48 protein-coding genes (2 of these 48 running past the window's edge) are annotated in these 57,671 nt (G+C 59.9%); 27 read left to right on the top strand and 21 right to left on the bottom strand.

Annotated elements, in window-relative coordinates:
- The 4 genes from JTJ32_RS15565 to JTJ32_RS15550 form a co-directional block, all read left to right on the top strand.
- Positions 1-582: the 3' portion of a class 1 fructose-bisphosphatase gene (locus tag JTJ32_RS15565; RefSeq protein ID WP_099229364.1), read on the top strand. It extends 429 nt beyond the left edge of the window; the window shows 582 of its 1,011 coding nt (coding positions 430-1,011); the start codon falls outside the window, past its left edge; the stop codon is at positions 580-582.
- Between the two features lie 13 nt (positions 583-595).
- The gene (locus tag JTJ32_RS15560) at positions 596-1,198 is read left to right on the top strand and encodes a DUF924 family protein (RefSeq protein WP_099229363.1); all 603 of its coding nucleotides are present in this window, start codon (positions 596-598) and stop codon (positions 1,196-1,198) included.
- Positions 1,199-1,332: 134 nt separating this feature from the next.
- Positions 1,333-1,587: an outer membrane protein assembly factor BamE domain-containing protein gene (bamE, locus tag JTJ32_RS15555; RefSeq protein WP_004882706.1), complete on the top strand. Its 255-nt coding sequence runs from the start codon at positions 1,333-1,335 to the stop codon at positions 1,585-1,587.
- A 2-nt stretch (positions 1,588-1,589) separates the two neighbouring features.
- Positions 1,590-2,168: a lipocalin family protein gene (locus JTJ32_RS15550; protein ID WP_099229362.1), complete on the top strand. Its 579-nt coding sequence runs from the start codon at positions 1,590-1,592 to the stop codon at positions 2,166-2,168.
- Between the two features lie 59 nt (positions 2,169-2,227).
- Here the strand turns inward: JTJ32_RS15550 and hemE are convergent, their stop codons facing one another.
- From hemE to JTJ32_RS15485, 13 genes are all read right to left on the bottom strand, one after another.
- Entirely contained in the window at positions 2,228-3,295 is a 1,068-nt protein-coding gene (gene hemE / locus JTJ32_RS15545; RefSeq protein ID WP_210042576.1) for a uroporphyrinogen decarboxylase, read from the bottom strand.
- Between the two features lie 137 nt (positions 3,296-3,432).
- Positions 3,433-3,672 carry a trypsin-like serine protease gene (locus JTJ32_RS26535; protein WP_210042575.1) on the bottom strand — a complete coding sequence of 80 codons (240 nt, stop codon included), beginning with the start codon at positions 3,670-3,672 and terminating at the stop codon, positions 3,433-3,435.
- 5 nt (positions 3,673-3,677) lie between these two features.
- Positions 3,678-4,193 (bottom strand): S1 family peptidase, encoded by a 516-nt coding sequence (locus tag JTJ32_RS15535; RefSeq protein ID WP_210042574.1) that lies wholly within the window; start codon positions 4,191-4,193, stop codon positions 3,678-3,680.
- 418 nt (positions 4,194-4,611) lie between these two features.
- On the bottom strand, positions 4,612-6,030 hold the full coding sequence (locus JTJ32_RS15530) for an FAD-dependent oxidoreductase (RefSeq protein WP_099229359.1): 1,419 nt from the start codon (positions 6,028-6,030) through the stop codon (positions 4,612-4,614).
- 121 nt (positions 6,031-6,151) lie between these two features.
- Positions 6,152-10,597 (bottom strand): glutamate synthase large subunit, encoded by a 4,446-nt coding sequence (gltB, locus tag JTJ32_RS15525; RefSeq protein ID WP_099229358.1) that lies wholly within the window; start codon positions 10,595-10,597, stop codon positions 6,152-6,154.
- A 359-nt stretch (positions 10,598-10,956) separates the two neighbouring features.
- A complete protein-coding gene (locus tag JTJ32_RS15520) occupies positions 10,957-12,585 on the bottom strand; it encodes an SPOR domain-containing protein (protein WP_099229357.1) in 1,629 nt (542 codons plus the stop codon).
- 9 nt (positions 12,586-12,594) lie between these two features.
- The gene (gene aroB, locus JTJ32_RS15515; RefSeq protein WP_099229356.1) at positions 12,595-13,698 is read right to left on the bottom strand and encodes a 3-dehydroquinate synthase; all 1,104 of its coding nucleotides are present in this window, start codon (positions 13,696-13,698) and stop codon (positions 12,595-12,597) included.
- Between the two features lie 125 nt (positions 13,699-13,823).
- Positions 13,824-14,342, bottom strand: a complete 519-nt coding sequence (gene aroK, locus JTJ32_RS15510) for a shikimate kinase AroK (protein ID WP_004882714.1) — start codon at positions 14,340-14,342, stop codon at positions 13,824-13,826.
- A gap of 4 nt (positions 14,343-14,346) precedes the next feature.
- Entirely contained in the window at positions 14,347-16,446 is a 2,100-nt protein-coding gene (gene pilQ / locus JTJ32_RS15505; protein WP_210042573.1) for a type IV pilus secretin PilQ, read from the bottom strand.
- A 47-nt stretch (positions 16,447-16,493) separates the two neighbouring features.
- Positions 16,494-17,021: a type 4a pilus biogenesis lipoprotein PilP gene (gene pilP / locus JTJ32_RS15500; RefSeq protein WP_099229354.1), complete on the bottom strand. Its 528-nt coding sequence runs from the start codon at positions 17,019-17,021 to the stop codon at positions 16,494-16,496.
- The gene (gene pilO, locus JTJ32_RS15495) at positions 17,018-17,641 is read right to left on the bottom strand and encodes a type 4a pilus biogenesis protein PilO (protein ID WP_004882717.1); all 624 of its coding nucleotides are present in this window, start codon (positions 17,639-17,641) and stop codon (positions 17,018-17,020) included. The genes pilP and pilO overlap by 4 nt, the downstream gene beginning before the upstream one ends.
- A complete protein-coding gene (locus JTJ32_RS15490; RefSeq protein ID WP_099229353.1) occupies positions 17,638-18,219 on the bottom strand; it encodes a PilN domain-containing protein in 582 nt (193 codons plus the stop codon). Before JTJ32_RS15490 ends, pilO begins: the two co-directional genes overlap by 4 nt.
- Entirely contained in the window at positions 18,219-19,283 is a 1,065-nt protein-coding gene (locus tag JTJ32_RS15485) for a pilus assembly protein PilM (RefSeq protein WP_184321966.1), read from the bottom strand. Before JTJ32_RS15485 ends, JTJ32_RS15490 begins: the two co-directional genes overlap by 1 nt.
- Before the next feature lie 209 nt (positions 19,284-19,492).
- Here JTJ32_RS15485 and JTJ32_RS15480 point away from each other — a divergent pair, with 209 nt between their 5' ends.
- Both JTJ32_RS15480 and JTJ32_RS15475 read left to right on the top strand, forming a co-directional pair.
- Positions 19,493-21,934, top strand: coding sequence for a penicillin-binding protein 1A (locus JTJ32_RS15480; protein WP_371682167.1), 2,442 nt, complete (start codon positions 19,493-19,495; stop codon positions 21,932-21,934).
- A 174-nt stretch (positions 21,935-22,108) separates the two neighbouring features.
- Positions 22,109-22,564 carry a YkgJ family cysteine cluster protein gene (locus JTJ32_RS15475; protein ID WP_004882721.1) on the top strand — a complete coding sequence of 152 codons (456 nt, stop codon included), beginning with the start codon at positions 22,109-22,111 and terminating at the stop codon, positions 22,562-22,564.
- A 336-nt stretch (positions 22,565-22,900) separates the two neighbouring features.
- On the opposite strand, the gene typA is transcribed toward JTJ32_RS15475, so the two are convergent.
- Positions 22,901-24,721 (bottom strand): translational GTPase TypA, encoded by a 1,821-nt coding sequence (gene typA / locus JTJ32_RS15470; protein WP_099229350.1) that lies wholly within the window; start codon positions 24,719-24,721, stop codon positions 22,901-22,903.
- Between the two features lie 143 nt (positions 24,722-24,864).
- On the bottom strand, positions 24,865-26,319 hold the full coding sequence (thiI, locus tag JTJ32_RS15465) for a tRNA uracil 4-sulfurtransferase ThiI (RefSeq protein ID WP_004882723.1): 1,455 nt from the start codon (positions 26,317-26,319) through the stop codon (positions 24,865-24,867).
- Between the two features lie 334 nt (positions 26,320-26,653).
- Here thiI and glnA point away from each other — a divergent pair, with 334 nt between their 5' ends.
- The 9 genes from glnA (at position 26,654) to JTJ32_RS15420 (ending at position 35,615) form a co-directional block, all read left to right on the top strand.
- Positions 26,654-28,060: a glutamate--ammonia ligase gene (glnA, locus tag JTJ32_RS15460; protein ID WP_099229349.1), complete on the top strand. Its 1,407-nt coding sequence runs from the start codon at positions 26,654-26,656 to the stop codon at positions 28,058-28,060.
- A gap of 237 nt (positions 28,061-28,297) precedes the next feature.
- The gene (locus JTJ32_RS15455; RefSeq protein WP_330735955.1) at positions 28,298-28,663 is read left to right on the top strand and encodes a cupin domain-containing protein; all 366 of its coding nucleotides are present in this window, start codon (positions 28,298-28,300) and stop codon (positions 28,661-28,663) included.
- A gap of 109 nt (positions 28,664-28,772) precedes the next feature.
- Positions 28,773-29,330: a chorismate mutase gene (locus tag JTJ32_RS15450; protein WP_099229596.1), complete on the top strand. Its 558-nt coding sequence runs from the start codon at positions 28,773-28,775 to the stop codon at positions 29,328-29,330.
- Positions 29,331-29,398: 68 nt separating this feature from the next.
- Entirely contained in the window at positions 29,399-29,932 is a 534-nt protein-coding gene (locus JTJ32_RS15445; protein WP_099229347.1) for a DUF4124 domain-containing protein, read from the top strand.
- Between the two features lie 2 nt (positions 29,933-29,934).
- A complete protein-coding gene (locus JTJ32_RS15440; protein ID WP_330717598.1) occupies positions 29,935-30,552 on the top strand; it encodes a DUF4124 domain-containing protein in 618 nt (205 codons plus the stop codon).
- A 453-nt stretch (positions 30,553-31,005) separates the two neighbouring features.
- Positions 31,006-32,091 (top strand): nitrogen regulation protein NR(II), encoded by a 1,086-nt coding sequence (glnL, locus tag JTJ32_RS15435; RefSeq protein ID WP_004882729.1) that lies wholly within the window; start codon positions 31,006-31,008, stop codon positions 32,089-32,091.
- A complete protein-coding gene (gene ntrC / locus JTJ32_RS15430; protein ID WP_024686097.1) occupies positions 32,088-33,524 on the top strand; it encodes a nitrogen regulation protein NR(I) in 1,437 nt (478 codons plus the stop codon). The genes glnL and ntrC overlap by 4 nt, the downstream gene beginning before the upstream one ends.
- Positions 33,525-33,633: 109 nt before the next feature.
- Positions 33,634-35,433 (top strand): amidase, encoded by a 1,800-nt coding sequence (locus JTJ32_RS15425; protein WP_210042569.1) that lies wholly within the window; start codon positions 33,634-33,636, stop codon positions 35,431-35,433.
- Positions 35,430-35,615 carry a hypothetical protein gene (locus tag JTJ32_RS15420; RefSeq protein ID WP_210042568.1) on the top strand — a complete coding sequence of 62 codons (186 nt, stop codon included), beginning with the start codon at positions 35,430-35,432 and terminating at the stop codon, positions 35,613-35,615. The genes JTJ32_RS15425 and JTJ32_RS15420 overlap by 4 nt, the downstream gene beginning before the upstream one ends.
- Here JTJ32_RS15420 and mgrA read toward each other — a convergent pair.
- From mgrA to JTJ32_RS15400, 4 genes are all read right to left on the bottom strand, one after another.
- Complete coding sequence (mgrA, locus tag JTJ32_RS15415) at positions 35,581-36,618, bottom strand: L-glyceraldehyde 3-phosphate reductase (protein WP_004882731.1); 1,038 nt, start codon at positions 36,616-36,618, stop codon at positions 35,581-35,583. The two genes, JTJ32_RS15420 and mgrA, sit on opposite strands and share 35 nt — an antisense overlap.
- Before the next feature lie 26 nt (positions 36,619-36,644).
- Entirely contained in the window at positions 36,645-37,580 is a 936-nt protein-coding gene (locus JTJ32_RS15410) for a sulfonate ABC transporter substrate-binding protein (protein WP_210042567.1), read from the bottom strand.
- Positions 37,581-37,774: 194 nt separating this feature from the next.
- On the bottom strand, positions 37,775-39,100 hold the full coding sequence (locus tag JTJ32_RS15405; protein WP_210042566.1) for an LLM class flavin-dependent oxidoreductase: 1,326 nt from the start codon (positions 39,098-39,100) through the stop codon (positions 37,775-37,777).
- Positions 39,101-39,129: 29 nt separating this feature from the next.
- Positions 39,130-41,397 (bottom strand): TonB-dependent receptor, encoded by a 2,268-nt coding sequence (locus JTJ32_RS15400; RefSeq protein WP_236059323.1) that lies wholly within the window; start codon positions 41,395-41,397, stop codon positions 39,130-39,132.
- A gap of 218 nt (positions 41,398-41,615) precedes the next feature.
- Here JTJ32_RS15400 and JTJ32_RS15395 point away from each other — a divergent pair, with 218 nt between their 5' ends.
- On the top strand, positions 41,616-42,662 hold the full coding sequence (locus tag JTJ32_RS15395) for a LacI family DNA-binding transcriptional regulator (protein WP_210042564.1): 1,047 nt from the start codon (positions 41,616-41,618) through the stop codon (positions 42,660-42,662).
- Positions 42,663-42,923: 261 nt separating this feature from the next.
- Here JTJ32_RS15395 and betT read toward each other — a convergent pair whose 3' ends face one another.
- Together betT and epsC are read right to left on the bottom strand one after the other, a co-directional pair.
- Positions 42,924-44,879, bottom strand: a complete 1,956-nt coding sequence (betT, locus tag JTJ32_RS15390; RefSeq protein ID WP_161627598.1) for a choline transporter BetT — start codon at positions 44,877-44,879, stop codon at positions 42,924-42,926.
- Between the two features lie 303 nt (positions 44,880-45,182).
- Positions 45,183-46,136: a serine O-acetyltransferase EpsC gene (gene epsC, locus JTJ32_RS15385; protein WP_099229341.1), complete on the bottom strand. Its 954-nt coding sequence runs from the start codon at positions 46,134-46,136 to the stop codon at positions 45,183-45,185.
- Between the two features lie 212 nt (positions 46,137-46,348).
- On the opposite strand from epsC, the gene JTJ32_RS15380 reads away from it, so the two are divergent.
- The 11 genes from JTJ32_RS15380 to JTJ32_RS15330 form a co-directional block, all read left to right on the top strand.
- Entirely contained in the window at positions 46,349-47,347 is a 999-nt protein-coding gene (locus tag JTJ32_RS15380; protein ID WP_210042562.1) for a D-cysteine desulfhydrase, read from the top strand.
- A gap of 207 nt (positions 47,348-47,554) precedes the next feature.
- Entirely contained in the window at positions 47,555-48,355 is an 801-nt protein-coding gene (tcyJ, locus tag JTJ32_RS15375) for a cystine ABC transporter substrate-binding protein (protein ID WP_099229339.1), read from the top strand.
- Positions 48,352-49,020 (top strand): cystine ABC transporter permease, encoded by a 669-nt coding sequence (gene tcyL / locus JTJ32_RS15370; RefSeq protein ID WP_025993625.1) that lies wholly within the window; start codon positions 48,352-48,354, stop codon positions 49,018-49,020. The genes tcyJ and tcyL overlap by 4 nt, the downstream gene beginning before the upstream one ends.
- Positions 49,021-49,023: 3 nt before the next feature.
- Entirely contained in the window at positions 49,024-49,767 is a 744-nt protein-coding gene (gene tcyN / locus JTJ32_RS15365; RefSeq protein WP_099229338.1) for an L-cystine ABC transporter ATP-binding protein TcyN, read from the top strand.
- A 570-nt stretch (positions 49,768-50,337) separates the two neighbouring features.
- The gene (locus JTJ32_RS15360; protein WP_210042560.1) at positions 50,338-51,066 is read left to right on the top strand and encodes a hypothetical protein; all 729 of its coding nucleotides are present in this window, start codon (positions 50,338-50,340) and stop codon (positions 51,064-51,066) included.
- A gap of 456 nt (positions 51,067-51,522) precedes the next feature.
- A complete protein-coding gene (locus tag JTJ32_RS15355; RefSeq protein WP_371682165.1) occupies positions 51,523-52,695 on the top strand; it encodes an SfnB family sulfur acquisition oxidoreductase in 1,173 nt (390 codons plus the stop codon).
- 25 nt (positions 52,696-52,720) lie between these two features.
- Positions 52,721-53,926: an SfnB family sulfur acquisition oxidoreductase gene (locus tag JTJ32_RS15350; protein ID WP_099229336.1), complete on the top strand. Its 1,206-nt coding sequence runs from the start codon at positions 52,721-52,723 to the stop codon at positions 53,924-53,926.
- Entirely contained in the window at positions 53,926-55,302 is a 1,377-nt protein-coding gene (locus JTJ32_RS15345) for an LLM class flavin-dependent oxidoreductase (RefSeq protein WP_210042558.1), read from the top strand. Before JTJ32_RS15350 ends, JTJ32_RS15345 begins: the two co-directional genes overlap by 1 nt.
- 301 nt (positions 55,303-55,603) lie before the next feature.
- A complete protein-coding gene (locus tag JTJ32_RS15340; protein ID WP_099229334.1) occupies positions 55,604-56,392 on the top strand; it encodes a MetQ/NlpA family ABC transporter substrate-binding protein in 789 nt (262 codons plus the stop codon).
- The gene (locus JTJ32_RS15335; RefSeq protein ID WP_210042556.1) at positions 56,389-57,510 is read left to right on the top strand and encodes a methionine ABC transporter ATP-binding protein; all 1,122 of its coding nucleotides are present in this window, start codon (positions 56,389-56,391) and stop codon (positions 57,508-57,510) included. The genes JTJ32_RS15340 and JTJ32_RS15335 overlap by 4 nt, the downstream gene beginning before the upstream one ends.
- Positions 57,500-57,671 carry the start of a methionine ABC transporter permease gene (locus JTJ32_RS15330; protein ID WP_099229332.1) on the top strand. It continues 473 nt past the right edge of the window, so the window shows 172 of its 645 coding nt (coding positions 1-172); the start codon lies at positions 57,500-57,502; its stop codon lies off the right edge, out of view. Before JTJ32_RS15335 ends, JTJ32_RS15330 begins: the two co-directional genes overlap by 11 nt.

The following is a 57,671-nucleotide window of genomic DNA, read 5'->3' as shown; positions in this document are numbered from 1 at the left end:
GAAGCCCTGAACGAAAAGGCTTTCCTGCAGCCAGGCACCGAGCAGGTCGCTGCCGGTTATGCGATCTACGGTCCACAGACAATGCTGATCCTGACCCTGGGTGACGGCGTCAAAGGCTTCACGCTGGACCGCGAAATGGGCAGCTTCGTGTTGACTCACGAAGACATCACCATTCCCGAGACCACTCAGGAATTCGCCATCAACATGTCCAATCAACGCCACTGGGAAGCCCCGGTTCAGCGTTACGTGGAAGAGTTGCTGCAAGGCGAAGAAGGTCCGCTGAAGAAGAACTACAACATGCGCTGGGTCGCGGCGATGGTTGCCGACGTGCACCGCATCCTGACCCGCGGTGGTCTGTTCATGTACCCACGTGACAGTCGCGAGCCTTCCAAGCCGGGCAAACTGCGCCTGATGTACGAAGCCAACCCGATGTCGTTCCTCGTTGAACAGGCAGGCGGCGCGTCCACTGATGGCCATCAGCGCATCCTCGACATTCAGCCTGAAGGTCTGCACCAGCGTGTCGCGGTGTTCCTGGGCTCGAAACAGGAAGTCGAGCGCGCCACCGCTTACCATAAAGAGTAAGAGGAACAGACCGATGCGTGCGCCCTGGCTGCCGCTGCTCGACTGGTGGTTCGGTTCTGCCGAATCGCCCACTGAAGTGGTGAAATCCAGAAACACGCTCTGGTTTGGCAAGAAGAAGGCCAATGACACCGAAGCGCGAGAGCGCTTTGGTGATCAGGTCGAAAAGGCTCTTTCAGGCGGACTGGCCGAATGGGCGGAAAACCCCAAGGGCTGGCTGGCGTTGATCCTGTTGCTCGATCAACTGCCGCGCATGATCCATCGCGACACCCCCAAAGCCTTCGCCGGCGACTCGCGTGCGCAGTCACTGGTCAAACACGGCTTGAAGCTGGAGCGCGATCAGCATCTGGATCCGTTGCAGCGCACCTTTATCTATCTGGTGCTGGAACACAGTGAAGACCTCGCCGACCAGAATCGGGCCATCGCCTGCTTTGCCCGCCTGCTTCCCCTGCTGCCCGCCACGGATAGAGACTACTTCAAGAGCAGTCTGGATTACGCCGAACGCCATCAGAAGATCATTGCCCGTTTTGGGCGCTTTCCGCATCGCAATGCCATTCTGGGCAGGTCATCGACCGACGAAGAGATAGAATTTCTCAAGAAACCCGGCTCAAGCTTCTGATCGGCCAGATAAATCCTCGCGCCTGCCGGGAACCAGATCGGGTTTTTCTCTTCTAAGCTTTCGGTATTGCGCCAGCGTCAGGCTGCATCAGCCTGCGTTGCGACGCGACCCCCTTCCGTTCAGGAGCTACATCCATGTCCTTGCGCTATGTCGCGTTACTGTCGTTTTGCGTGTTTCTGGCTGCGTGCAGCAAAATCACCCAGGAGAATTACGCCAAGCTCTCCGCTGGCATGCCCAAGGCTCAGGTCGAGTCCCTGCTGGGCAGCCCGACCGAGTGCTCGGGTGCGCTAGGCATGTCCAGTTGCACCTGGGGTGATCAGAACACCTTCATCAGCGTCCAGTACGCAGCCGACAAGGTCGTGCTGTTCTCGGGCCAGGGCCTCAAATAAACATGATCAAGGTACTCGTTCGGTTTGGTATCTTCGTGATGGCCAGTTTCCTGGCAATCGGCTTTGCACACTCGGCTGACAACCTCGAGCCGAGGACCGTCGACAGCGTCGATCTCAAGCAGTATCAGGGCACCTGGTACGAGCTGGCGCGCTTGCCCATGTTCTTCCAGCGCAAGTGCGCCCAGTCCGAAGCCCATTACGCACTCAAGGATGACGGCACTATTGCCGTGACCAACCGCTGCCGCACCCTCGAGGGCGAGTGGCAGGAAGCGACCGGCACAGCGACACCGCAGGTGCCGGGCAAGACCGACAAACTGTGGGTCGTGTTCGACAACTGGTTCTCGCGTCTGCTGCCGGGCGTCGCCAAGGGTGATTACTGGGTACTGGACATCGGCAACGGCTACAAGACCGCCGTGGTCGGCAACCCGGACCGCAAATACCTGTGGCTGCTGTCGCGCACGCCGACCGTCTCCGAATCGGTCAAACAGGACATGCTGAGCAAGGCTCGCCAACAGGGTTACGACACCTCACGCCTGATCTGGCGCGAGGATGATTCGAAGATTGGCAAAGAAGCGAAGTAACGGTTCAAGCGGAGAAGTCTGATCGTGCCCACCGACAGGCACGATCAGGCAATGACGACTCAGTTCTGGTGATACTGCGCCGACAATTCGTGGACCGCCTCAATGAAAGCGCCCGCATTCGCGGGGTCGACTTCCGGCGTAATGCCATGACCCAGATTGAACACATGACCGGTGCCGCTGCCGTAGCTGGCGAGAATGCGTGCGACTTCCTGGCGGATCGCTTCAGGACGCGCATACAGCACGGTAGGGTCCATGTTGCCCTGCAATGAAACCTTGCTGCCGACACGCCGACGCGCTTCACCGATGTCGCAGGTCCAGTCCAGCCCCAATGCATCGGCACCGGCATCGGCAATGCTTTCCAGCCACAATCCGCCACCCTTGGTGAACAGAATCACCGGCACCTTGCGACCGTCATGCTCGCGGATCAGGCCGTTGACGATCTTGCGCATGTACGCCAGAGAAAACTCCTGATAGGCCGCCGAAGACAGGCTGCCGCCCCAACTGTCGAAAATCTGCACCGCCTGCGCACCCGCCAAAATCTGGCCGTTGAGGTAAGTGGTGACCGACTGCGCCAGCTTGTCCAGCAACAGGTGCATGGCTTGCGGGTTGTCGTAGAGCATCGCCTTGGATTTACGGAAGTCCTTCGACGAGCCGCCTTCGACCATATAGGTCGCCAGTGTCCACGGGCTGCCGGCAAAGCCGATCAGCGGAACGCGACCATTGAGTTCGCGGCGGATGGTGCTGACCGCGTCCATCACGTAACCCAGATCCTTCTGCGCGTCAGGGATCGGCAGGGCTTCGATGTCAGCCAGTGTGCTGACAGTCTTCTTGAAACGCGGGCCTTCGCCGGTTTCGAAATACAGGCCCAGCCCCATCGCATCGGGAATGGTCAGAATATCGGAGAACAGGATCGCCGCGTCCAGCGGGTAGCGATCCAGCGGCTGCAGCGTGACTTCACAGGCGAACTGCGGGTTCTTGCACAAGCTCATGAAGTCCCCGGCGCTGGCGCGGCTGGCACGGTACTCGGGCAGATAGCGGCCCGCCTGACGCATCATCCAGACAGGGGTCATGTCCACGGGTTGCTTGAGCAGGGCGCGCAGGAAACGGTCGTTCTTCAGGGCAGTCATGTCGGCATCCGCTATAAAAGTGCGGGCATTTTCTCAGAGCGCGACGCAAAAGGCACGGCAAGAGCCGTGCCTTTTATCTATCGGGTCGATTTGCCGCAGGAGCCGGTGGGTGACTGAAGTCACTCAGCCCTGATTTTTTACGGGTTGGATTGCATGATATTTTTTATCCAGTCTTCAAAAAAAGACACGCGCGTGTACTGACCGGTGCCGTCGAACAGCGTACGACTGACCAGCCCGACTTCAACATAGTCATTTCCAACGCGATACAGGAGAGGCCCACCGGAATCACCACCCGCCTGATTGTAGCCCGCGCAGATGTTGTTTTCCGGATTGAAGTGAGTGTCGGGGTAGCCTTCTGGAACGTAGATGCACCGCACATCAGTCAGTACACGGCCCTGTCCCTGGTAAAGACATCGGACAATTCGCCGGCGTCGGTTCTACCCAGCCCGATCAGCGTCACCGGAGAGCCGTCCCTGAGCGGGACAGGTGCCTGATGGCTGTCCAGCCTAAGGAAATCAGTGCTCTGCGCTGGACGGGTCAGCTTGACCAGAGCGATGTCGTATTGGCCCCGGTTCAAATCCGCATGAGGGAAAATCTTGCCGATTGCGATGCGCTCTTTCTCGATGAGTTCGGGTCGATACTGCTCAAGACCGATACTGACCAGGCGCGCTTGAGTGTCGCGCAGACAGTGCTCAGCGGTCAAAACCCATTGAGGCGCAATCAGCGCACCACCACAGACATGCGCACCATCTTCCTTGACCAGTGCCGCAAAAAACGGATATTGCCCGCGAGGTGCGGGCTCACCGCCGATGATCTTTCCGATGCCATCGGTGGAACGGTCCGCGACACAGCCACCCAGAGTGGCGACCAGAAAAATTAACGCGAGTAGCTTGTTCATGATCAACTCCCTGATCGTGACTGTTTTTCGTTACAACGCCGCTGCGATCCTGCAACGCACGTCGAGGTTGAGGCCTGTCAGACGAGTCATGACTCGCTGGACCGGTTTTCAGTAAAACGAAATGAGTCGGAAGCGGGAACTGTCAGAACTGACAGCAAAGGCGGGGAAACAGCCTGATGAAGGCTGGTCAGACTTGAGGCGCGGAACCTGCGCCCGCCAAACAACAGATGATTAACTGACTAAACGCTGCATTGTGGGAGACGGCTTGCCGGCGATGAAGTCGGCGCGGTGTGTCAGACGATCCGTGTCATCGTTCATCGCGGGCAAGCCCCCTCCCACAGGGTAAGTTGTTGGGGCGATCAGATCAGGCAGTTGCGGACTGAAGGCTTAACGCTCTCGATTTACAGCGCCGAAACCATCAAACGCCCAGGTAATCCAGAATCCCTTCAGCCGCGTTACGGCCTTCGAAGATCGCGGTAACCACCAGGTCGGACCCACGAACCATGTCGCCACCGGCGAAGATTTTCGGGTTGCTGGTCTGGTGCTTGTACTGAGACTGCTCCGGCGCAATCACGCGGCCCTGACTGTCGGTGTTGATGGTGGAGGGCTCGAACCATGCAGCCGGGCTCGGACGGAAGCCGAAGGCGATGACCACGGCATCGGCCGGGATGATTTCCTCGGAACCCGGAATCGGCTCGGGGCTGCGGCGACCACGGGCATCCGGCTCGCCGAGACGTGTCTCGACCACTTTCACGCCTTCGACCTTGTCTTCGCCAACGATAGCGATCGGCTGACGGTTATAGAGAAACTTCACGCCCTCTTCCTTGGCGTTCTTCACTTCCTTGCGCGAACCCGGCATGTTTTCTTCGTCACGACGATAGGCGCAGGTCACCGACTTGGCACCCTGACGGATCGACGTACGGTTGCAGTCCATCGCCGTGTCGCCACCGCCTAGCACAACGACCCGCTTGCCTTTCATGTCGACAAAATCTTCAGGCGACTTTTCGAAGCCCAGATTGCGATTCACGTTGGCGATCAGGAAGTCGAGCGCATCGTGCACGCCTGGCAGGTCTTCACCGGCAAAGCCGCCTTTCATGTAGGTGTAGGTGCCCATCCCCATGAAAACGGCATCGTACTCTTCGAGCAACTGGTCGATGGTGACGTCCTTGCCGATTTCGGTATTGAGGCGGAACTCGATACCCATACCGGTGAACACTTCGCGACGATGGCTCAGCACGCTCTTTTCGAGTTTGAATTCGGGAATACCGAAGGTCAGCAGACCGCCGATTTCCGGGTTCTTGTCGAACACCACCGGCGTCACACCACCACGCACCAGTACATCGGCGCAACCCAGGCCGGCAGGACCGGCGCCGATGATTGCCACGCGCTTGCCGGTGGGTACGACCTTGGACATATCAGGACGCCAGCCCATGGCGAAGGCGGTGTCGGTGATGTACTTCTCGACCGAACCGATGGTCACGGCGCCGAAGCCGTCGTTCAGGGTGCAGGCACCCTCGCACAGACGGTCCTGCGGACACACGCGACCGCAGACTTCCGGCAGGGTATTGGTCTGGTGCGACAGTTCGGCGGCCGCCAGAATGTTGCCCTCGGCCACCAGCTTGAGCCAGTTGGGAATGAAGTTGTGCACGGGGCACTTCCATTCGCAATACGGGTTACCGCAGCCCAGGCAACGGTGCGCCTGATCGGCGGACTGCTGGGGCTTGAAGGGTTCGTAGATCTCCACGAACTCTTTCTTGCGCTGACGCAGCAGCTTCTTCTTCGGGTCTTTACGCCCGACATCGATGAACTGAAAGTCGTTACTTAGACGCTCGGCCATTCTCTAGAACCTCTACACGACAGCTTCAGGCCATGGCCGTGAAGCTGCAGGAAATCATGTTCGCAGGCGTTCGCGCACTGCTGTGGTCGTGCGGCGTGAAACACGCCGCGTGCAGTTGCGCTTATTGCGGGTTCGCCCGGGTGCTGGAGAGCAGCGACTTCAGGTTGGCAGCCTTGGGCTTGACCAGCCAGAAACGACGCAGGTAGTCGTCCAGATTTTCCGCAAGGTTACGACCCCATTCACTGTCGGTTTCCGCGACGTACTCGTTCAGCACGCTCTGCAGGTGAGTGCGATACGCCTCCATCGCCTCGCCGCTGATGCGCTGGATTTCAACCAGCTCATGATTGACGCGGTCGACGAACGTGTTGTCCTGATCCAGCACGTAGGCGAAACCGCCGGTCATGCCGGAACCGAAGTTGTAGCCGGTCTTGCCGAGGACACAGACGAAGCCGCCGGTCATGTATTCGCAGCAATGGTCGCCCGTGCCCTCCACAACCGTGTGGGCACCGGAGTTACGCACCGCGAAACGCTCACCCGCCGTGCCCGCCGCGAACAGCTTGCCGCCGGTCGCGCCGTACAGGCAGGTGTTGCCGATGATCGCGCTTTCGTTGGTCTTGAACGGGCTGCCCTTGGGCGGCACGATCACCAGCTTGCCAGCGGTCATGCCTTTGCCGACGTAGTCGTTGGCATCGCCTTCCAGGTACATGTTCAGGCCACCGGCGTTCCACACGCCAAAACTCTGACCGGCCGTGCCCTTGAAGCGGAACGTGATCGGCGCCTTGTTCATGCCCTGGTTGCCATGCAGACGGGCGATTTCGCCGGAAATCCGCGCGCCGATGGAGCGGTCGCAGTTGCAGATATCCATCTCGTACTCGCCGCCGCTGAGGGCTTCAATGGCCGGTTTGGCGAGCTCTACCATCTTCTCGGCCAGCAGGCCCTTGTCGAATGGCGGGTTGCGATCCACGAGACTGAACTGAGGCTTGTCAGCTGGAATGTGGTCGCTGCCCAGCAACGGCGTCAGGTCCAGGTGCTGCTGCTTCTCGGTTTCACCCGGCAGCATTTCCAGCAGATCGGTACGGCCGATCAGCTCTTCCAGCGAACGCACGCCCAGTTTTGCCAGCCACTCACGCGTCTCTTCAGCCACGTAAGTGAAGAAGTTGATCACCATGTCGACCGTGCCGATGTAGTGATCCTTGCGCAGCTTCTCGTTCTGAGTCGCGACGCCGGTGGCGCAGTTGTTCAGGTGGCAGATACGCAGGTATTTGCAGCCCAGCGCGATCATTGGCGCTGTGCCGAAGCCGAAGCTCTCGGCACCCAGAATCGCAGCCTTGATCACGTCGAGGCCGGTTTTCAGGCCGCCGTCGGTCTGCACGCGGACCTTGCCGCGCAGATCGTTGCCGCGCAGGGTCTGGTGAGTTTCGGCCAGCCCCAGCTCCCACGGCGCACCGGCGTACTTGATGGAGGTCAGTGGCGAAGCACCGGTACCGCCGTCATAACCGGAAATGGTGATCAGGTCGGCGTAAGCTTTGGCGACACCGGCCGCAATCGTGCCGACGCCCGCTTCCGCCACCAGTTTGACCGAGACCAGCGCCGCCGGGTTGACCTGCTTGAGGTCGAAAATCAGCTGCGACAAATCTTCGATGGAATAGATGTCATGGTGCGGTGGTGGCGAGATCAGAGTGACGCCCGGCACTGCATAACGCAGCTTGGCGATCAGACCGTTGACCTTGCCGCCCGGCAACTGCCCGCCTTCGCCAGGCTTGGCGCCCTGAGCGACCTTGATCTGCAGCACGTCGGCGTTGACCAGGTATTCCGGCGTCACGCCGAAACGACCTGTCGCAATCTGCTTGATCTTGGAGCTGCGGATGGTGCCGTAGCGAGCCGGGTCTTCGCCGCCTTCGCCGGAGTTGGAGCGGGCACCCAGACGGTTCATCGCCTCGGCCAGCGCTTCGTGCGCCTCGGGCGACAGTGCGCCCAGCGAGATACCCGCCGAGTCGAAACGCTTGAGAATCTCGGGCAGCGGCTCGATTTCGTCGATGCTCAGCGGCTGGTCGAGGGTCTTGACCTGTAGCAGGTCGCGAATCATCGACACCGGACGCTTGTCCACCAGCGAGGTGTATTCCTTGAACTTGCTGTAGTCTCCCTGCTGCACGGCAGCCTGCAGGGTGCTGACCACGTCCGGGTTGTAGGCGTGGTATTCGCCACCGAACACGAACTTGAGCAGACCGCCTTGCTGGATCGGCTTGCGCGGGCTCCAGGCTTCGGCCGCCAGGGCCTTCTGCTCGGCTTCGATGTCGACGAAACGCGCGCCTTTCAGGCGACTCGGCACACCACGGAAACTGGTGTTGCAGACCTCTTCGGACAAGCCAATGGCTTCGAACAGCTGCGCACCACGGTAGGACGCAACGGTCGAGATGCCCATCTTGGACAGGATCTTGAGCAGGCCCTTGGTGATGCCTTTACGGTAATTCTTGAAGACTTCGTACAGATCGCCCAGCACTTCGCCAGTACGGATCAGGTCGCCCAGCACTTCGTAGGCCAGGAACGGATAGACCGCCGACGCACCGAAACCGATCAACACTGCAAAGTGATGCGGGTCACGGGCGGTCGCGGTTTCGACCAGAATGTTGCTGTCGCAACGCAGGCCCTGCTCGGTCAGGCGATGGTGAACCGCGCCAACCGCCAGCGATGCGTGAACCGGCAGTTTGCCCGGTGCAATATGGCGGTCGCTCAGCACGATCAGGGTATGACCGGAACGCACCGCTTCTTCGGCCTGATCGGCGACGTTGCGGACTGCGGCTTCAAGGCCCATCTGTTCGTCGTAGTTCAGGTCGATGATGTAGCGTTCGAAGCCCGGACGATCCAGGTTCATCAGCGAGCGCCACTTGGCCGGAGAAATGACCGGCGAGCTGAGGATCACGCGTGAAGCGTGCTCAGGCGACTCCTGGAAAATGTTGCGCTCGGCACCGAGGCAGATTTCCAGCGACATGACGATGGCTTCACGCAGCGGGTCGATCGGCGGGTTGGTGACCTGCGCGAACTGCTGACGGAAGTAGTCGTAAGGCGAGCGCACACGACGTGACAGCACGGCCATCGGCGTGTCGTCACCCATCGAACCCACGGCTTCCTGGCCCTGCTCGCCCAGCGGACGCAGTACCTGATCGCGCTCTTCGAACGTGACCTGATACATCTTCATGTACTGCTTGAGCTGGTCGCTGTTATAGAAAGCCGAACCGTGGTCGTTGTCTTCCATGGTCGCCTGAATGCGCAAGGCGTTCTTGCGCAACCACTGCTTGTACGGATGACGTGACTTGAGGCGATTATCGATGGCGTCGGTGTCGAGAATCTGACCGGTCTCGGTGTCGACCGCGAAAATCTGGCCCGGACCGACACGGCCCTTGGCGATGACGTCCTCAGGCTTGTAGTCCCACACGCCGATTTCCGACGCCAGGGTGATGTAACCGTTCTTGGTGGTGACCCAGCGCGCCGGGCGCAGACCGTTACGGTCCAGCAGGCAGACCGCATGGCGACCTTCGGTCATCACGACACCGGCCGGGCCGTCCCACGGTTCCATGTGCATGGAGTTGTATTCATAGAAGGCCCGCAGATCCGGGTCCATGGTCTCGACGTTCTGCCACGCAGGCGGAATGATCATGCGCACGCCACGGAACAGGTCGATGCCACCGGTGACCATCAGCTCGAGCATGTTGTCCATGCTCGACGAGTCGGAGCCGACGCGGTTGACCAACGGCCCCAGCTCATCCAGTTCCATCAGGTCGTTGGTGAACTTGGTACGACGCGCCTGTGCCCAGTTGCGGTTACCGGTAATGGTGTTGATCTCGCCGTTGTGGGCAAGGAAGCGGAACGGCTGGGCCAGCGGCCATTTCGGCAGGGTGTTGGTCGAGAAACGCTGGTGGAACACGCAGATCGCGGTTTGCAGGCGCTCGTCGCTCAGGTCCGGGAAGAAGGCCGTGAGATCGGCCGGCATCATCAGACCTTTATAAATGATGGTCTTGTGCGAGAAGCTGCAGATGTAGTGCTCGGTGTCAGCGGCGTTGGCAACCGATGAACGGCGACGCGCACTGAACAGCTTGATCGCGAATTCCTGATCGCTGAGGCCTTCACCGCCGATGTAGACCTGCTCGATCTTCGGCAGACGCTCCAGCGCCAGACGACCCAGCACGCTGGTATCGATCGGTACCTGGCGCCAGCCCACCAACTCCAGGCCCTCAGCCAGGATTTCGCGGTTCATGTTTTCGCGTGCGGCTTCGGCTTTGGCGTCATCCTGATTGAGGAACACCATGCCCACGGCGTATTGGCGGGGCAGATCGACACCGAAGTGTTCCTTGGCCTTTGCGCGCAGGAAGCCGTCGGGCTTCTGAATCAGCAGACCACAACCGTCGCCGGTCTTGCCGTCGGCATTGATGCCACCACGGTGGGTCATGCAGGTCAGGGCTTGGATAGCCGTCTGCAACAGGTGATGACTGGGCTCGCCTTGCATGTGTGCGATCAGGCCGAAACCACAGTTATCCTTGAATTCATCTGGTTGGTACAGACCTGCTTTCATAGACACTTTCTCACCAGGCTGCCTCTATGCGAGGCAAATTTCCTTTTAATTCAACCAATTACCTGACACGCCGAACGTACGCCGGCTTCGGACGGGCAAAACGGAGGTCATTGTACACAGCGACACTAGGGCTCACAAATTTAACGACGATTGGTGGATAATCAATGTCGCAATTATGAAAGTTTTAAAGCGGGTCGCTGTGGTAGTCAAAGTATTTCTTGAAGAATCTGACTGAAGCGACTGAGACTGCGGAGCGTTTGTAACGCAGACGCCACAAGGCGCGCCCCGAAAAGGCGGCGCGCTCAAGCGGGTAAAGTCAGGTTTGCCGGGTGAGCGGCCCGGATAAGGCCGCTGCGACTTCAGCGAGTGGCGCCAAGCTCTTGTTGGATGCTTGCGACAGTACGAGGCCAAGGTTTACCAGCCTGAACCTTGGCTGGCAATACCTTGATGGCTGCCAGGGCGGCAGCACGGTCAGAAAAGTTACCGTAGGTCACCACATACAGCGGCTTGCCCTGCAGGGTTTTCTTGAAGTAACGGTACTCGCCGCCCTGCTCTGCCACGTAGGCCTGAGCGGTCGCTTCGGAGCTGGTGCCGAGGATCTGCACCACGTAGTGGCCTGGTGCCTGACCGCTGTACCAGTTGCCACCGGCAGCCGGTTTGGCGGCAGCAGGCTTCTCGGCTGGCTTGGCGGCCGGCGCTGGAGCAGGTTTGGCAGTCGCCACCTGAGTCGGCGCTGGCGCAGGCTTGGCAGCCGGTGCAGGCTGAGTCACCGGCGCGGGAGATGTCGGCGCAGGAATGGACGAGCGTGGCGTCTGAGCCGCAGCCTGACCCGCAGGAACACCTGCTGGCGGCGCAGTCGTGGTCACGGTCGGAGGCTGAGCGGGCGAGCCCGATGGCACCGCATCTTCATCGGAATCACTCGAACCCGCCGCCTCGGCCAGCGGGCCGCGCATGACAGGTTGTGAATTGCCACCCAGCGGCAACGGCATCGGCTGGGAGTTGCCTGCGAATTCGATGGCCGGACCACCGTTGTTCGATTGCTGGGCAGATGGCGTGCCCTGCCCCAGAGGCAGTTGCGCCTGAGCGGAAGCAGGGTCATTGACAGGCGTCTTGTCGCCACGTCCCGGGATCAGCACAGCGGCTGCCACGGCCACGAGCACGACAGCCCCCAGAGCCAATACGTGTTTTTTCGGCATGTTGAACCCCACACTTGGACGCTTGACCGCAGAACGACTTGCGATCATCGCCTCGATCATTGAATCGCGGGCCACCTGGTTGATCGCCCCAGGCCAGCCATCGGACTGTTCATGGATATCGGTGATCTGGTCGGCAGTAAACAATGCGATTCCCTGCCCTGCACCCTCCAGACGTTGAGCCAGATACTCCCGGGTTTCTTCTTCCGTATAAGGTTGCAACTCGATGACGTGAAAGCGCTCGCCTTCAACGTCGCCCTGCAGTTCGGCACACAACTGATCGAGACGATCGAGCAGTGACGGCTCACCAAACAGGAACACGTGCGGGCGCCCTTCCGGCGTACCCGCTGCAAGCCCCAGCAACGCTTCGAGCGCCGAATCGCCCAGTTGTTCCGCATCGTCAACCAGCAGGTACACTTCCTGCCCCGTCAGACCGAGCTGAACCACTTGCGACAGGATCGACTGCATTTCGGCATGAGCAACGCTCAGGGCCTGTGCGACCTGTTGCAGCACACCGGCTGCATCGCTGGCGCCTCGCGCGGAAACCACCACGCTCTGGACCGATTGCTTGTTGGTACTGGCCACCAGTGCCTGGCGCAGCAGGGTCTTGCCGCTGCCCTGAGGACCGGTAACCGCCAGCAGCAGCTGACTGTAACGCGCCAGATGATGAAGCTGACCCAGCACCGGCTTGCGCTGGGCAGGGAAGAATTTGAAGCCAGGTACCCGCGCTGCAAAGGGGTCATGACTCAACTGGTAATGACCGAGGAAGGCCTCGTCGGCGTGCAAACTAGTCATGGGTTTCCGTTAACCTCTAAGCTGATCCACCAGGGCGCGGTAATCCGCAACCAGAGTGGCCTGTAGTACTTCTTTTGGATAATCGTCCGTGATGACCGCTTCACCCATCTCACGCAAGAGCACCAGACGCAGGCGCCCGTCGATGACTTTTTTGTCGATTGCCATGTGTTCGAGGAAATGCTCTTCGGTCATGTCCTGCGGGGGCACCACCGGCAGACCGGCACGCTGGAAAAGACGGATGCCGCGGTCGCGATCCTGCGTGCTGATCCAGCCCAGACGCGAGGACATTTCCAGCGCCATGACCGTACCGGCGGCAACCGCCTCGCCATGCAGCCAGACACCATAGCCCATATGCGTCTCGATGGCGTGACCAAATGTGTGACCCAGGTTCAATGTCGCCCGCACACCCGACTCGCGCTCGTCGGCACCGACGACCAGCGCCTTGGCCGCGCAGGAACGTTCGATGGCGGTGGTCAATGCAGCCTGATCCAGCCCGCGCAACGCGTCGACATGCTCTTCGAGCCAGGTCAGGAACGGCTCATCGCAGATCAGCCCGTATTTGATGACTTCTGCAAGTCCCGCGGACAGTTCACGCGCGGGCAGGGTATTGAGCGAGGTGGTGTCGATCAGTACGACGCCGGGCTGATAGAACGCACCGACCATGTTCTTGCCCAGCGGATGATTGATGCCGGTCTTGCCACCCACCGAGGAGTCAACCTGCGACAGCAACGTGGTCGGAATCTGGATGAAGTTCACGCCGCGCTGATAGCACGCGGCGGCAAACCCGGCCATGTCACCGATAACGCCGCCACCCAGCGCGATGACCGTTGTGCGGCGGTCATGACGGGCCGTCAGCAGACCGTCGAAAATGGTTTGCAGGGTTTCCCAGTTCTTGAACGCTTCGCCATCGGGAAGCACGATCGGCAGAACGTTGTAACCGGCGAGCGTGCGGGTCAGTCGCTCCAGATACAGCGGTGCGACCGTTGTATTGGACACGATGGCCACCTGGCGCCCGACGATGTGCGGGGTCAGGAGTTCGGGACGATCCAGAAGGCCTTCGCCGATATGGATCGGATAGCTACGCTCACCAAGCTCGACCTTAAGTGTCTGCATGTGTCCCCACGTTGATTGCCGGTTCGACGGTTGCACACCTGGGTGCGTCAGGACAGCCATTGTGCCGGACCCTGTACCGTCGCTGTTTTATTGGTCGCCGAGGATAGCGCATTTTTGTCTGCGCTTTAACGGGGAGGAAGCTCGGCAAGACGAGCCAGAATGTCCAGAACCACCATGCGCGGCGGCCGCTCGTCGGTTTCGACCACAAGGTCGGCGATTTCCCGGTACAGCGGGTCGCGAATGGCCAGCAATTCGCCCAGCACGCGAGCAGGATCAGCCGTACGCAACAAAGGACGATTGCGATCGCGTGCCGTCCGGCCGACCTGTTGCTCGACCGACGCGTGCAGATACACCACTCGCCCGCCAGCATGCAGCGCCTGACGATTTTCGCTGCGCATGACCGCCCCGCCGCCCGTGGCCAAAACAACGCCATCGGCCTCGCACAGCTCTGCAATCATGGCCTGCTCACGGTCGCGAAAGCCCGGTTCGCCTTCCTTGTCGAAAATCCAGGGAATATTGGCACCCGTGCGCAACTCGATTTCCTTGTCGGAATCCTTGAACGGCAGTCGCAACTCTTTGGCAAGCAAACGGCCGATGGTGCTCTTGCCAGCACCCATCGGCCCCACAAGTATTAAATTTCGCACAGAATCAACGACTCACAGCAATCGCCTGGTTGTTCATGATACGCGGTGTCAGAAATACCAACAGCTCGGATTTCGCCTCTGCTACCACGTCGCGCCTGAAAAGGCGGCCAAGATACGGCACATCACCGAGAAATGGCACTTTCTCTACAACTTTACTTTGCGTATTGGAGAACACGCCACCGATCACGATGGTCTCGCCGTCGGAAATCAGCACCTTGGCGTTGACCTCGTTTTTCTTGATCGGAGGCACGCCCAGGACCGCATTGAGGTAGTCGGGCTCATCCTTGGTGACCTTGACCTCCATGATGATGCGGTTGTCCGGCGTAATCTGCGGCGTAACCTCCAGCGACAGGGACGCTTCCTTGAAGCTCACCGTCGTGGCGCCACTGGAGCTGGACTCCTGATACGGAATCTCTGTGCCCTTGAGGATTTTTGCGGTTTCCTTGTCGGAGGTGACGACCTTGGGCTGGGATACGATTTCGCCGTTACCGGTTTTTTCCATCGCACTCAGTTCAAGGTCAAGCAGCGCGTTGTTGGTCAGGAAACCGATGCCGACGCCCGCCGTTGCATCAGGAGCGCCCAGATCCACAAACGGTATGTTGGCGGTCAGATCGTTGCCCGTATTGCCTGCCTCATCGCCGTTATCGTCGAGACCGCCGACGCTCCACTTGCGAGACCGGTCGGTCCGACCGCCCCAGCGCACGCCGATCTGCTTGTCATAATCAACGTTGGCTTCAACGATTCGCGCCTCGATCAGCACCTGACGAACCGGAATATCCAGCTGCGAGACGATACGGCGCAGTTCGTCGAGTCGATCCTGAGTCTGGTAGGCAATGATGTTGTTGGTGCGCTCATCCACGGTAATGGAGCCACGCTCGTCCGCCTTGGACTCGGCGCTGGTGACCGACTGGAACAGCTTGGCAATGTCCGCCGCCTTGGCGTAGTTGACCTGCAGCAGTTCCCGACGCAGCGGCGCCAGCTCGGCAATCTGCTTGAGAGACTCCAGTTCCTGACGTTCACGGGCGGCAATTTCATCAGCCGGCGCGACCAGCAACACGCTGCCGACCTTGCGCTTGTCCAGGCCCTTGGTCTTGAGCACCAGGTCCAGGGCCTGATCCCACGGCACGTTCTGCAGACGCAGGGTGATACCGCCCTGAACCGTGTCACTGGCAACCAGGTTGAGGTTGGTGAAATCGGCAATCAGCTGCAGTACCGAGCGCACATCAATGTCCTGGAAATTCAGCGACAACTTCTCGCCGGTGTAGACCGGCTTGTCGGCCGCTCGTCGGTCTACATCCTCATTGGTCAATGGACGCACGCTGATGGTCAGTTTGTTTTCGGTCTGGAACGCCGAGTAATCGAACGCACCGGACGGCTCGATGGAAATGCTGGCCTTGTCGCCGGACGCCGTGGCGCTGACAAATTGAACGGGCGTGGCGAAGTCCTTCACATCCAGACGCACGCGCAGCGGCTCGGGCAATTGCGTCTTGGCGAAGTCGACACGGATCTTGCCGCCCTGCTCCTGAATATCTGCCGCGATGCTTGCGTTACTCAGGTCGATGACCACGTTGCCTTCGCCCAGCTCACCGCGCTGGAAGTCGACGTTGCGAATGGCTCGGGCGCCCGCAGGCACATAAGGCCGCGCCGACGCAGGCGTTGGCGGCGGCACGGCGACCCGTGCAGCCCCCTTGGCCGTGGTCGGCTGGGAAGCCTGCGCTGCCGCCGCACCCTGACCGATCACCACGAACAGGTTGTTGCCGTCGACGCGAGAGCTGTAAGGCGAAAGCGTGGTCAGGTTGATGATGACCCGCGTGCGGTCCTGGGCCTGAACAACCACCACACTGCGGGCATTGCCTGCGCCCAGATCACGGCTCTTGGTCGCCAGCTGGCTGGTCACGCCCGGCAGGTCCAGCGCGATGCGCGCAGGCTGCTCGGTGGTATAGCCACGCGGCGCGGGCACCGGTGCGTCGAAGGAAAGCTTGAGCTCGATTCGATCACCCGGCAGGGCCGCGACATCGAGCGTCTTGAGATTGGCGGCCTGGAGAACCGGCGAAATCATCGCTATCCATAACGAAACGCCGATAATCGAGAGAATCCGGGTCATGATCAATTTCCGTTGTGCGGTGCTGTACATGCTTGGCCTTGCCCACTTCATGAGCGTTCTTTGAGGGCGATACTGCGCGGCCTTTCCAGCCAGGCCCCCTCTCCATCAGGAACTATTTCAATGACATCGACCTGCCCGTCGCTGACCGACACGATGCGACCGTTGTTGCGACCCAGATAATCACCCACCTTCACGCGATAGACGCCTCCCGCCCCGTGCAACAGGGCAAAGGTGCCGGAGTCGTTGCCGATGGTACCGACCATTTCGAACGACTCGATGTTGAAGCCTTCGAGAAACTGCTTCACCCGGGTCTCGTCCGGCGCGATCAGACGCGAGCCTTTCTGGCGGCTGAGCGCGTCGACCTTGACCGCCGGCTGAAACGGGCTGCGCAGACTGGCTGCGTTATAGGTGAACGCCTCATAGGCACGAAACCTTGGCAACGGCTCGATGGTGCCGCTCGGGCGCGCCTGAGCCTGCGCCACGAACTCGCTCAGGTCAGCGTAATCATTACCGCCGCCGCAACCGGCTAACCCCGCCAGGACCGTACTGACGCACAACACACGCGCCACCCTCATTTCTTCAGCCCTTCATCGTTGTAACGGTAAGTCTTCGCCAGAATGTTCATGCGCAACTTGGCAGGCACCTTCGGATCAGCCGGTTTGATGTCGAAATCATGCAGCGTCACGATGCGCGGCAACCCGGCCACGCCACTGACGAAGGTCGCCAGATCGTGATACCCGCCGACCACTGTGATCTGTATTGGCAGTTCGATGTAGAACTGCTGCACCGCCTCGGGCAACAGTTTGATTTCCTCGAACTCCAGACCGCTGCCCAGACCGGTGCGGGTAATGTCTTCCAGCAGACCGGGCACTTCGGTGTCGCTGGGCAATTGCCGAAGCAGAGCGCCGAAGGTGTTTTCCATTTCCTCCATCTGCTTCTTGTAAGGCTCGAGATTTGCGGCCTGGAACGCCTTGGTGGAAAACTGTTCCTTGAGCGACACCTCACTGGCCTGCGCGTTCTCCAGCTGGGTTTCCATGTCCTGAATGAACAGGAAATAGCCCAGAGCGAAGATCAGCACAGCCAGCAGCACGCCCGCAATCGCCTTGACCGCAGCAGGCCATGAACCCAGGTTGTTGAGGTCGAGTTCGTTGAGTTCGACCTTGCGAAGCCCTTCCAGCCACTCGCTCATGTTCATGGCTTGGCTCCTTCGGCAACCGGGACCTGGACCTGGGGTTGGGTCTGACGCACAGTCAATTGAAAGACGTTGGCCTGATCCACGGTGCCTGCAGTGGTCGCCTTGACCTCGGTCAGGCTGGGTGCCTCGAGCCAGTCGGACGCTTCAAGGTTACGCATGAGGTCGGAAACCCGGTTGTTCGATTCGGCCGCACCGGTGATCGCGATCAGTTTGTCAGTCATCTTGACCTGCGAGAAATACACGCCTTCCGGCAGGGTGCGGGCGAGCTGATCGAACACACGTCCGGTGATTGGCCGGTTGCCTTGCAGGTCCTGGATGATCTTCATGCGCTCCAGCAATTGCTTGCGTCGCGCCTTGAGGTCGCTGATTTCCTTGATGCGCACATCGAGTTGCGCGATCTCTTTCTGCATGAAGGCATTGCGCGCCAACTGGCTGTCGATCGCCATACCGATGTAGCGATCAATCAGGAACAAGACGCCGACAGACACCACCAGCACGCAGACCAGTACAGTCAGAAAGCGTTTCCTGCGCTCTTCGCGCAGTTCTTCACGCCAGGGTAGGAGGTTGATCCGCGCCATCAGTCGAAGCTCCTCAAAGCAAGACCGCACGCGATCATCAACGCAGGCGCATCACTGGCCAGAGCACCCGCATTCACCTTTGAGCTCAGGGCCATGTCGGCAAACGGATTGGCCACCTGGGTCGGCGTGCCGAGACGGCGCTGGATCAGATGTTCCAGGCCCGAGATCGAAGCCGTACCGCCAGCGAGCATGATGTGATCCACGGAGTTGTACTGACCTGCGGCAAAGAAGAACTGAAGGGAACGCGAGACCTGCTGCACCAGCGCATCCTTGAATGGCTCCAGCACTTCGCTGATGTAGTCGTCTGGCAGCCCGCCCTGTTTCTTGGCAAGCCCGGCCTCTTCCATCGACAGGCCGTAGCGACGCTGGATTTCTTCAGTCAACTGGCGGCCGCCGAACAGTTGCTCGCGGGTGTAGATGATCCGGCCATGGTGCAGAACGCTCAGCGTGGTCATGGTTGCGCCGATATCGACCACTGCAACGGTCAGTTCGTCATGACCGTTACCCAGCTGCGCAGCCAGCAGCCCGAATGAACGCTCAAGGGCATAGGCTTCGACATCGACGACCTTTGCGGTGAGGCCCGCCAGTGCCAGCGCAGCCTCGCGCACCTCGACGTTTTCCTTGCGGCAGGCGGCCAGCAGGACTTCAACGCGTTCGGGGTTGCGCAGTGAATAGCCCTGGACTTCGAAATCGATGGCCACTTCTTCAAGGGGATAGGGGATGTACTGATCAGCCTCGAGCTTGAGCTGATTCTCCATGTCATCGTCCGAGAGACCGGCGTCCATCTCGATGGTCTTGGTGATGACCGCCGAGCCTGCAACAGCGACCGCCACCGTTCTGGCGCTGGTCCTGGCCTTGACGATCACGCGTGAAAGCGCCTGACCAACGCCTTCGAGTTCGGCAATGTTCTTTTCGACGACGGCATTGGCCGGCAACGGCTCAACAGCGTAAGACTCGACTTTGTAGCGGGTTCCGGAACGACTCAATTCAAGAAGCTTGACCGAGGTGGAACTAATATCGATCCCTAGAAGGGTGTTGGCCTTCTTACTGAAGAGTTCGAACACAACCTGATTCCTATGAGTTTCCGTCACTTACGGAGTTATTTCGGGTCAGCGTCACTGCCAACAGCCTTGACAGTAACGCAAATCACGCTTGGGGACGAAAAATGCTTATAATGCCCAGCGTTTTTTTCGTTTGAGAAAGCTTCAAGGCGTGTTCATTTGTAAATGCCTGCGCTTAACCCACTATTTTTTCTGGAAATCCAAAAGCCTTGATACGCCTGCTGAAGTTTTTCTGGTGGTCTCTCGTCGCGGTATTCTGCTCGCTGCTGCTCGGCCTGAGCGGCGCGTTCCTTTATCTGAGCCCCAACCTGCCATCTGTTGAGGCGCTGCGAAGCATTCAACTGCAAATTCCCCTGCGCGTGTACAGCAGCGACGGCAAGCTGATCGCCGAATTTGGCGAGATGCGTCGCACGCCGATTCGCTTTGCCGAAATACCGCCCAATTTCATCAACGCCCTGTTATCGGCCGAAGACGACAATTTCGCCAATCACTACGGTGTCGATCCAAGCAGCCTGATGCGCGCCGCCACCCAATTGGTGAAAAGCGGCCACATTCAATCGGGCGGCAGTACCATCACGATGCAGGTTGCGAAAAACTTTTTCCTGACCAGCGAAAGAAGCTTTTCGCGCAAAACCACCGAGATTCTTCTCGCCTTGCAAATCGAGCGCCAACTGACCAAGGACGAGATTCTCGAGCTGTACGTCAACAAGATTTATCTGGGCAACCGGGCCTATGGCATCGAGGCGGCGGCGCAAGTCTACTACGGCAAATCGATTCGCGATGTAAGCCTTGCGCAAATGGCCATGATTGCCGGTCTGCCCAAGGCACCGTCACGTTTCAACCCACTTGCCAACCCGACCCGCGCCAAGGAACGCCGCGACTGGATCCTGGGCCGCATGTACCGCTTGGGCAAGATCGACCAGACTGCCTATCAGGCCGCTCTGAGCGAGCCGCTGAACGCCAGCTACCACGTTCCCACACCTGAAGTTAACGCGCCTTACATTGCAGAAATGGCACGCGCAGAAATGGTCGGCCGCTACGGCAGCGATGCCTACACCGAGGGTTTCCGGGTTACCACCACTGTTCCGAGCGGCCTGCAGGAAGACGCCAACAAGGCAGTTCAGCGCGGCCTGATCGACTACGACCAGCGTCATGGCTATCGCGGACCGGAAAGCCGCTTCCCCGGCATGACCCGCGCCAACTGGGTTCAGGAACTGACCAGACAACGCCCGATCAACGGCCTGGAGCCGGCTATCGTGACTCAGGTCGACAAGGCCGGTCTGACGGTACTGACCCGCAATGGCGAACAGGAAGAGAAGGTCGACTGGAGCACCATGAAGTGGGCGCGCCCTTACCTGAACACCAACAGCCTGGGCGCCAATCCCAAGCAGCCGGGTGATGTTGCGAAGGTCGGTGATCTGGTTCGCCTGCTGCGTCAGGACGACGGCTCACTCAAGTTCAGTCAAATTCCCGTCGCGCAGAGCGCACTGGTGTCGCTGGATCCGCAGAACGGTGCCATCCGCGCACTGGTGGGCGGTTTCGCGTTCGAGCAAAGCAACTACAACCGTGCCATGCAGGCCAAGCGTCAGCCGGGCTCCAGCTTCAAGCCCTTCATCTATAGCGCTGCGCTGGACAATGGCTACACCGCTTCCAGCCTGGTGAACGACGCACCTATCGTGTTCGTCGACGAATACCTGGACAAGGTCTGGCGCCCGAAGAACGACACCAACACCTTCCTCGGTCCGATTCGCCTGCGTGAAGCCCTGTACAAGTCGCGCAACCTGGTGTCCATCCGCCTGCTGCAAGCCCTGGGCGTAGACAGCACCATCGACTACATCACCCGCTTCGGCTTCGCGAAGCAGGACCTGCCGCGCAACCTGTCGCTCGCACTGGGTACGGCAACGCTCACGCCGATGGAAATCGCCACTGGCTGGAGTGCTTTTGCGAACGGCGGCTACAAGGTCAGCCCGTATCTGATCCAGACCATCGAGAACCGTGACGGCCAGACGATTTTCACCGCCAACCCGCCAAGCGTGCCGGCTCATGATGTGAAGACTGCACCGGACACTTCGACCTTTGCAGTACACGACAGCCCGAACCTGACGACTACGTCATCCACGACACCTGCCGAACCTCAGGCACCTGCCGTGGCCGAGCGCATCGTCGACAGTCGCACGACGTTCATCCTCAACAGCATGTTGCAGGACGTGATCAAGCGCGGCACCGGACGTCGCGCGCTGTCGATGAACAGGCCTGACATTGCAGGCAAGACCGGTACGACCAACGAATCCAAGGATGCCTGGTTCTCGGGCTACAACGCCGATTACGTCACCACGGTCTGGAGCGGTTTCGACCAGCCGGAAAGCCTGGGACGCCATGAATTCGGCGGCACGGTTTCCCTGCCGATCTGGATGGACTACATGAGTGCGGCATTGAAAGACAAGCCGCCACATCAGCAGGCAGAGCCGGACGGCATCCTCAGCCTGCGCGTCGACCCGGTCAGTGGCCGCGCGGCAACGCCGAGCACACCGAATGCGTTCTTCGAGCTGTTCAAGAGCGAAGACACGCCGCCGAGCGTCAACGAACTGGGCGGCAGTAGCGCTCCGGGCAGCCCGCTGCCAGCGGACGAGTCGGCGCCGATCGACCTGTTCTGACGCACTGAATGTGACGCAGAGCGCAGGCGTACATCATGCCCGCGCTCTGCGTGGGCAGGCCGCCGGTGACGCACACCTGCACGACCGACAGTCGCCCCGGCAATTTTTACTTACTCCAAGACCGTCGAGCCCGGTATGATCGCGCGCCCGATTCACCCGGAAGTCTGAACTCAAATGAAACCCACCTTGATCGCCGCCGCAGAACTCGATCGCATCGACACCTGGGCCAAGTACTCCAGCCACATGTGCGGAGGCTGCGTGTCCAGCTGCTGCACGCTACCGGTCGAAGTCAAGATCAAGGACCTGATCCGTATCGGCATCGTCGATGATTTCGAACGTGGCGAGCCCGCGAAGAACATCGCCAAGCGGTTGCAGAAGGAAGGGATCGTCGAGCGTTACAACCAGAAGACCGAGATATTTACCCTGCAGCGCATGAGCAACAATGATTGCCTGTATCTGGACCGTAAAAGCCGCCTGTGCACCATCTACGACAAGCGCCCCGATACGTGCCGCAACCACCCCAAAATCGGACCGCGCCCTGGCTACTGCGCCTACAAGCCCAAGGCAGTTGTACGTCCAGAGAGCGGCTCCCTGAGAAACGCCACCAGCGCGCCCGTCCCTAAGTTCTGAGTGACTGCCCGGAGTGAGGCACAGAGCACGAGCACATGATCGTTCATAGGCTCCGCTCTCATTGCTCTACACAAGTATTGCTGCAGTAAACGTGAGCGTGCGAGGCGGCTGGCCGGCGATTCTTTTTCTGAAGCGACCTATCAGTCACCGAACTGACGCCACCGCCGGCAAGCCGCCTCCCACAGGGTACGCATTCAGTCGGACACTTTGGTGATCGCTCCCACGCTCCATGGGAACGCGGAGCCTCACCAGGATCAGACCTCTACAAAACCCGCACAAACAAAAACGCCCCCGGCCTTTCGACCGGGGGCGTTTTCATTCAGCGAGGGCTAAGTATCAAGCCTTGGCTTTCTTGGCAGCGCGGGTACGCTCGCCTTCGTCCAGGATCTTCTTGCGAAGACGGATCGACTTTGGCGTGACTTCGCACAGCTCGTCGTCCTGGATGAATTCCAGAGCCTGTTCCAGAGTGAAGCGAACAGGTGGAACCAGAGCGATGGTTTCGTCTTTACCCGAAGCACGCATGTTGTCGAGCTTCTTGCCTTTGGTTGGGTTGACGCCCATGTCGGTGTCACGGCTGTTCAGACCAACGATCTGACCGTTGTAGATCTCTTGACCGTGCTCAACGAACAGCTTGCCACGCGCCTGGAGGGTTTCCAGGGAGTAGGTCAGCGCCTTGCCGGTTTCAACCGAGACCAGAACACCGTTCTGACGGCCGGACATCTGGCCGGACTTCATGGTGTCGTAGCGATCGAAGATGGAGGTCAGGATGCCAGCACCGTTGGTCAGGGTCAGGAACTGGTTACGGAAACCGATCAGACCACGAGCAGGGATGTTGTATTCCAGACGCACACGGCCTTTGCCATCCGGCACCATGTTGGTCAGGTCGCCTTTACGCAGGCCCATCTCTTCCATGACCTTGCCCTGGGATTCTTCAGGGGTGTCGATGGTGACGTTTTCGAACGGTTCCTGCTTGTTGCCGTCGACGACGCGGATGATCACTTCCGGACGACCAACGCCCATTTCGAAGCCTTCGCGACGCATGGTTTCGATCAGTACCGAGAGGTGCAGCTCACCACGGCCGGAAACCTTGAACTTGTCAGCCGAGTCGCCCTCTTCAACGCGCAGAGCAACGTTGTAGAGCAGCTCCTTGTCCAGACGCTCCTTGATGTTACGGGAGGTCACGAACTTGCCTTCTTTACCGCAGAACGGCGAGTCGTTTACCTGGAAGGTCATGGAAACGGTTGGCTCATCGACGGTCAACGGCTTCATCGCTTCAACGTTCAGCGGATCGCACAGGGTGTCGGAGATGAACAGTTCGTCCATACCGCTGATGCAGACGATGTCGCCGGCAGCCGCTTCTTCAACGTCAACGCGGTGCAGACCGTGGTGACCCATCAGCTTCAGGATACGACCGTTACGCTTCTTGCCGGAAGCGTCGATAGCCACGACCGGAGTGTTCGGCTTGACGCGACCACGTGCGATACGGCCAACACCGATGACGCCCAGGAAGCTGTTGTAGTCCAGAGCGGATATCTGCATCTGGAACGGGCCGTCACGGTCAACAGCCGGCGCAGGTACGTTGTCGACGATCGACTGGTACAGCGGGGTCATGTCTTCAGCCATGTCGGTGTGGTCCAGACCGGCAATACCGTTCAGGGCCGAGGCGTAGACGACTTTGAAGTCCAGCTGTTCTTCGGTGGCACCCAGGTTGTCGAACAGGTCGAAGATCTGGTCCAGAACCCAGTCCGGACGCGCGCCTGGACGGTCAACCTTGTTGATGACCACGATTGGACGCAGGCCGGCTTCGAAAGCCTTCTTGGTCACGAAACGGGTCTGCGGCATAGGGCCGTCCTGAGCGTCGACCAGCAGCAGCACGGAGTCGACCATCGACATTACGCGCTCTACTTCACCACCGAAGTCGGCGTGGCCCGGGGTGTCCACGATGTTGATGTGGTAGCCGTTCCAGTTGATCGCGGTGTTCTTCGCGAGAATGGTAATACCGCGCTCTTTTTCCTGGTCGTTGGAGTCCATCACGCGCTCGTCGTTGAGCTCGTTGCGCTCCAGAGTGCCGGATTGACGCAGGAGTTTGTCTACCAGGGTGGTCTTACCATGGTCAACGTGGGCGATGATGGCGATGTTGCGTAGATTTTCGATCACTTGTGTATCTCGATCAGAGGATTCGGTCTGCTGACGGTTTAACGCCGGCGATTAACAGTTACTAGTCGGCAAAAGCCGTTACGGCTTGGCGACTGGTGTCGGGGGGCCGGTGACGCAAGCCACAGGCAAACAGCCCCGGGCACTTAGCTCGGTCGATAAACGCGCACATTGGCATGCCCCTCACTGAGCAAATGGTGAGCATGCAGGCGACTCATGACGCCTTTGTCGCAATACAACAGGTACTGGCGCGTGTTATCCAGTTCCTTGAAACGGCTGTTCAATGCATAGAACGGCAGCGTTTGTACTTCTATGCCCGGCACCTGCAGCGGCTGGTCTTCCTGCGCATCCGGGTGACGGATGTCGATGACGACCTGACCGGCCAGCGCCTGGCTGACTTCTTCTATATCGACATTGCGGCTCAGATCGTCGATGACCCGATCGATCGAAACCAGCTTCGCGCGCTCGAGCGCCTGCTCGAGAATCGCCATGTCGAACTGTTTTTCTTCGTACTCAACGCGATTCCGCTTGGCGTTGGTCTTGGGGTTGACCGAGATCACCCCGCAATACTCAGGCATGTGCCGGGCAAAGTCGGCCGTACCGATCTCCGTCGCCTGATCCACGATGTCCTGCTTGTGGCTGGCCACCAGAGGCCGCAACACCAGCTTGTCGGTCGCCGAATCGATCAGCGACAGATTGGGCAGTGTCTGGCTGGACACCTGTGAAATCGCCTCGCCAGTGACCAGCACATCGATTTCGAGACGATCAGCCACGGATGAAGCAGCGCGTAACATCATACGCTTCAAAACTACACCCATATGACTGTTATCGACTTTCTGCAGAATTTCTCCGAGAACTTCTTCGAAAGGCACGCTCACGAACAGCACGCGCTGGGAGCTGCCGTACTTCTTCCAGATGAAATGAGCGACTTCCATCACGCCCAGTTCGTGGGCACGACCGCCCAGATTGAAGAAGCAGAAGTGCGCCATAAGCCCGCGGCGCATGATCTGGTAGGCCGCAACGGTCGAATCGAAACCGCCGGACATCAATACCAGGGTCTGCTCCAGCGCGCCGAGCGGGTAACCGCCCAGGCCCTTGTGCTGGTCATGAACGACAAACAACCGCTGGTCGCGAATTTCCATTCTGACCACCAGATCGGGCTTTTTCAGCTCGATTCCGGCCGCCCCGCACTGCTGGCGCAACTGGCTGCCGACGTATTTCTCGACATCCATGGAGCTGAAATCGTGTCGTCCGGCACGCTTGCAACGCACGGCAAACATCTTGCCCGGCAACAGGTCGGCATAGTGCGCCTTGCACTTGGCAACGATGTCATCCATGTCGCCCAGCGGGTACTCGGCCACCTGCAGAAAGTTGGCGATACCGGGCATGCAACTCAGGCGTTCGGTGATGCCCTGCAGCACTTTGGGGTCGGTCAGCCGGGTCTCCACCTCGAGGTTGTCCCATACGCCGCCCACCACAATGTCCGCGTCCAGTTCCCGGAGCACGGTACGAATGTTCTTGCCCAGCTGCCGGATGAATTTCTTGCGAACCGGCGGGCTTTTGATGGTGATTTCTGGGAAAACTTTAACGATTAGTTTCATGGAAACGGTGCGTGAGGTGCCGACCAAAAAAGGGGGGCGCGGATTATAGCGGAAATTGCTCACGGTTTAACCAGTTATCGTACAGCCAATCATCGACGCACCAAAAAGGGTCGACCGCTCAATTGGCAGCGCCATAAAGGTGCGTGAATTTCCGCAGAATCCTGATTTGAAGCCCTGAAAGCCTCGGATTGAGGCAAAAAACCCAACACGGGGCACTGGCATGCAAATTGCTCCCTTGTGAGGCAGGTTGCCTTGGCAGAGTATTCGCGCCGGCATCACCCAAATTCAAGGGGCCCAAAACTATAAGGCGGTCCCTAGCCACCCGGAGGACACCATGTCGAAGTCGGTTCAACTCATCAAAGATCATGACGTTAAGTGGATTGATCTGCGCTTCACAGACACCAAGGGCAAGCAGCAGCACGTCACGATGCCTGCGCGCGATGCGCTGGAAGACGACTTCTTTGAAGTCGGCAAAATGTTCGACGGTTCCTCCATCGCTGGCTGGAAAGGTATCGAAGCCTCCGACATGATCCTGCTGCCGGACGACGAAACCGCCGTTCTCGACCCGTTCACCGAAGAGCCGACCATCATTCTGGTCTGCGATATCATCGAACCTTCGACCATGCAGGGCTACGATCGCGACCCGCGCGCCATCGCCCACCGCGCAGAGGAATACCTGAAGTCCACCGGTATCGGTGACACCGTATTCGTGGGTCCTGAGCCAGAATTCTTCGTCTTCGACGAAGTGAAGTTCAAGTCCGACATCTCCGGCTCCATGTTCAAGATCTTCTCCGAACAGGCTTCCTGGATGACTGACGGCGACATCGACGGCGGCAACAAAGGCCACCGTCCTGGCGTCAAGGGTGGCTACTTCCCGGTTCCACCGGTCGACCACGACCACGAAATCCGTACCGCAATGTGCAACGCCCTGGAAGAAATGGGCCAGGTCGTGGAAGTCCACCACCACGAAGTTGCCACTGCCGGCCAGAACGAAATCGGCGTGAAATTCAACACGCTGGTCAAGAAGGCTGACGAAGTTCAGACCCTCAAATACTGCGTACATAACGTTGCCGATGCCTACGGCCGTACCGCCACCTTCATGCCGAAGCCTCTGTATGGCGACAACGGTTCGGGTATGCACGTCCACATGTCCATCGCCAAAGACGGCAAGAACACCTTCGCAGGTGAAGGCTATGCCGGTCTGTCCGACACTGCCCTGTTCTTCATCGGCGGTATCATCAAGCACGGCAAGGCACTGAACGGTTTCACCAACCCGTCGACCAACTCCTACAAGCGTCTGGTTCCAGGTTTTGAAGCACCGGTCATGCTGGCCTACTCGGCACGTAACCGTTCGGCTTCCATCCGTATTCCTTACGTCTCCAGCCCACGCGGCCGTCGTATCGAAGCACGCTTCCCGGATCCGGCAGCCAACCCGTACCTGGCGTTCGCCGCACTGTTGATGGCTGGCCTGGACGGCATCCAGAACAAGATCCACCCTGGCGACGCAGCTGACAAGAACCTGTATGACCTGCCGCCTGAAGAGGCCAAAGAGATCCCACAAGTTTGCGGCAGCCTGAAAGAAGCCCTGGAAGAACTGGACAAGGGCCGTGCGTTCCTGACCAAGGGCGGCGTATTCAGCGACGACTTCATCGATGCCTACATCGAGCTGAAAAGCGAAGAAGAAATCAAGGTACGCACCTTCGTACACCCACTGGAATACGAGCTGTACTACAGCTGCTGATCCAGTCGCGCCAGCGTTGATGGCCTGACGTTGATGGCGTAACAGAAAAGACCTCCTTCGGGAGGTCTTTTTGTTTCAGCGGTATCAGAAACTTTCAGCGCCATGCGTTAACTGTCTACCGCCCCTGAAAAAACCCGGCTGGCAACCTTGGAGGCTGACCCCTCACTTCAAGGTTATCCCGGCATGCTCATCAAATCTCTCGTTGCAGCAACCGTTCTGCTCCTGACCAGCCACGTCATGGCCGATCACAAGCCCGCTACCGTGCAATCCAGTGTCCTGCTCAAAAGCACCGCATCCTGGGACGGCACGCCCTACACGGCTTATCCTCAGGGGCAGCCGGAACTGACCATTCTGAAAATCAGCATCCCGCCCAGGACCCGCCTGGACTGGCACACGCACCCTATTCCGAATGCTGCGTACGTCGTGTCGGGTGAACTGACCGTCGAGGCCCGGAACAGCGGCCGGCAGATCCTGCTCAGAAAGGGCGACACGCTGGCCGAGATGGTAGACATCTCGCACCGCGGCAAGACCGGCGAGAAGCCGGTGGAACTGATCGTGTTCTACGCGGGAACACCCGAGGTGCCTCTGTCACTAAAAGAATGAGGACTACATGACTGGCAGGTGATGCATGAACTTTTGTTCACCGTGTGGCGCTGGCAGCGGTCAGGAACATGACGTTTACTCTATGTCCCTTTTCAAGATGGACTTCACCATGCGCATGCTTCTGGCCACTTCGTTACTGACTCTGACCTGCATGTCCTCCGGTTTCACCTTCGCTGCCGAGCAGAAATCCTCTGCGCTGGAACCGCTCCTGCAAGCCATCAGCGAGCGCCTGACGATTGCCGATCAGGTGGCCTTGAGCAAATGGGACAGCGGCAAGGCGGTGGAAGACCCGCCCCGAGAACAACAGGTGATCACCGCTGCCCAGGCGCGTGCCGCCGAGTTCAAGCTGAACCCGGATGACGTCCAGCGGCTGTTCCGTGCGCAGATCGAAGCCAACAAACGCGTCCAGAACGCCCTGCTTGCCCAGTGGCACGCGGCAGGCAAGGCGCCCGACACGGCTCGCCTCAGCCTGGTCGATGACATCCGTCCGAAGCTGGATCGTCTGCAGACCGAATTGTTGAAAGCGTACGCCGACTTCCAGCCGGTTCGCGAATCGAGTGATTGCCAGGCGCTGCTGGACGCTGCACTCAAGCGCCACCTCAGCGACCCGATTCATGATCAGGCGCTGGTGCTTGCCACCGCGGATCTGTGCGCAGCGAAACTGTAAGCCTGCTGCACGACACAGGGCGAAGTGTTCTATGCTGGTGACCTTTGCCCTTCGCTGTCGAGAGCCTCATGCGTCAAAGCCTCATCTGCCTGTTCCTATTGATCAGCCTGCCTGCCGTAGCGCAGATCTATAAGTACACCGACGCGAATGGCAACACGGCGTTCAGTAATGAGCCACCCAATGGCGTGAAGACCGAGGTCGTCGAACTGCCGCCACTCAACAGCGTGGAGTCCCGTCCATCCAGACCGGCACTCAATACCGCGCCGCAAACAATCGAGCCGCAAACGCAGACACAGTCTCAAGACGCCTACAGCACACTCGAGCTCTCCGACCTGCCAACCGACGAGGCACTGCGCGCCAACAACGGCTCCTTCATCATCGGTGTGAAAATCCAGCCGCGCCTGCAACAGGCCCATAGTCTGCAACTGCTGCTGGACGGCAACCTGTATGGCCAGCCCACCAACCTTCCGCGCTTTCAGGTAATGAACATTGATCGCGGCGAACACAGCTTCGCGGTGGTGGTGAAAGACGGCGAGCGCATCATTCAGCAAAGCGAGACCATCACCCTGACCGTGCAACGCGTTCACCTCGGCAAGCCATGAACATGCGCAACCTGCTGCTGACGCTATTGTTGCTGTGCACGTTGCCCGCGCTGGCGGACGTCTACACCTACATCGACGCGAACGGCAACCGGGTGTTCACTGATCAGCCACGCAAGAACGCCAAGCGCGTCGACATCCCGCCCAGCAACAACATGACCGGCACACCGCCGACCCGAACCCTCAAAAGCAAGCCCGTCGAGAGCAAGCCACCCGCGATTTTCCACTATCAATTGCTGCGAGTGCTTGTGCCTGAACCGGACGCTGCCATCAGCAGCCCCAGCGGCGACCTGATCGTGACCGTAACCAGCGACCCGGTGTTGCAGCCAGGCCACAGTTATCGCCTGCTACTGGATGGGATCGCCGTCGGCCAGCCGGGACGCAGCCCGGTTTTTCCGCTGAGCAACATCGACCGGGGCACGCATCAGCTGTCTGTCGAGATTTTCGACACGATGGGGCGAGTTCTGGAAAAGACGCCTAATCAGCCCTTTCACCTGCAGCGCGTCACGCTGGCTCAAAAGCGTGCCACCAACCCGTGTAAGCCTGAAGAGTACGGCGTTCGCCTGGAATGCCCGCTCAAGGACAAGCCCAAGCCCGAAAGCAGCATTCTGCCGTTCTTCTGATTCATCCTCGTCGAATGACACCCTCCGTACTGAAGAATAGCGACTGTGGGAGGCGGCTTGCCGGCGATGCGATTTTTCAAGCGACCTGTCCAGCCCCTGAACTGACGCGATCACCGATAAACCGCGGTCCAGGCCCGGCGTTCGCACCGGGGTCCTCACATTCAATTATCCCTTGGCACCTTTTTGGTGCGCCACTCGTGCATCCGCGCAACAATACAGCCCACTTTGGTTCAGAAATCACCCTCGGGTAGCGCCGTATGCGGGCACGCGTTCGAAAAAAGCACCTGTTTTGCAGAGAAAACGCTTCTTTTCGGAGCCTTGGTTTGGTTTTTGCAACTTCTCTGACATAGCACCCCGTCAAGCACCATATGGGTGGCTCTGCCAGTGCTGACAAGGATCTGTCAGCGCCCGCATAGCGCGATTGCCATGTGCCAAAAGAGGTCGACACGATTCATGACTATCAGCGACGCGCTGCACAGACTGTTACTGGATAACCTGACCACTGCAACGATTCTGCTCAACGCCGACCTGCGTCTCGAGTACATGAACCCGGCAGCGGAAATGCTGCTCGCCATCAGTGGGCAGCGCAGCCATGGGCAATTCATCAGCGAACTGTTCACCGAGTCGGCCGAAGCGCTGAGTTCGCTTCGCCAGGCCGTCGAACAGGCGCACCCTTTCACCAAACGTGAAGCCATGCTCACCGCGCTGACCGGCCAGACCCTGACCGTCGACTACGCCGTGACCCCGATCCTGAGCAAGGGCGAAACCCTGCTGCTGCTTGAAGTCCATCCTCGTGACCGCCTGTTGCGCATCACCAAGGAAGAAGCTCAGTTGTCCAAGCAGGAAACCACCAAGATGCTGGTGCGTGGACTGGCCCACGAAATAAAGAATCCGCTGGGCGGGATCCGCGGCGCGGCACAACTGCTGGCGCGTGAGCTGCCTGAAGAAAGCCTCAAGGACTACACCAACGTCATCATCGAGGAGGCAGACCGCCTGCGTAACCTCGTGGACCGCATGCTGGGCTCCAACAAACTGCCTTCGCTGGCGATGACCAACGTGCATGAAGTGCTCGAACGGGTGTGCAGCCTGGTCGAAGCCGAAAGCCAGGGCTGTATCACGCTGGTGCGCGACTACGATCCGAGCATTCCGGATGTACTGATCGATCGTGAGCAGATGATTCAGGCCGTGCTCAATATCGTACGCAACGCCATGCAGGCCATCAGCGGTCAGAACGAATTGCGCCTGGGCCGCATCACCCTGCGCACCCGCGCCATGCGCCAGTTCACCATCGGCCACGTGCGCCACAGGCTGGTGAGCAAGATCGAGATCATCGACAACGGCCCGGGCATTCCGGCCGAGCTTCAGGAAACCATTTTCTACCCCATGGTCAGTGGCCGCCCGGATGGCACAGGGCTTGGTCTGGCCATTACCCAGAACATCATCAGCCAGCACCAGGGACTTATCGAGTGTGACAGCCATCCCGGCCACACCACATTCTCGATCTTCCTGCCGCTGGAACAAGGAGCAGCTTCGACATGAGCCGTAGTGAAACTGTCTGGATCGTAGACGACGATCGTTCCATTCGCTGGGTACTGGAAAAGGCCTTGCAACAGGAAGGCATGACCACGCAGAGCTTCGACAGCGCCGATGGGGTGATGAGTCGCCTGGCCCGTCAGCAACCGGACGTGATCATTTCCGACATCCGCATGCCGGGTGCCAGCGGCCTGGACCTGCTGGCGCGAATTCGCGAACAGCATCCACGCCTGCCGGTCATCATCATGACCGCTCATTCGGACCTGGACAGCGCCGTGGCGTCGTATCAGGGCGGTGCGTTCGAGTACCTGCCCAAGCCGTTCGATGTCGATGAGGCCGTCTCGCTGGTCAAGCGCGCCAACCAGCACGCCCAGGAACAACAAGGTCTGGATGTCGCGCCGACCCTGACCCGCACACCCGAGATCATTGGCGAAGCGCCAGCGATGCAGGAAGTGTTTCGTGCTATCGGGCGTTTGAGCCATTCGAACATCACCGTGTTGATCAATGGCGAGTCCGGCACCGGTAAAGAATTGGTCGCCCACGCGTTGCACCGCCACAGCCCGCGCTCGGCTTCGCCATTCATTGCGCTGAACATGGCGGCGATCCCCAAGGATCTGATGGAGTCCGAGCTGTTCGGTCACGAGAAAGGCGCATTCACGGGCGCTGCCAACCTGCGTCGCGGACGCTTCGAGCAGGCGGACGGCGGCACGTTGTTTCTCGACGAAATCGGTGACATGCCTGCCGACACCCAGACCCGTCTGCTGCGTGTTCTGGCAGATGGCGAGTTCTATCGTGTCGGTGGTCATACGCCGGTCAAGGTGGATGTGCGCATCATTGCTGCGACTCACCAGAATCTGGAAACCCTCGTTCAGGCCGGCAAATTCCGTGAGGACTTGTTCCACCGCCTGAACGTGATCCGCATTCACATTCCGCGCATGTCGGACCGTCGTGAAGACATCCCGACACTCGCCCGACACTTCCTGAGCCGTGCCGCGCAGGAACTGGCGGTCGAGCCGAAGCTGCTCAAGGCCGAGACCGAGGAATACCTCAAGCATCTGCCCTGGCCGGGCAACGTGCGTCAGCTGGAAAACACCTGCCGCTGGATCACGGTCATGGCTTCAGGCCGTGAAGTGCACATCAGCGACCTGCCGCCAGAATTGCTCAGCCTGCCGCAGGATGCGGCGCCGGTCACCAACTGGGAGCAGGCGCTGCGTCAATGGGCCGATCAGGCACTGTCACGCGGTCAGTCGAGTCTGCTGGACAGCGCGGTGCCGACGTTCGAACGCATCATGATCGAAACCGCCCTGAAACACACCGCAGGCCGCCGCCGCGATGCCGCCGTGCTGTTGGGTTGGGGCCGCAACACCCTGACCCGCAAGATCAAGGAATTGGGCATGAAGGTCGATGGCGGGGATGATGACGAGGGTGAGGAAGGCTGACCACGTTGATATGACCGGACTCTGTCACTTCTGACAGTATACGAACCCGGACCATGCTGTTTAGCTCCTGACATGCCTCGCTATCAAGGCATGAAAGGAGCTGAATGCCATGGACAGTATTACCCCCCTGACCTCCACGTTTACCCCCGAAGAACACCTCAACAACGCCCGTCTGCTGGCCGACCTGCCCAAGGGCTCATCCATCCCGCCGCGTGAGCGGATCGTTGACTACGAAGTGGTCGAACTCGCCGCATTGCTCAGAGAGGGCAATCCGCAGCGTCTTACTGCCGAGCAGGTTCTGCTGTCCTGCCTTGAGCGCATCGACCGACTCAACGGCCCGACTGAAGTCTACGGCGACAACGGGTTCTACAACGCTTTTGTCCGACTTGAAGAACGGTCCACGCTTTTGGAACAGGCCAGGCTCGCCGATCTCTGGCTAAGAAATCCCGACGATGAGAGAGGACCGGCGCCTCCCCTCTGCGGCATTCCCGTCGGCATCAAAGACTCCATCGCCATTCAGGGCCTGGAAAGCAAGAACGGCACCCACGCGTTTACCACGAATCTGGCGGTCCGGGACGCCACCTGCACGCTGCGCCTCCGAAAACAGGGCGCAATCATTCTTGGTCACACCATCTGCTCGGAGCTGTCGACCCACACCATCGGCCAGTTCGCCGGTAACGCCTGGGACCCTGAACGGGTGCCCGGTGGCTCGAGCCAGGGCTCAGGCGTAGCGCCGATGGCCCGGCTCTGTGCAGCAGCCTTGGGTGAAGAAACTGCAGGTTCGATCATCATTCCCGCAGCGGCCAACGGCGCCAGTGCAATCAAACCTTCATTGGGACTTGTTTCCGGCGCAGGCGTGATGCCGTTGCGCACCGGTTGGGACGTGGTGGGACCGATGGCTCGTTCGATGCGCGATGCGTCGCTGTTGCTCTCGATACTGGCCGGGACTGATGCGGAGAACGACCCGCAGAGCCTCAGTGCTCCCTCATTGGGCCCCGCCCTGCCCATCAAACCTTCCGCCGGACCACGGCCTCTCGAGGGGCTGAAAATCGGCATTCCGCAGACTGACTGGATGACGGCACCCGGCGTGCCTCCGGCTCAGAGCTACGATGAGGACTACCGCGCAGCCTTCGTGCGCTTCAAGGCTCAACTCACGGCACTGGGCGCAGAGGTGGTCGACTTTCCATGGCTCGATGCGCAAAAAGAGGAGAACGTGCCTTACACATCGCCCTACCCATTTCACGACGTGCTCAAGCCGGATGGCACTGTGCTGATGAGCCTCAATGCGCCAACGGCCACGAGCTACGCCAATCAACTGGAGACGCGACACTGGTCAGCCGTACGTGATTTCGCCGAGACCCTGGAAAATCAGCAGCACCGGGAATATCTGCTTCGCAGAAACGAAGCGTTTTTCGATCAGGTCGCCACATGGATTCCCACCGGCATCAGGCTTGAGGCCGAGCATCGGCGGCGCCAGCAACAGGCGCTTTTTGAAAAGGCCCTGGATGACGATCAAATAGACTTCATGATGGTACTGCCATTGGGTGCCCACATCGGGAAACGCACGGGCGCGATAATCGACACGTTGCCCGTGCAACGCATGTATCACGATTTACCCAACGCATTAGCCTGGCCGATGCTGACGCTGCCTGTTGGTCATGGAGCCACAGGCGTGACCCGGACGCTGCCCATCAGCGCAGCGTTCTGGGGAAGGCGCTTCAGTGAACCGTTGCTGGTGCAGGCCGCAATCGATTTCCAGACACACTATCCTCAGTACCACACCATGGCACCGCCGGACCCGGTCTTCACCCCGCGCCCGCCGATGCCCTTGTGGGCCTTCGAAAACATTCCGTCTCAATATTCCGCCGACCCGCTCGTCTTACTTGAGGGCAGGAGAACACGGTCATGACCCAGACATCTTTTCTGGCTGTTCAGTGGAGGACACTGAACAGCCCTGCGTTGCTGAATCGCCAGTCGAGCACACCGCCAGAGCCGTTCTTCGCGGTCAAATGGCAACCTGCGTTGAGCCTGGCGTACTACTCCGCGCTCGCCTCGCTTACTCCGCCAGCGACGGTTTCTCCCACAGATTGATCCCGCCTTCCACCGCGAAGCTGTCGATCTCGGTCAGTTCTTCCTGACTGAACGACAGGTTTTTCAGGGCGCCGACGTTCTCGACGATCTGCTCGGGACGGCTGGCACCGATCAAGGCGGACGTCACACGTGGATCGCGCAGGGTCCAGGCCAGGGCCATTTGTGCCAGGCTCTGGCCGCGACGCTGGGCGATTTCATTCAAGGCACGCACGTGAGCGATGTTCTGCTCGGACAAGTGCGAGGCCTGCAACGAACCACCGCCCGGACGATTGACTCGTGCATCCTTGGGCACGCCGTTGAGGTACTTGTCCGACAGCAACCCTTGCGCCAGCGCCGTAAAGGCAATCACACCCGCGCCCAGTTCCTCAGTGGCGTCGAGCAGGTCTTTCTCGACCCAGCGATTGAGCAGGTTGTAGGCCGGCTGATGAATCAACAGCGGCACTTTCCACTCTTTGAGCAGCGCGGCAATTTCACGGGTCTTGGCCCCGGAGTAAGACGAAATACCGATGTACAGCGCCTTGCCCTGCTGCACAGCAGTGGCCAGTGCGCTGGCGGTTTCTTCCAGCGGCGTGTCCGGGTCGAAGCGGTGCGAATAGAAAATATCGACGTAGTCCAGCCCCATACGCTGCAGGCTTTGGTCGAGGCTGGCCAGCACATATTTACGCGACCCGCCGCCCTGCCCGTAAGGCCCGGGCCACATGTCCCAACCCGCCTTGCTGGAGATGATCAACTCGTCGCGGTACTGCTTGAAGTCTTCGCGCAGCAGACGACCGAAATTGATTTCGGCACTGCCGTACGGAGGGCCGTAGTTGTTGGCCAAGTCGAAATGGTTGATGCCCAGATCGAACGCGGTGCGCAGCATGGCGCGCTGGGTGTCGATGGGCGTGCTGTCACCGAAGTTGTGCCACAGCCCCAGCGACAGCGCCGGCAGGACTAGCCCGCTGCGACCGGTACGGCGATAAGGCATGTCGTTGTAGCGATGTTCGGCAGCGATATACGTCATTGAATCCTCTCTTGTCAGGGGGATACTCAAGGCCTGTTCCACACGGCCTGCTGGATATCGACCCGCTTGGGCACCAGGTGGTTGTCGTAAAACAGATCGGCGGTCGCCTGTTGCGCACGAACGATCTCTGGCGTGATGGGCAGGCTCGGTGATGCCGGGCGATGGTCAAGATACTGAGTGATGACCGCTTCGGACAAGCCCATGTTGCGCGCCAGAATCTGAATGCTTTCGGCACGTTGCGAGCGAGTCAGCGCATCGGCGGCAGTCAGTTCGTCGAGCACGTTCTGCACGAACACACCGTTGCTGTCAGCAAAACCGCGGCGTGCAGTATAGAAAGGGCCAGACAGCCCGAGCCCTTCGCCATTGGCCAACAGGCGGCTGTGGCCTTCGTTGAGGGCGATGGAATAGTACGGATCCCAGATGGCCCAGGCATCGACACTGCCGTTTTCAAACGCGGCGCGGGCGTCGGCCGGGGTCAGGTAGATTGGCTGGATGTCCTTGAACGTCAGCCCTGCCTTGCTCAGTACGCGCAAGACCACATTGTGCGCGCTGGAGCCTTTCTGCAACGCGACCTTGCGCCCTTTCAGATCAGCCACGCTGTGCAGCGGACTTTCGCTGCGCACCAGAATGGTCTCGGCCTGGGGCTTGGCGGGTTCGGCGCCGATGTACACCAGGTCGGCACCCGCCACCTGGGCGAAGATCGGCGGAATGTCACCGGTCGAGGCAATGTCCAGACTGCCGATGTTCAAGGCTTCCAGCATCTGCGGCCCGGCCGGAAACTCGATCCACTTGACCTGCGTGTTCGCAAAGCGTTTCTCCAGCAGACCATACTCCTTGGCGAGGACCAGGGTGATCGAGCCCTTCTGGAAGCCGATGCGCAGGGCATCGGGGTCGCTGGCCGAGGCCGTGTTCAACAGGCCGCCAAACGCGAGAATGGCGGCGATGAGTGCAAATGGTTTCATGAGGTTTTCCTTTACCGATGATTGTGCTCACGCGCAGCGTGGAGACGATCGAAAAATAATGGCCGAATACATGACTACGGGAGGCGGCTTGCCGGCGATGGCGTCAGTTCAGTCACCGCCAGGTCGCTTCAGAAAACGCGTCGCCGGCAAGCCGCCTCCCACAAAAATCAGTCTCTCAGCACGTTACGTGTCGATCAGAACCCATCGGCCGGGCGCTGCAGGCCGAGGTTTTCGCGCAAGGTGGTGCCTTCGTATTCGGTGCGGAACAGGCCGCGACGCTGCAACTCGGGCACCAGCAGGCGGGCAACGTCTTCAAGTCCGCCGGGCAGATGCGGCACCAGCACGTTGAAACCGTCCGCAGCGCCTTGCTCGAACCAGCTCTGCAGTTCATCAGCGACCTGCTCAGGCGTTCCGATCAGGCTGTAATGCCCTCGCCCTCCGGCAATACGACGACCCAGTTGCGCAAGGTTGAGGTGTTCCCGTTCGGCCAGTTCGGTGAGCAGTTTCTGACGGCTGCGCTGGCCGCTGTCGGTCAGTGGCAGCTCCGGTAGCGGCCCGTCCAGTGGATAACCGGACAGATCGAAATTGCCCAGCATCCGCCCCAACAGCGCAACGCCAACCTCAGGCTCCACCAGGTCCTGAAACGATTCGAACTTCTCCTTGGCCAGCGCTTCGGTCTCGGCCACCACGATCAACACACCCGGCATGATTTTCAGCGAATCGGCACTGCGCCCATACGCGTCCAGACGGCCCTTGATGTCGGCATAAAACGCTTGCGCGCCAGCCAGTGACGTCTGCGCGGTGAACACGACCTCAGCGGTCTGCGCCGCCAGATCGCGGCCGACCTCCGATGACCCCGCCTGCACGATGACCGGCTGCCCCTGCGGGGAGCGCGCCACGTTCAACGGACCTTTGACGCTGAAGTGTTCGCCCTGATGATTCAGCACCTGCACCTTGGCCGGGTCGTAATACTGACCGCTGGCCTTGTCACGGGTGAAGGCATCGTCTGCCCAACTGTTCCACAGCCCGGCCACCACCTGATGAAACTCTCGGGCACGGCTGTAACGTTCGGCATGGCCGACGTGTTCGCTGCGACCGAAGTTCTGCGCTTCGGCCGCCGCGTCGGACGTCACCAGATTCCACCCTGCTCGCCCGCCAGACAAATGATCGAGCGAAGCGAACTTGCGCGCCACGTGGTAAGGCTCGTTGTAGGTCGTGGTCGCCGTCGCGATCAGGCCGATGTGATCGGTCACTGCGCTCAGCGCCGACAGGAGCGTCAGTGGCTCGAAATGATCGGAGCGCGCCATTCGGCTGGCGATATCGCCCGTGGCGGCAGCAACACTGTCGGCCACGAACAGCGCATCGAACTTCGCCGCCTCGGCCACTTGCGCCAGATGCCGGTAGTGCTTGAAATCCAGCCCCGCATCAGCGGGCACGTCCGGGTGTCGCCAGGCCGCCACGTGGTGCCCGGTGGCCATCAGGAAAGCGCCCAGTTTCATCTGTCGAGCCGTCTTGCTCATACCTGTCTCCTTTCAGTGCGGTCGCCCGCTTAGAAATCCTTGCGTACCTGCACACCGAAATAACGCTCGTCGTCACGCGGCACCGAGCGATACACGTAGCTGCCGCCGGTGGCGAGCATCGGTGAGTAGGACTTGTCTGCCAGGTTCTTGCCCAGCACGGCTACACGCCAGCCGCTGTTGTAATCGGCCAGTGCGACGCTTGCGTTCCAGATGCCGTAGGCACCCTGCTTGGTGTCCGGGTTCTGGCTGATGTCGTACTGCACTTCGCTCTGCCAGCTGTAATCGGTGCCCAGCTCGATATCCAGGCCGTTGTCCAGTGGGATGGTGTAATCGGCGCGGACGTAGCTCTTCCAGTCCGGGCTGTACGGCAGGGTCTTGCCGTCGACATTGCAGGACGCGGCGGCACCGGCCGGGCAGGCGAAGGTATCGATGCGCGCCCGGGTATAGGACAGCGCGCCGGAGAACTTCAGATTGCGTGTGGCCTGCAAGGCGTAATCGAGCTCGACACCTTCGGTGCTGACGCTGCCCGCGTTGATGAGCCGGGTCACGACCTGCCCGGCAACGCTGTCGAAGAAGTTGGCCTGGTAGTTGTCGTAATCGCTGTGGAACACCGCCAGGTTGGTGGTCAGGCGGTTGTTCCAGGTGGTGGCCTTGATGCCGACTTCCCAGGTGTTGGACGTCTCGGGTTTCAGGGCCTCGGTATCGCGCGGCTGCATGTTGAAGAACACGTTGTAGGCCGGGCCTTTGTAGCCGCGCGAATACGTGATGTAGCTGGTCACGCTTTCGCTCAGGTCGTATTGCAGGCCCACACGACCGGACTTACCCTCTTCGTTGACCGAACCGGAACTGCTCGTCGCCGGCTGAATGCCGCTGACCGTGGTGGCCGACGTCGAGACGCGGCGGTGATCGTACTCAAGGTCGTCGTGCGTCCAGCGCAGCCCGGCAATCGCCCGGAAATCCGGGGTGAAATTGAACGTGGTTTCGCCGAACACCGAATAGCTTTCACTGGTGGTGGTGTAATCGGCAACACCCTGATCACGACGCGTCGGCGTGATCAACGTGCGCTGGTAGGTCTCGTCGCTCTTGCCGTGCATGTAGAACAGACCGCCGACGTATTCGATGAACTGGCCTTTTGGTGAGGCCAGGCGCAGCTCTTGCGAGTACTGGTTGAACGCCAGATCACCCTTGTCTTCGGTGCCGGGGAACGCGGCCGTGATCGTGCCGAGGCGGTCGCCGTCCTGATACTGCGTGTTATCCCAGCCGCGCCAGGCGGTGATCGACGTCAGGGTGTAGTCACCCAGTTGCCAGTCCAGTTGACCGGACAGGCCTTTGTTGGTGTCTTCGACATGGCTGCGGTAATCGCTGATCACGTTGCGGTTGTCGCTGTCGGCACGCACTGGCGACAGCGCGCTGGAGAAAGCCGGTGTGAGCGACTTGGTCACCACGCCGTTGGGCGCGTCGTCATGAGACTGCATGTAGTCTGCCGCGAGGGTGAAGGTGATGTCATCGTTGGGCGTGAATTCCAGCTTGCCCCGCGCGCCCTTGCGGTTGTAGCCGTTGACCTCATGGCCGTTGAGTTCGTTGTCGACGTTGCCGTCGTAGCTGCCGAACAACGTGGTGATCGAGCCTTTTAGCGTGTCCGGGATGAGGCTGCCGCCGATGCCGAAACGCGTGCGACTTTCGTTGCCGCTGTAGTAGGACTGATCGATGTAGCCGTGAGTCTCTTCGGTGGGCGCTTTGGTGGTGACATTGAGCACGCCGGCCGACGCATTCTTGCCGAACAGCGTGCCTTGCGGGCCGCGCAGGACTTCGATGCGCTCCAGATCCAGCAGATCGAGCGTGGCCTGGCCGGGACGGGCGTAGACCACGCCGTCGATGACTGTCGCCACGGTCGGCTCGACGCCCGGCGAGGTGGAGATGGTGCCGACGCCGCGCACGAAGAGCGAAGTATCTTTGTTCGATGCGCCGGTCCTGAAGTTCAGCGACGGGACCTGCTGCACGATACTGGCGACGCCGTTGCGGTTGTCGCGTTCCAGTTGCTCGCCCTGAATCACCGATACGGCGACCGGTACTTTCTGCAACGATTCTTCACGGCGCGTGGCGGTCACGGTGACCGATTCAAGTGTCGGTGTGTCGCTGGCCCGCTCTACTGTATCCGCCGCCAAGACCGGAACCATCGGCAAGGTCGTCAGCCCCATCAGCAACCAGCCGCAACGACGCCCCCGCGCCGCGTGAACCTGATCGATGGCTTGCGCCAGTCGTGCATGTTTGACCCCATCCCCATGTGCTGTGTGCATCTGCGTGCCTGCCTGAAATATGCCCTGATCCGACAGTGCCTCGGGCACTGACGCCTTTGATTACGACTAAACCGGGTCCGGGCATTCGCGGTGGCGAGTAGCAGACAAACCATCTTTGTTAGCGCTAACATCGCCAGTATCAGGAACTGACGGATAGATCGTCCAATACTGAAAAATTAGTTTTATATGCTTTTTAATTTTAAAAGAAGCGCATGAGCATGGCTGACCAAACACCCGCGACACGTAAACGCCGAGGCGCAGGCCGGGTGACGATCAATGCAGTGGCCAAACAGGCTGGCGTGTCGGCCATCACCGTTTCGCGCTACTTCAACCAGCCGGAGCAGGTGTCGTCGGAACTGCGCGAGCGCATTTCAACGGCAGTCGGTGCGCTGGGCTACGTACCCAATCTGGTGGCAGGCGGACTTGCCTCCGCGCGCAGCCGAGTGGTGGCGATGGTGATCCCGAACATCTCCGGGCCGATCTTCGCCAACACCATCCAGGGCTTCAGCGACACCCTGAGTCGGCACGGATTCCAGTTGCTGCTGGCCTCCAGTTACTTCTCCGTCGAGCAGGAAGAAAGCGCCGTGCGCGCTTTTCTGGGCTGGTCCCCGGCGGCACTGGTGCTGACCAGTCGCTTTCACAGCGACGCCACGGAAAAGATGATCCAGCAGGCGGATATCCCGGTGATCGAGACCTGGGACCATCAGCCTGAACGCAGCCCGATCCAGATCGGTTTTTCCCACTATGAAGTCGGCGTCACGGCCGCGCGGTATCTGCACGGCAAGGGCTACCGTCGCATTGCCTTCGTGGAGAACAGCATTGCTGGGGACTTCAGCGCACAGGAGCGCCGCGACGGCTATGTCGCAACGCTTGAAACGCTGGGCCTGAAGCCTAGGGTGTTCGTGCCCGATGCGGGGCTTGCGCCGTTTGAAGCGGGCAGGCAGGCGATGGATGTGCTGATGAATCAGCCTCTTCAGCCTGATGCGATTTTCTTTGCCAACGACAATCTGGCAGCAGGCGGCCTGCTCACCAGCCAGCGCATCGGCCTGCAAACGCCCAGAGATTGCGCCGTGATGGGCTTCGGGGATTACGCCTTCGCACAAATGATGATGCCCAGCCTGACCACCATCAAACCACCCGCCCTGCAGATCGGCGTACTGGCGGCGCAGCGCGTGCTGGAGAGCCTGGGCGTGTTGCCCGTCGAAGGAGAGATTCAGAGGCTGAACCTGCTGGCATGCGAGCTGGTGGAGCGGGAGAGCACTTAAGTCGATGATCCTCCCAACGTTGCGCGCTCATCGCTCTAAGCAAGTCTTGCAGCGAACAAACTTGCCCTGTGGGAGGGGGCTTGCCCGCGATGAACGATGACACGGATCGTCTGACACACCGCGCCGACTCCATCGCCGGCAAGCCGCCTCCCACAGGGTTAAGCGTTCAGTCGGCAGCGGTCGTATCCGATCGTCCCAACGCGGGTGGGGCGGGTGGGGATTCAGCCCATGACGCTGCGCCCCCCATTAAGGCCCACTCGATCAACGCACCAGATGCAGGAACTGCATGTGCCGTTCGTACTGGTCGAGCACGTCGTTGATCACCTGTTCCTTGGTGTAACCCACCAGATCGTAGTCCTGGCTGCCTTCACTCAAATGTACCTCGGCACGGTAGTAACGACGGTTGTTCAATTGCTTGGAACCCATGCCGCCTCGGGCAAACGACGGAGTGAAGAAGCCTTTCATCTGCACCTGATAGATGAACGGACGTTCTTCACCATGGCCGATTTCCAGGGTCACCGAGTCATTGGACGGGTCGGGGACGTTGACCACGCTCAGGCCTTTCTCGACAAACACTGCCGTGACCTCGTCTATGGCCGGGCGAACGGTCTGGTCGAGGAATCGGTACACCTCGTCTCGGGACGGATAATGCACGGCCTGACTCAGACGCTGACGCCAGCCGCCCCGTCGCGAACCCGACACCGGAGCCAGCGAGTAAAGCTGCGCAATCTGGCGCTGGGACTCCATAAAGAACGCTTTGTGCAGCCCCCACATCATCAGCAGCAGGATCAGCGAGAACGGCAGGGAGGTCAGTACCACCGCTGATTTCAACGCATCGATACTGCCCGAGAACAGCAGCCCGCTGGTGATCAGCGCCGTCGCCACGCCCCAGAAGACACGCAGCCATTTCGGGCCATCCTCGTCCGGGTTGCCGCCCTTGGCCGACAGGGTCGAAAGCACCACGGTGCCCGAGTCGGCCGAGGTCACGAAGAATACGAAACTGATGAACACCGTGACGGCAATCACCGTCTTGCTCCACGGGTAGGTTTCCAGCAGCAGGTACAGCGTCATCGAAGGGTCGTCGATGGCGGACTGGCCCAGCGCGGTCATGCCGTGGTTGAGCACCTGATCGATGGCACTGTTGCCGAAGATCGACATCCAGGCCAGGGTGAAGCCCAGTGGAATCAGCAATACACCGAATACGAATTCGCGGATGGTACGGCCACGCGAGATGCGCGCAATGAACAGCCCCACGAACGGCGACCAGGCAATCCACCACGCCCAGTAGAACACCGTCCAGCCGCCCAGCCAGTCGCTCGGCTCGTTGTAGGCATAGACGTCGAAACTCTTCGTCGGCAATGCGCCGAGGTAATCACCGATGTTCTGCACCAGGGTGTTCAGCAAGTGCTGAGTCGGACCGGCAAACAGCACGAACAGCAGCAGCGCACAGGCCAGCAGCATGTTGATGTCGGACATCAGGCGCACGCCCTTGTCGACGCCCGCAATGGCCACCAGAATCGCCGCGCCCATCATCAGCGTGATCAGACCGACCTGAATCCAGTGGGTGTGCGCGACACCGAACAGGTAGTCCAGGCCCGAATTGAGGTGCAGAACACCGAAGCCCATGTCGGCACCCAGACCGAAGATAGTGGCGATGATGCCGAAGCCGTCCACCGCGTAACCGATGGGGCCATTAATACGCTTGCCAATCAGCGGATAAAGCGCCGAACGCAGCGCCAGCGGCAGGTTATGGCGATAGGCGAAATAGGCCAGCGCCATGCCGACAAAAGCAAATACACCCCAGCCATGCAGGCCCCAGTGCAGAAACAGCAGCTGCATGCCCTGCCGTGCGGCCTCGGTGGTACCGCCCTCGCCTTGCGGCGGTTGCAGCAGGTGAGTCAGGGGTTCTGACACGCAGAAAAAGAACAGCGTGATGCTGATCCCGGCCGCAAAGAGCATGCCGGCCCAGGACAGGTAACTGAATTCGGGCTCGTCGTGGTCGGCACCGAGCTTGATCTTGCCGTAGCCAGATACGGCGGTGACCACCACGAAGACCAGATACAGCGTCATGACCAGCATGTAGTACCAGCCGACCGTGTTGGCCGCCCAGTTCTGTGCCGCCAGCAGCCACGCACCGGCGGCTTGCGGGAAAGCGATCACGATCACGCCGAAGATCAGGATAAAGCTCGCAGCGAAGTAAAACACTGGGGCGTTCATGCGGACCGTACCGCTGGGTTGCGTACTCGGAGTACTCATCGACTGCATGCCTCCGGACTGATTGAAACCACTACAAAAAACGCATACGGCAAGGGTTAGCCTCCTGTTGTGAGCGGGCAGCGAACCACCGGTTTAACTTGAATGAACGTTCAATTTAAACACGAAAGGCCCCGTGATTACGAATCGCGGGGCTGTGATTGCTGGCTCAGACCAGGGTATGACGTGTGCAGGAGAAGGTTCGTTCCCGGGTGCGGGGCGGAGCATGCGCCCGCTCATCAATCCGATCGGGCGCACTGCAAAACACTACTTCTGCGTCCCGTCATCCTGTTGCAGCAGGTTGGCCTGGGTCAGGTTGCAGCCTGCCGGGACGCTGCGGGTCAGCCAGACGTTGCCGCCGATGGTCGAGCCCTGACCAATCGTGATGCGCCCCAGAATGGTCGCACCGGCGTAGATCACCACGTCGTCTTCCACGATCGGGTGACGCGCGTGGCCCTTCTGCAACTGGCCGTCTTCGTCCGCCGGGAAGCGCTTGGCGCCCAGCGTGACGGCCTGATAGATCCGTACCCGCTCGCCGATGATGGCGGTTTCGCCGATGACAACACCTGTGCCGTGGTCGATGAAGAAGCTCGGGCCGATCTGCGCGCCAGGGTGAATGTCGATGCCGGTGGCCGAGTGCGCCAGTTCAGAGCTGATGCGCGCCAGCAGCGGCAGGCCTGCGCGGTACAGATGGTGGGCAAGGCGGTGGTGAATCACCGCCAGAATACCCGGATAGCACAGCAGCACCTCATCGACACTGCGTGCTGCCGGGTCACCGTGATAGGCGGCCAGCACATCCGTGTCGAGCAACTGACGAATGCCCGGCAGTGCGGTGGCAAAATCCTGGATCAGGACCAGCGCATGCTCGTCGATCCCGACCAGTTCCCTGCCTTGCTGATGCGCCACGTAACGCAACTCGAGCCGGGCCTGGGCCAGCAGCGCATTGAGCGCAACGTCCAGCGTATGGCCGACGTAGAAATCCTCGCTTTCCTCACGCAAATCAACAGGACCCAGCCGCATTGGAAACAATGCGCCGCTCAGCGCCTCGAGAATCTCGCCCATCGCTGCACGCGACGGCAGCTCGCGACCACCATGCTCGCCACTCACGCGACGGTTGCGCGTGCGCCAATCCTCACGCGCCGCACGTAACTGGCTGACGATACGCTGCAACTGCCAATGGCTGGAACGGCCGTCGGCGGATGCTTCTGGAATATCGCTCACGCTGAACTCTCCTTGGTCATGACGGTGGCGACCCGACGTTATCGGGCGCTGCTGCGCCCACTCTACGGCAAACATTCAAGTGGAAAAAATAACAATTTTTGTACGAATCGGCTGAGCGGAGCATAAACACCGACAGGTTGCCGTGTGGGAAACGTCTGCCTATAGTCCGCAGACTACAGTCCGCTGACTCTCTACACGGCTCACTTATTACCATGATCAAACATCAGCTTGCCCGCTTCAGTCGTCTGGACTTGATCAGCGCGCCCACCGCCCTTGAAAAGCTCGATCGCCTGTCAATCTGGGCTGGCCGCGACATCTACGTCAAACGTGATGACACCACGACACTGGCGCTGGGCGGCAACAAGGTGCGCAAGCTCGAATACCTGGCGGCCGACGCGCTGGCGCAGGGTGCCGACACCCTGATCACCGCAGGTGCCATTCAGTCAAACCATGTACGACAGACCGCTGCGCTGGCAGCGCGTCTGGGTCTGGGCTGCGTGGCCCTGCTGGAAAATCCCATCGGCACCGATGACAGCAACTACCTGCACAACGGCAACCGTCTGCTGCTGGAGCTATTCGACGCCAAGGTCGAGCTGGTCGAGAACCTCGATAACGCCGACGAACAACTGCACGCACTGGCGGCTCGTCTGCGCAGCAATGGCAAGAAGCCTTATCTCGTGCCTATCGGCGGCTCGAGTCCGGTCGGCGCGCTGGGTTATGTCCGCGCCGGGCTGGAACTGGTCGAGCAGATCAAACAGACCGGCATCGACTTCGCTGCCGTGGTTCTGGCCTCTGGCAGCGCCGGGACCCACAGCGGTCTCGCGCTGGCGCTGGCCAGTGAATTGCCGGATCTGCCGGTCATTGGCGTGACCGTTTCGCGCAGTGAAGAGGCCCAGTTCCCCAAGGTTCAGGGTCTGGCCGAGCGTACTGCAGAGTTGCTGGAAATTCCGATGCCGCAGTGTTTCAAAGTCGAGCTGTGGGACGAGTATTTCGCACCGCGCTACGGCGAACCGAATGCCGGCACGCTCTCGGCGATCAAACTTGTTGCGGGTCACGAAGGTCTGTTGCTTGACCCGGTTTACACCGGCAAGGCGATGGCAGGGTTGCTGGACGGTATCGGACGTCAGCGATTCAACGATGGGCCGCTGATTTTCCTGCACACTGGCGGTGCTCCTGCGCTGTTCGCTTACCCGGACGTATTTTCCAGCTGATTCTGCGGACCGGGGTCGGGTTATGCCCGAAATGAAAGACAAGCGCCCTTTTAGTTATTTTTGTTCATAACTGGATGGCCTTATAGTGGCGCCCGGCAGGCCCCCACCTGTAGCGTAACCCACTGAAAAAAGCTGAATTCCCAGCACCCGGACGCGTCCGTCAGGCCTGAAACCGGTCCGACACTTCACACAAAACAAGAGGCTCGCATGAACATTTCCGCTATTCGTCGCACGTTTCTTTTCTCGGCACTGAGCCTGATGCTCGGCACCGGTATTGCTGGACACGCCATCGCTGGCGAGCAACTGCAGAAAATCAAGGATAGCGGCACCCTGAATGTGGGCCTGGAAGGCACTTATCCGCCGTTCAGTTTCGTGGACGAGAATGGCAAGTTGACCGGCTTTGAAGTCGAGTTCTCCGAGGCGCTGGCCAAGGAGCTGGGCGTCAAGGCGAAGATCCAGCCGACCAAATGGGATGGCATTCTGGCCTCGCTGGAATCCAAACGTCTGGACGTGGTGGTCAATCAGGTCACCATCTCCGATGAGCGCAAGAAGAAGTATGACTTTTCCGAGCCCTACACCATTTCCGGTATTCAGGCGCTGATCAACAAGGAAAAGACCAAGGACAGCATCAAGACCGCACAAGACTTGAGCGGCAAGAAAGTCGGCGTGGGTCTGGGCACCAATTATGAGCAATGGCTCAAGGCCAATGTGCCGACCGCCATCGTCAAGACCTATGACGATGATCCGACCAAGTATCAGGATCTGCGCGTAGGCCGTATCGACGCGATTCTGGTTGATCGCCTGGCCGCACTGGAACTGGTTGCCAAGACCAAGGACACCCTGGCGGTGACCGGCGAACCCTTCTCCCGTCAGGAATCGGGCATCGCACTGCGCAAGGGCGAGCCGGAACTGCTCGAGGCCATCAACAAGGCCATCGACAAACTGCGTGCCGACGGCACCTTGGCCAAGCTGTCGCAAAAGTACTTCAACGCTGACGTGACAAAATGATCGAAGAGAGCCTTAAGCTCGCGCTGGACTCCGCGCCCTTTCTGCTCAAGGGCGCTTATTACACCGTTATCCTCAGCCTGGGCGGGATGTTCTTCGGACTGGTGCTGGGCTTTGGCCTGGCCCTGATGCGTCTGTCCAGCTTCAAGCTGCTGAGCTGGATTGCGCGCATCTACGTGTCATTCTTCCGCGGTACGCCGCTGCTGGTGCAGCTGTTCATGATCTATTACGGCCTGCCGGAACTGGGCATCGAACTGGATCCTCTGACGGCTGCGTTGATCGGTTTCTCGCTGAACATGGGTGCCTATGCCTGCGAGATCCTGCGTGCGGCCATCGGCGCGGTGGAGCGTGGACAGTGGGAAGCGGCCGCCAGTATCGGCATGACCCGCTGGCAGACCCTGCGCCGGGCCATTCTGCCGCAGGCTGCGCGCACGGCTTTGCCGCCGCTGGGCAACAGCTTCATCTCGCTGGTCAAGGACACCGCGCTGGCCGCCACCATCCAGGTGCCGGAGCTGTTCCGCCAGGCGCAGTTGATCACCGCGCGCACCTTCGAAATTTTCACCATGTACCTGGCCGCCGCACTGATCTACTGGATCCTTGCCACGGTGCTTTCGCACTTGCAAAACAAGCTCGAAGCGCGGGTCAACCGGCATGATCTGGAGTCCTGACGCATGATCGTGGTTGAAAAACTCACCAAGGAATTCAAGGGCAATCAGGTGCTCAAGGGCATCGACCTGCGTGTCGAAGCCGGCGAAGTCGTGGCCATCATCGGGCCTAGCGGCTCGGGCAAGACCACCTTGCTGCGTTGCCTGAATCTGCTGGAGACACCAACCAGCGGCAGTATCACTGTCGCAGACATCACCATCGATGGCAGCCGTCCCGTCAGCCAGCAGCAGGGCCTCATCCGCCAGCTGCGCCAGCAGGTCGGGTTCGTGTTCCAGAACTTCAATCTGTTTCCACACCGCACCGCGCTGGAGAACGTCATTGAAGGCCCGGTGGTGGTCAAGAAGGTTGAGCGTGAAAGCGCGCTGGCGCTGGGCAGAAAGCTATTGGCCAAGGTCGGCCTGGCAGGCAAGGAAGATGCCTACCCCCGCAGACTCTCAGGCGGCCAGCAACAGCGCGTGGCGATTGCCCGTGCGCTGGCGATGGAACCGCAAGTGATTCTGTTCGACGAGCCGACCTCGGCGCTGGACCCGGAACTGGTGGGTGAAGTGCTGACCACCATCCGCGCCCTGGCCGAAGAAAAGCGCACCATGGTGATCGTCACTCACGAGATGAGTTTTGCGCGTGATGTCGCCAACCGGGTGATCTTCATCGACAAAGGTGTGATCGTCGAACAGGGCGACGCAAAAGCGCTTTTTGCCAACCCGACGCAGGAGCGTACGAGGCAATTTCTGGAGCGCACAAGGGCCTGATCCTACAGCGCTCTTCCCAAAGGCAGCACCTCACACGTGCTGCCTTTTTGCGTTTTACATTTCAAAAAAAAATCATTGATCAATATCTTCATTGACTCGAACCATCTGCCCTCGAAAACCCATTCAGATTTTGAATTTGTCCAAACGACGTTCTGTCACATTGATACGGGCCTTTTCTGCCAGCCGCCAATCCTTCATGCCCCCACCCTGCAAGAAAATTTCAGGCCGACCCCGGCATTCTTAATCAAATTTTTTTGTAGTAGGACAGTTGATGTTCGCCAAGTAAACAGTTCCAAATATTGCTTGTAGGAAGCATCTAATTTTTCAGAAAAGACCTACTTGACAGTGGCCGTATATTGACATGAACACGCAAAGCTAATTAGCTCGCCTGAAACAGGCCATTGATAACACTACAAACTTCAAGCCGCCAATTTCGACACTTTGTAATGTTTGCCACACCTTGGAAATTTGCGGTACTTATCAATCCGCCTGTTTTGAACATCATTTTAGCCAAACATGAAAAGTCGTGACGATTTTTTACTTGAATCCTTGTTTTCAGGAGTACCCGACATGAACCAGACCTTGTGCAAAAACAGCCTCGTAAAGCTGTCAGCCCCTTCTGTTCCGCAGGCCTGCCGACATGGCATCGGTGTCAGGACAGCCTCCAGCCTGACGGTCCACATCGATCCGTATGACGGCATGGATGAAGGCGATCTGATAGAGCTGTTCTGGGACGGCTGTTACGTTGCGTCGAAAATTCTAACGGCGTCCGACACCGGGACCGCTATCGTCCTACGCGTGCCAGAAAGCTTTCTACAGAACGGCAAGGCACGTACTTACTACCGAGTCATGAAAGTGGGTGGAACACCGATTACATCGACCTGCCGCAAGCTGTGGGTCAAGCTCAACCCGCCCGGCGGACGCCTGCTCAGCCCCAACACTGAAGAGAATCAGGGGCTGGCGCCGCTTTACGTAGCCCCTTCAGTACTGCGTCGCGGCCTCACCCAGCGACATCTGGATGGCGGGTTGCCGATGGCCATCGAGCCCTACCTGAACATGGCGGCACACGACGAGATCACGGTCCGCCTGGGGGATCTGCGTATGGACCTGCCGCCCCTTACGCAGGAAGATATCGGCGAACCCATCGATCTGGTCGTGCCTGCGGACCTGATCATGGAGGCCGGTGAACAGCAACTTGAGGTGACGTATTGCATCATCGACAGAGTCGGGAACAACTCGCTGTGGGCACCGCCACGTGAAATAAAAATCCCGGCATTGAATGTCAGGTTGCCGCAATAACCGGACAGCCTGCCGGTAAACCTGACGCAACGAAAGGAACTCATTAATCAATCATCGCAGCGCGATTGGCGTGCCACCACTTAATATAATTAATTAACACCGACTCCATTAATTCAGACTTATCGCTCAAGCGGTGCTGATGCCCCCTGAGCCGTGCATAAATCATTTCGAACACATAAGCGACGACAGTGCTTATTTGAATGACGACAGGCCTGAGCCTGCGACCGCTCACTGCCAATCTATGCTTATTCCAAAAAGAACGTTTTAAAAAATTTAATACACGCTTAGGGTATATACACCGGACCACCGGACATCGTGATGTTTTCAGCCGCAGCGCTTGCGGCCTACCGCTACGAGGTTTCGATGGTCACTTTCACAACCAACCCTGTGGATAACACCAGGGCGATCAAGGCTCCACAAGAGCCCGACGTCGCCCCTCACCTGTCGCCTGCCAACGTGCTGCGAAACGACGCAGACGCCATTGCAGCAGCCCATGAACTGGCTGCGGCGGCTCGCGTGCAGGCCGCCAGGCGCGATCAGGAACGTCTGTTGCCCTGGCCTGAAATCGAGCAGTTCACTCGCAGCGGGCTGGGCAGCATTTCCATCCCGCGCATCTACGGCGGTCCGCAAGTTTCCTTCGTGACGATTGCCGAAGTATTCAGGATTATCTCCACTGCCGATCCGGCACTCGGGCAAATCCCGCAGAACCAGTTCGGCATCCTCAACCTGCTGCAGGGCGCCGCCACCGAGCAGCAGAAAAAAGTACTGTTCCAAAGCGTGCTGGACGGTTGGCGCATCGGCAATGCAGGGCCGGAGCGTGGAACCAAAAATACCCTGGACCTCAAGGCGCGGATCACCCCTCACGGTGATCATTTCGTGATCAGCGGGCAGAAGTTCTACTCCACCGGCGCGCTGTTCGCGCACTGGGTCGCGGTCAAGGCGCTGGACGAGGAAGGCCGCCAGGTCATGGCCTTCGTCAAACGCGGCTCGCCGGGGCTGCGCATCGTCGATGACTGGTCGGGCTTTGGCCAACGCACCACTGCCAGTGGCACGGTACTGCTGGACAACGTACCGGTCGAGGCCGGCCACGTGGTTGCCAACTGGCGTCTGTCGTTGACACCCAACATTCAGGGGGCGGTCTCCCAACTGATTCAGGCCGCCATTGATGCGGGCATCGCACGCGGTGCCATCGACGACGCCATCGCCTTTGTCAGGGATCGTTCCCGGCCGTGGATCGACGCCAAGGTCGAGCGCGCCAGCGATGACCTTTACGTGATCGCCGACATCGGCAAACTGAAACTCGACCTGCACGCCGCCGAGGCGCTGCTGCGCAAGGCCGCTCAGGTGCTGGATGACGTCAGTGAAGCGCCTGTCGACGAACAGTCGGCCGCCCGCGCCTCCATCGCCGTCGCGCGCGCAAAAGTGTTGACCACCGAAATCTCGTTGCTCGCCAGTGAAAAACTGTTCGAGCTGGCCGGCAGTCGCGCCACCCTCGCCGAATTCAATCTTGACCGGCACTGGCGAAACGCTCGGGTCCACACCCTTCACGACCCGGTGCGCTGGAAATACCACGCCGTCGGTACCTGGCATTTGAACGGCACCCTGCCCGCCCGCCATTCCTGGATCTGAACCAGACCACTGGAGCACACCTTTCATGAGTTTCAATCCACAGGCGCGCGACCACGCAGCGCTGATCACCAGTGACGTCCAGGCTCTGCACATCGCCCGCGAACTGGCCAACCACTTCAAGACCGAAAGCGCCGTACGCGACCGCGAGCGACGCTTGCCACATGCCGAACTGGAGCTGTTCAGTCAGTCCGGACTCTGGGGCATCAGCGTGCCAAAGGCCTTCGGCGGTGCGGGTGTGTCATCGGTGACCCTGGCCAGGGTCATCGCGCTGATCTCCGAAGCCGATGGTTCACTGGGACAGATTCCGCAAAACCATTTCTATGCCCTTGAAGTGTTGCGCGTGAACGGCAGCCCGCAGCAGCAGAAACGCTTGTACGCCGAAGCACTGGCAGGTCAGCGCTTCGGGAACGCGCTGGCCGAACTGGGCACCAAAACCGCCCACGACCGCACCACACGCCTGAAGCAGGAGGGTAACGGCTATCGCATCAACGGCCGCAAGTTCTACGCCACCGGCGCGCTTTACGCACAGCGCATTCCGACCTCGGTGATCGACGACAACGGCATTCAGCAACTGGCGTTCGTGCCGCATGACAGCGCAGGTCTGACCGTCATCGACGACTGGAGCGGCTTCGGCCAGCGCACCACAGGCAGCGGCTCGGTGGTGTTCAACAACGTTTACGTCGATCCAGACGATGTGGTGCCCTTCCAGAGCGCTTTCGAGCGACCGACCACGCTGGGTCCGCTGGCGCAGATTCTTCACGCGGCCATCGACACCGGCATCGCCCGCGCAGCCTTCGAGGATGCGCTGACCTTCGTCCGCACACGTACCCGGCCATGGATCGACTCAGGCATCGACAAGGCCGTGGACGACCCGTTGACGCTGCACAGCTTCGGCAGGCTGAGCATTCGTCTGCACGCGGCCGAGGCATTGCTCGAGCGCGCGGGTGAATACCTGGACATCGCCCAGGCCGACAGCAACGCCGACACCGTGGCCGCCGCCTCCATCGCGGTGGCCGAAGCACGCGCCATCAGCACCGAGATTTCCCTGGCGGCGGGCAGCACGCTGTTCGAACTTGCCGGCAGTCAGTCGACGCTCGCCGAGCACGGCCTGGATCGCCACTGGCGCAACGCTCGGGTGCACACGCTGCACGACCCGGTGCGCTGGAAATTTCACGCCATCGGCAATTACTACCTCAATGACACCCACCCTCCGTTGCGAGGGACGATCTGATGGCGCGCAAGAAGATCCTGCTCAACGCCTTCAACATGAACTGCATCGGGCATATCAATCACGGCTTGTGGACCCACCCGCGTGACACGTCCACGCAGTTCAACAGCCTGGAATACTGGACCGATCTGGCGAAGTTGCTGGAGCGCGGCCTGTTCGACGGGCTGTTCATTGCTGACATCGTGGGGGTGTATGACATCTACCAGAACTCGGTGGACGTCACGCTCAAGGAGGCGATTCAGTTGCCGGTCAACGACCCGCTGCTGCTGGTTTCAGCCATGGCGGGCGTCACGAAGCATCTGGGTTTCGGCCTGACCGCCAACCTGACCTACGATGCGCCGTACCTGTTTGCCCGTCGTATGTCGACGCTCGATCACCTGAGCCGTGGCCGGGTCGGCTGGAATATTGTCACCGGCTATCTCGACAGCGCCGCACGTGCCATGGGCCTGAACGAGCAGGTCGAGCACGACCGACGCTACGATCAGGCCGATGAATACCTGCAGGTGTTGTACAAACTCTGGGAAGGCAGTTGGGAGGACGATGCAGTCATCAATGATCGCGAACAGCGCGTCTATGCCCAGCCGGGCAAGGTTCACAAGGTATGGCACCAGGGCGAGTTTTATCAGGTAGAGGGTTATCACCTCTGTGAACCTTCGCCACAGCGCACGCCGGTGCTGTTTCAGGCCGGCAGTTCGGAGCGGGGTTTGCAGTTCGCCGGGGAGAACGCCGAGTGCGTGTTCATCAGCGGCCAGAACAAGGCCTCGACCCGCGAGCAGGTGGACAAGGTGCGTGCCAGCGCCGTGCAGGCCGGGCGCAACCCGGACGACATCAAAGTGTTCATGGGGCTGAACGTGATTGTTGCCGCGACCGAGGCATTGGCGCAGGAAAAGCACGCCGAGTACCGTCGCCATGCCAGCGCCGAGGCGGGCGTTGCCCACTTCGCAGCGTCCACCGGGATCGATTTTGCGCAGTACGAACTGGACGAGCCGATCCAGTATGTGAAGAACAACGCCATTCAGTCGGCGACCAAAAACCTGAAGAACAACGACTGGACCCGCCAGAAACTGCTCGACCAGCACGCGCTGGGTGGCCGCTACATCACGGTCATAGGCTCGCCTGATCAGGTCGCCGACGAGCTGGAATCGTGGATCGCCGAAACCGGTCTGGACGGCTTCAACCTGACCCGCATCGTTACCCCGGAAAGCTATGAGGATTTCATCGATCTGGTCATCCCCGAGCTGCAACGTCGCGGGTCGTACAAGACCGCTTATGAAGACGGCAGCCTGCGCAGGAAACTGTTTCCCCAAGGCACCGACCGCCTGCCGCCGCAGCATGCAGGCGCCGGGTATCGGCAGGGCAACACCGGTTATGCCGAATAGCCACAGCCTCTGGGAGGCGGCTTGCCGGCGACAGGGTCGGTTCAGTCACTGATGTGGCGCCTGACAAACCGCCTCGCCGGCAAGCCGCCTCCCACAAGAAATCGCATTTGTTCAGTCGATCCTGCAAAAACCTGGGAGGAATGAAAGCTGTACCAAATAGCCACAACCCGTAGGAGCGAGCTTGCTCGCGATGGCCATGCGTCAAACGCTACACCTCTAGCGTCTGTATCGGCCCTCTCCCGAGCTCGCTCCCGCAAGAATTCAATGACCTCAATAACCCGTCATTTCAACGGAATGCACCATGACCAAAACCCTAGCAGCCCTGGCCCTCGGCCTGTTGACCCTGACCGCTCACGCCGCCGATGCGCCGCTGAAGGTTGGCACTACCGCAGCCTTCGCCATTCCGCTTGAAGCGGCCGTGGAGGAAGCCGGCAAACAGGGCCTTGAGGTCGAGCTGGTCGAGTTCACCGACTGGATCGCGCCCAACGTCACCCTCGCGGCGGGCGACATCGACGTGAACTACTTTCAGCACATTCCGTTCCTGACCAACGCCAACGAAGCCGCAGGTTTCGGCCTGGTGCCGTATGCGCCAGGCATCATCAACAACGTGGGGCTGTATTCGAAAAAGTACAAAAGCTTCGACGAGCTACCGAGCGGCGCAACCGTGGCCATCGCCAACGACCCGATCAACAGCGGGCGTGGCCTGCAATTGCTGGCCAAGGCCGGGCTGATCACACTCAAGCAAGGTGTCGGCTACAAGGCGACCGAAGACGACATCACCGCCAACCCGAAAAAACTCAAGCTCATCCAGGTCGAAGCCGTGCAACTGGTGCGCGCCTACGACGACGCCGACCTGGTGCAGGGCTACCCGGCCTACATCCGCCTGGCCAAGACCTTCCCGGCCGATTCGGCGATTCTGTTCGACGGCATGGATCACCCCGAATACGTCATCCAGTTCGTGATCAAGCCCGAGCGCAAGGACGATCCGCGTCTGGCGAAATTCGTCGACATCTATCAGCACTCGCCGGTGGTCCGGGCCGCGCTGGACAAGGTCAACGGCAAGCTCTACCAGGTAGGGTGGAAAGAATGACCGCCATCGCTCAGCGACAATGGACGCCGGACGTCAAACCTGCGGCGCGACAGACCGAGCTGCACCTGGACCTGAACCATGCCCACGTGCGCTTCATCAACCTGGGCAAGACCTATCAGGGCCGACAAGGTCCGGTGGAGGCGTTGGGCAACATCGATCTGGCAATCCAGCGCGGCGAAATCTTCGGCATCATCGGCCGCAGTGGCGCGGGCAAGTCGTCGCTGATCCGCACCATCAACCGTCTGGAACAACCCAGCAGCGGCCGGGTGCTGATCGATCAGATCGACATCGGGGATTTCAATGAAGACAAGCTGGTCGAGCTGCGCCGTCGCATCGGCATGATCTTCCAGCACTTCAACCTGATGTCAGCCAAGACCGTTTGGCAGAACGTCGAGCTGCCGCTGAAGGTTGCAGGCGTACCCAGGGAGCAGCGCCAGCGCAAGGTCGCTCAACTGCTGGAGCTGGTCGGCCTGCAGGACAAACACAAGGCCTACCCGGCGCAGTTGTCCGGCGGCCAGAAACAACGTGTGGGCATTGCCCGCGCACTGGTCCACGACCCGGCGATCCTGCTCTGCGACGAAGCCACCTCGGCGCTGGACCCGGAAACCACGCAATCGATTCTCGGCCTGCTGCGCGAGATCAATCAGCGCCTGGGCCTGACCATCGTGCTCATCACTCACGAGATGGCGGTCATTCGGGATATCTGCCACCGCGTCGTGGTGCTGGAAAAAGGCCAGGTTGTCGAGCAAGGCCCGGTCTGGCAGGTATTCGGCGACCCGCAGCACGAGGTCAGCAAAACCCTGCTGGCACCGCTGCAGCCCGGGCTGCCGACAGAATGGGCCGAGCGCCTGACCGCAGAGCCGCAACAGCCCGACGCGACTGTTTTGCTCGACGTGCAGTTCACAGGCGTCAGTGGCCAGGAGCCTGATCTGGCGGCGCTGTTCGCGGCGCTGGGCGGCAAGGTGCAACTGCTGCAGGGCGGCGTCGAGCGCATTCAGGATAGAGCCATCGGACACTTGATTCTTTCGGTCGCCGGATCACCGTACAACCGGGAAGAATTGTTGGCGCGAGCCCGCAGACAGGCACCGCGCGTGGAGGTATTGGGTTATGGGGTTTGATCGCTTACTGCAAGGGACCATCGACACTTTCCTGATGGTGGGCGTGTCTTCGCTGATCGCGCTGCTGCTGGGGATTCCGCTGGCGGTGATTCTAGTCACCAGTTCCAGAGGCGGGATTTATGAAGCGCCTGCGATCAACCGGGTGCTGGGCGCGTTCGTGA

Origin of the sequence: Pseudomonas alliivorans (assembly GCF_017826695.1) — a bacterium.
Taxonomy (GTDB): domain Bacteria; phylum Pseudomonadota; class Gammaproteobacteria; order Pseudomonadales; family Pseudomonadaceae; genus Aquipseudomonas; species Aquipseudomonas alliivorans.
Note: the sequence above shows the minus strand (reverse complement) of the source record. Positions and strands in the feature narration are given on the sequence as shown.

Excerpts from the sequence above, each read along its gene's own strand:
- JTJ32_RS15455 (WP_330735955.1), top strand. The coding sequence starts at position 28,298 with ATGGCCGATCACAAGCCCGCTACCGTGCAATCCAGTGTCCTGCTCAAA.
- glnA (WP_099229349.1), top strand. The coding sequence starts at position 26,654 with ATGTCGAAGTCGGTTCAACTCATCAAAGATCATGACGTTAAGTGGATT.
- JTJ32_RS15535 (WP_210042574.1), bottom strand. The coding sequence starts at position 4,193 with ATGAACAAGCTACTCGCGTTAATTTTTCTGGTCGCCACTCTGGGTGGC.
- JTJ32_RS15530 (WP_099229359.1), bottom strand. The coding sequence starts at position 6,030 with ATGGCCGAGCGTCTAAGTAACGACTTTCAGTTCATCGATGTCGGGCGT.
- JTJ32_RS15560 (WP_099229363.1), top strand. The coding sequence starts at position 596 with ATGCGTGCGCCCTGGCTGCCGCTGCTCGACTGGTGGTTCGGTTCTGCC.
- thiI (WP_004882723.1), bottom strand. The coding sequence starts at position 26,319 with ATGAAACTAATCGTTAAAGTTTTCCCAGAAATCACCATCAAAAGCCCG.
- JTJ32_RS15405 (WP_210042566.1), bottom strand. The coding sequence starts at position 39,100 with ATGAGCAAGACGGCTCGACAGATGAAACTGGGCGCTTTCCTGATGGCC.
- JTJ32_RS15335 (WP_210042556.1), top strand. The coding sequence starts at position 56,389 with ATGACCGCCATCGCTCAGCGACAATGGACGCCGGACGTCAAACCTGCG.
- pilO (WP_004882717.1), bottom strand. The coding sequence starts at position 17,641 with ATGAACATGAGCGAGTGGCTGGAAGGGCTTCGCAAGGTCGAACTCAAC.
- pilQ (WP_210042573.1), bottom strand. The coding sequence starts at position 16,446 with ATGACCCGGATTCTCTCGATTATCGGCGTTTCGTTATGGATAGCGATG.
- glnL (WP_004882729.1), top strand. The coding sequence starts at position 31,006 with ATGACTATCAGCGACGCGCTGCACAGACTGTTACTGGATAACCTGACC.
- JTJ32_RS15400 (WP_236059323.1), bottom strand. The coding sequence starts at position 41,397 with ATGCACACAGCACATGGGGATGGGGTCAAACATGCACGACTGGCGCAA.
- JTJ32_RS15420 (WP_210042568.1), top strand. The coding sequence starts at position 35,430 with ATGACCCAGACATCTTTTCTGGCTGTTCAGTGGAGGACACTGAACAGC.
- JTJ32_RS15490 (WP_099229353.1), bottom strand. The coding sequence starts at position 18,219 with ATGGCGCGGATCAACCTCCTACCCTGGCGTGAAGAACTGCGCGAAGAG.
- tcyL (WP_025993625.1), top strand. The coding sequence starts at position 48,352 with ATGATCGAAGAGAGCCTTAAGCTCGCGCTGGACTCCGCGCCCTTTCTG.
- mgrA (WP_004882731.1), bottom strand. The coding sequence starts at position 36,618 with ATGACGTATATCGCTGCCGAACATCGCTACAACGACATGCCTTATCGC.
- tcyN (WP_099229338.1), top strand. The coding sequence starts at position 49,024 with ATGATCGTGGTTGAAAAACTCACCAAGGAATTCAAGGGCAATCAGGTG.
- JTJ32_RS15445 (WP_099229347.1), top strand. The coding sequence starts at position 29,399 with ATGCGTCAAAGCCTCATCTGCCTGTTCCTATTGATCAGCCTGCCTGCC.
- JTJ32_RS15360 (WP_210042560.1), top strand. The coding sequence starts at position 50,338 with ATGAACCAGACCTTGTGCAAAAACAGCCTCGTAAAGCTGTCAGCCCCT.
- JTJ32_RS15345 (WP_210042558.1), top strand. The coding sequence starts at position 53,926 with ATGGCGCGCAAGAAGATCCTGCTCAACGCCTTCAACATGAACTGCATC.
- ntrC (WP_024686097.1), top strand. The coding sequence starts at position 32,088 with ATGAGCCGTAGTGAAACTGTCTGGATCGTAGACGACGATCGTTCCATT.
- JTJ32_RS15350 (WP_099229336.1), top strand. The coding sequence starts at position 52,721 with ATGAGTTTCAATCCACAGGCGCGCGACCACGCAGCGCTGATCACCAGT.
- JTJ32_RS15410 (WP_210042567.1), bottom strand. The coding sequence starts at position 37,580 with ATGAAACCATTTGCACTCATCGCCGCCATTCTCGCGTTTGGCGGCCTG.
- gltB (WP_099229358.1), bottom strand. The coding sequence starts at position 10,597 with ATGAAAGCAGGTCTGTACCAACCAGATGAATTCAAGGATAACTGTGGT.
- JTJ32_RS15550 (WP_099229362.1), top strand. The coding sequence starts at position 1,590 with ATGATCAAGGTACTCGTTCGGTTTGGTATCTTCGTGATGGCCAGTTTC.
- JTJ32_RS15450 (WP_099229596.1), top strand. The coding sequence starts at position 28,773 with ATGCGCATGCTTCTGGCCACTTCGTTACTGACTCTGACCTGCATGTCC.
- JTJ32_RS15440 (WP_330717598.1), top strand. The coding sequence starts at position 29,935 with ATGCGCAACCTGCTGCTGACGCTATTGTTGCTGTGCACGTTGCCCGCG.
- JTJ32_RS15380 (WP_210042562.1), top strand. The coding sequence starts at position 46,349 with ATGATCAAACATCAGCTTGCCCGCTTCAGTCGTCTGGACTTGATCAGC.
- JTJ32_RS15340 (WP_099229334.1), top strand. The coding sequence starts at position 55,604 with ATGACCAAAACCCTAGCAGCCCTGGCCCTCGGCCTGTTGACCCTGACC.
- tcyJ (WP_099229339.1), top strand. The coding sequence starts at position 47,555 with ATGAACATTTCCGCTATTCGTCGCACGTTTCTTTTCTCGGCACTGAGC.
- hemE (WP_210042576.1), bottom strand. The coding sequence starts at position 3,295 with ATGACTGCCCTGAAGAACGACCGTTTCCTGCGCGCCCTGCTCAAGCAA.
- pilP (WP_099229354.1), bottom strand. The coding sequence starts at position 17,021 with ATGAGGGTGGCGCGTGTGTTGTGCGTCAGTACGGTCCTGGCGGGGTTA.
- JTJ32_RS15425 (WP_210042569.1), top strand. The coding sequence starts at position 33,634 with ATGGACAGTATTACCCCCCTGACCTCCACGTTTACCCCCGAAGAACAC.
- bamE (WP_004882706.1), top strand. The coding sequence starts at position 1,333 with ATGTCCTTGCGCTATGTCGCGTTACTGTCGTTTTGCGTGTTTCTGGCT.
- aroB (WP_099229356.1), bottom strand. The coding sequence starts at position 13,698 with ATGCAGACACTTAAGGTCGAGCTTGGTGAGCGTAGCTATCCGATCCAT.
- JTJ32_RS15395 (WP_210042564.1), top strand. The coding sequence starts at position 41,616 with ATGGCTGACCAAACACCCGCGACACGTAAACGCCGAGGCGCAGGCCGG.
- JTJ32_RS15520 (WP_099229357.1), bottom strand. The coding sequence starts at position 12,585 with ATGACTAGTTTGCACGCCGACGAGGCCTTCCTCGGTCATTACCAGTTG.
- betT (WP_161627598.1), bottom strand. The coding sequence starts at position 44,879 with ATGAACGCCCCAGTGTTTTACTTCGCTGCGAGCTTTATCCTGATCTTC.
- JTJ32_RS15475 (WP_004882721.1), top strand. The coding sequence starts at position 22,109 with ATGAAACCCACCTTGATCGCCGCCGCAGAACTCGATCGCATCGACACC.